Raw genomic sequence first — 57,464 nt, forward strand, 5'->3', positions numbered from 1 at the left:
CAGCCCGCCTGGTGCCGACAGCGCCTGCAGATCGCCGGCGCGCTGGTGGGCCTGTCGACGATCCAGCCTGCCGGTGGGCCGGGCCACCCACGCCCGGCTCGCCGCGTTGATCAGCGGCCACGGGGACTCCTCATGGTGGATCCGATCGATGAGGTCTCAGTGGCTCACCGCGCAACTCGGTGATAGAACTAGTCAAACAGCTCCGTATCTCTTTATGTTTGCGACACGAAGACGAGTCAACGTGACCACTTTGGATGTTCTCGACCGCCGTCTGGTCGCCGCCCTCCAGGTCAGCCCCCGCGCGACCTGGGGTGAGATCGGTACCGCCGTCGGCGAGCACGAGCGGACCGTGGCCCGTCGCCTCCAGCGACTCCTGTCCACCGGCACCGTACGGGTCACCGCCATCCTCGACGAGTTGCGCTGCGGGCTCGGCACGCCGGTTCACCTGCACGTCCAGGTCCGGCCCGTCACGGTCGAGCGGGTCGCTGAGGCCCTCTCCCTGCGGGCCGACACCCGCTCCGTCTACGCGCTGACGGGGACCGCCGACGTCGGCTGCGAGCTGGTGGCCCCCTCCAGGGAGCTCATGCACGACATCCTGACCGCGCAGATCCCCGCCACGCCGGGCATCATCCAGACCCAGACCCAGGTCGTGCTGTACGCCTTCCAGACGGTGGCCGAGTGGCACGCGCCGTACCTCACGGAGGAGCAGGTCGCGCTGCTGAGGGCCGCGGCTCCGCCGCCGGCCGGTCCGCCCGGGGAACGGATCGAGCTGACCGAGGCCGAGCGGGACGTCGCCGCGCTGCTGACCGCCGACGGCCGCATCGGGTTCACCGCGATCGCCGAACGGCTGGACATGTCCGTGCCGACCGCCCGCCGCCGGGTCACGGCGCTCCTCGACCGCGGGGTCGTGCACCTGCGCGCCGAGGTGGAGCCCATGCTGCTCGGCCTGGAGGTGGAGGCCCAGCTCTGGCTCTCGGTCCGCGCCCACGGCCTGGACAAGGTGGGCAGGACGCTCGCCGCGCATCCGAGCGTGCGCTACTGCGCGGCCACCTCGGGCGCCCACACCATGATCGTTCAGGTCGCCGTGGCCCACGAGACGGAGCTCTACCGTTTCCTCACCACGGTTCTCGGCCCGCTCGACGACGTCACCGACGTCAACGTCACCCTCATCACCCGTGCCTACAAGCGTGGTCACCTGCGCAAGTCGGGCCTGCTCACCCTGGAGTACCAATGACCCCCGCCGAGATCGAGATAGCCGAGCTCTGCAGCGAGCTCATTCGCGTCGACACCAGCAACTACGGGGACGGCAGCGGCCCCGGCGAGCGCGTCGCGGCCGAGGTCGTCATGGCCAGGCTCGCGGAGGTCGGCGTGGAGGCGACCTACGTGGAGAGCGCGCCGACCCGGGGCAACGTCGTGACCAGGATCGAGGGCTCCGACCCCGGGCTGCCCGCGCTGCTGGTCCACGGTCACCTGGACGTCGTGCCCGCCGACGCCGCCGACTGGAGCGTCGACCCGTTCTCCGGGGAGATCCGGGACGGCTACATCTGGGGCCGGGGCGCGGTCGACATGAAGGACATGGACGCCATGATGCTGGCGGTCCTGCGGCAGATGAAGACCGAGGGCCGCAAGCCCAGGCGCGACATCGTCTTCGCCTGGCTGGCCGATGAGGAGGCGGGCGGCGAGTACGGCGCCAAGTACCTCACCTCCAAGCACCCCGAGCTGTTCGACGGGGTCGGCAACGCCATCAGCGAGGTCGGCGGCTACTCCCTGGAGGTCGATCCCTCGCTGCGGCTCTACCTGATCGAGACCGCGCAGAAGGGCCTGGCCTGGATGCGCCTGGTCGCCGACGGCACCGCCGGTCACGGCTCCATGCTCAACGCGGACAACGCGGTCACCGAGGTCGCCAAGGCGGTGGCCAGGATCGGCTCGCACGAGTGGCCGCTCAGGCTGACGCCGACCGTGCGCCGGTTCCTGTCCGAGGTGGCCGACGCCTTCGGGCTGCCCTTCGACCCGGAGAACCCGGCGCCGGTCATCGACGCCATCGGCCCGCTGGCCAAGTTCGTCGGAGCGACCCTGCACCACACGGCCAACCCGAGCATGCTCTCCGCGGGGTACAAGGCGAACGTGATCCCCGGCCAGGCCAGCGCCGTGGTGGACGGCCGGTTCCTGCCCGGCCTGGAGGAGGACTTCATGGCCACGGTCGACGAGCTGATCGGGCCGAACGTCCGCCGCGAGCAACTCGTCCACGACATCGCGCTGGAGACGACGTTCGACGGCGACCTGGTCGAGTCGATGATCGCGGCGCTGAAGGCGGAAGACCCGAGCGCCCGCGCGGTGCCGTACTGCCTGTCGGGCGGCACCGACAACAAGACGTTCTTCGCCGATCTGGACATCAGGGGGTTCGGGTTCGTCCCGCTGCGGCTGCCCGCCGACATGGACTTCGCCGGGATGTTCCACGGGGTGGACGAGCGGGTTCCCGTGGACGCGCTGCAGTTCGGCACCCGGGTCCTCGACCGGCTGCTGATGACCTACTGAGACGCGCCGGGCCGGTGGCGGTGGTGACCGGCCCGTGATGAACCACTGAGACGTGCGACGGGCCGGTGGCGGTGACCGGCCCGTGGCGAATCACCGGGACGTGCGCGGGTGGGCCGGCCACCGCCCGCCGGAGTGCCGCCCGGCCGGTGAGACCCGCCGAGGCCTCGTCCGGGACACCACGGACCGTGGCCTCGTCCGGGACGGACCGAGAAGGAGGGTCACGGCCCCGGCCGGGGCGAACCCGTGGTCGCGGTCCGCGCGTCGACGAGGCGGACCAGCTCCGGAAGGACCGTGCCCAGCGGGGCGTCGATGGCGAGCGTCGCGTGGTCGTCGCCCCGGGTCGGGCCCTGATTGACGATCACCACGGGAATGCCGAGTTTCGTGGCGCGCAGCACGAACCGGCGGCCCGACATCACCGTCAACGACGACCCGAGGACCAGGAGCAGGCGTGCTCCCTCCACGAGGGCGAAGCACTCGCGCACCCGCTCCGCGGGGACGGTCTCCCCGAAGAAGACGACGTCGGGCTTCAGCGTCCCCCCGCCGCAGGCCAGGCATCCGACCACCTGGAACCCGTCGACCTCCTCGTCTCCCAGCTCGGCGTCGCCGTCGGGGTTGACCACGGTGGCGAGGGCGCCGAACCACGGATTCGCCAGGGTCAGGCGCCGGTCCAGCTCCTCGCGCGAGCTCAGGTCGCCGCAGTCCAGGCAGACCACCTGATGCAGGCTGCCGTGCAGTTCGACGACCGATCGGGCGCCGCCCGCCTGGTGCAGGCCGTCGACGTTCTGCGTCACGATGCCGGTCACCAGGTCCCGCCGCTGGAGCTGCGCGATCGCGTGGTGGCCGCTGTTCGGCGCCGCCCGGGTCATCGTCCGCCACCCGACGTAACTCCGGGCCCAGTAACGCCGCCTGGCCGCCGGGTCGCCGGTGAAGGTCTGGTAGGTCATGGGGCTGTGCTTGGTCAAGGCCCCGCTCGGTCCCCGGTAGTCCGGGATCCCCGACTCCGTCGAGATCCCGGCCCCGCTCAGGACCACGACATCGCCTTCGGTCAACAGCCGCGCCAGCATGTTCGTACCCTCGCTCACCCCTCCATGCTGCCTCACTTCAGGCGGCCGGGCTCCGCCGCCCCTCCTCGGCGTCCATGATCGCGGGGGCTTCGCCGTTCTCCTCGGTATCCATCGTCGTGAGAGCCTCGGCCGGTGCCGGTCATCGTGAGGGGGAGACAGAAGGGGTCGTCCGGAGGGCAGACGAGAGTCGGCGAGATCGATATCTTGTCCTGGAAGAAACCGGATTCCGACTGCCAAAACCCGAGGAATCATCGTGGAGCGCTGGACAGCGGACAACATTCCCGACCAGGCCGGCAGGACTTTTGTCGTGACCGGAGCCAACAGCGGCCTGGGGTTGGAGACCACCCGGGAGCTCGTCCGCCGCGGCGCGAAAGTGATCATGGCGGTGCGTGACCCGGGCAGGGGGCGGAAGGCGCTGGACGAGCTGAGCGCCGAGCAGCCCAAGGGCGCTCTCGAGCTACGGCCCCTCGACCTCTCCGACCTCGACTCGGTGCGTTCCTTCGCCGAGGCGGTCATCGCCGACGGCACACCGGTGGATGTGCTGGTCAACAACGCCGGGGTGATGATGTGCCCGCGGACCTCGACCAAACAGGGCTTCGAGCTGCAGTTCGCGACCAACCACCTGGGGCATTTCGCCCTCACCGGACTGCTGCTCGGCACGCTGAGAGCCGCTCGCGACGCGCGGGTCGTCACCGTCAGTTCGGGCCTGCACCGGCGCGGGGTCATCGACTTCGACGACATCAACGGCGAGCGGAAGTACTCGCCGTCGGGGGCGTACGCCCAGTCGAAACTCGCCAACGTCCTTTTCGCCCTGGAGCTGGACCGGCGGGTGCGCGCCGCCGGGATCCCGGTGAAGAGCATCCTCGCCCACCCGGGCTACTCGGCCACGAACCTCCAGTCCAGCGGGCCGACCGGCCTGCTCAACCTCCTGATGAAGATCAGTAACAGGCTCGTCGCGCAGGACGTCCGGATGGGGGCGCTGAACCAGCTGTACGCCGCCACGGATCCGAACGCCGCCACCGGCCAGTTCATCGGCCCGGACGGGCGCGGCGAGTCCAAGGGCCACCCGACGCTCGTACGGCCCAGCGAGGCGGGCCAGGACGTCGAGGTCGCCAGGCGGCTCTGGGACCTGTCCGAACGGCTCACCGGCGTCCGCTTCGATCTCGCCGGCGACTGAGCGGTTCCCGGATTCCCGGGTCTCCGGGCTTCCGGAGCCGTGCCGGCGTGGGAGGGCAAGGCTCCGGCCGGCGAAGCGTTTTTGACAACTTCAAGACGACCGGTCATATTGGAGTCATGGCACGGACCGGTGCCACGCAGCGGCTTCTCGAAGACGTGGTCGAGATCCCGTGGTCGGCTTCGACGATGCGGCGTGCGGGACATCGCCGAGCCGTCCGGAGAGCGGATCACGCCGGACCCTTCCCCCGTCGTCGACGAACGCCCTTCGCCGCCCATCGTGATCGATGGCGAGAATCCGAACCCCTGTGAGGAAAACGATGTCCACCTATCGCGCCGTCGAGGTAACCGGATCGCGAAAGTTCAAGCTCGTGACCCGCGAACTCCAGCAGCCACGCGCGGGGCACGTGCGGATCAACGTCGAGAGCTGCGGAGTCTGCCATTCCGACGCCCTCGCCGTCGAGGGACTTCGGGCCGACCCGTCCCAGTCCGTCGTCCCGGGCCACGAGATCGTCGGCGTCATCGACGCGGTCGGCGACGGTGTGACGGGCTGGCAGGTGGGGGAACGCGTGGGCGTCGGCTATCTCGGCGGCCACTGCGGTCAGTGCGAACGCTGCCGGCGGGGCGATTTCACCGGTTGTACCGACCAGCCCCAGATGGGGACCACCGTGGACGGTGGATACGCGGAGGTCACCTTCGCCAGGGCCAGCGGGCTCGTCCGCATCCCGGCGGGCATGAACCCCGTCGAGGCGGCGCCGCTCCTGTGCGCCGGCATCACGGTGTTCAAGGCGCTGCAGCAAATAGACAGCCGCCCGGGAGCCCTGGTGGCCGTCCAGGGAATCGGCGGTCTCGGCCATCTCGGCCTGCAGTACGCCGGCAAGCTCGGCTATCGCGTCGCCGCCATCGCCCGCGGGACCGACAAGGCCGACCTGGCGCGGCGGCTGGGGGCGGACCACTACATCGACAGCTCCAGTGAGGACCCCGGCGCCGCTTTGCAGAAACTCGGCGGCGCCGCCGCGATCATAGCGACGGCCGCCAACGGCGCCTCGATGTCACCGCTGGTCGCCGGCCTCGAACCCGGCGGCGGCATGGTGGTCGTCGGAATCTCCATGGACCCCTTCTCGGTCAGCACCGTGGACCTCGCCGTCCAGAACCGCACGATCAGGGGGAGCTTCGTCGGCACGTCGATCGAGAACGAGGACGGCCTCGCGTTCAGCGAGCGTCACGGCGTTCGCGCGATGATCGAGACCATGCCGCTGACCGACGCGCCGAAGGCGTACGACCACATGATGTCCGGTCAGGCCCGGTTCCGCGTCGTCCTGGACCTGACGTCCTGAGCCGGGGGTGCGTGAGCCGGCGGGGGAGTTCGCGGGCTCCCGCTCATCCGCCCGAGTCCGGCCCGACGGGTTCGCCGCATCTTTTTTCCCGCCGGACCAATCCGACCGGGCGGCCGGCACGTATCTCCTGATGCCGGGGCGACAGGGTTCCGGTAGCTCGCCGCTGGTCGTCTCACCGCACGGCGCGATGGGAGGTACGGCCGGAAGGGGGCCGCGTGGCTCGGAAGCTGGAGGGCTCCGGAGCCACGCGGCCCGCCTCTCACCCGCGGGCGCCCTCTCCGGCGCCGGGAGCGGGACGGCCGTCGTCCTCGCGGAAGAGGCGGGTGGCCGAGGGAGCGGGGAGCGGCTCGGCCGACGGACGGATGCCGTCCAGGAGAAGTGCCAGGTAGCGCCGCTGGTCGGCGCCGTCGAGGTCTGCCCGGTGGACGGTCGCCAGCACCATCACCACGATCGCCGCCAGGTCGCGGACCAGCAGATCGGCACGGACCAGCCCTCGCCGCCGGGCGTCGTCCAGCACCTCGCCGAACGGCTCCGCGAACCGTTCGGCGACGGCGACCGTGAACGCGCCGGCCTCCCGCGCGGCGGTGAGAAGGGACCGATGGGCGGCCAGCGTGCCGATGACGGCGTCCAGCGCCTCGGCGAGCCCCTGGCGGGGGTCGGCGGCCTCGCGGGCGGCCAGCGCGAGAGGCTCCACCTCCTCGGTGAAGTACGTCTCGAAACAGGCCCGGATCACACCGTCGCGATCGCCGAACCGCCGGTAGACGGTGGCGATCCCGACGCCCGCCCGACGGGCGATCTCCTCCAGGGGGACGGCCACGCCGGACTCCCGCAGCGCCGTGATCGCCGCCCGGACGATCCTGTCGGAGTTGCGCAGGGCATCGGCTCGGGGCCGGTGCTCCGGCACCCGACGAACGCCGGTGGTTCGCATACGGTCATCCCGGGACGGTCACCACGCGACCTGCAGGGACGCCAGGCCGTAGATGGCGTGGAAGGAGCGGAAGTGCGCGTCGGGCTCGGCCACGCGCAGCTCCGGGAAGCGCTGCAGCAGCGCCGGGAAGGCGATGCGCATCTCCATCCGCGCCAGCGGGGCGCCCAGGCAGTGGTGCACGCCGTGACCGAAGGCCACGTGGCCGGCCGCGCCCCGGGTGATGTCCAGCGCCTCCGGGTCGGGCATGAACGAGGGGTCGCGGTTGGCGGTGGGCAGGGCGCACATCACCATCTCTCCGGGCCCGATGGTGTGGCCGGAGAGCTCGACCTCCGTGGTGGTCACCTTGGAGGTGCCGGAGTGGACGATGCTGAGCCAGCGCAGCAACTCCTCGACCGTGGCGTCGATGCGCTCGGGCTCCTTCCGGAGCAGTTCCAGCTGGTCGGGATGGCGCAGCAGGGCCAGCGTGCCCAGCCCGAGCATGTTGGCGGTGGTCTCGTGACCGGCCAGCAGCAGCAGGCTGCCGATGCCGACGAGCTCGTCCGCCGTCAGGTCGTCGCCGTGCTCGCGTACCAGCATGCCGAGCAGTTCCTCGCCCGGGTCGGCCTGGGCGCGGGCGACCAGCTCGGCCATGTAGGCGCGCGACTCCCTCTGCATCGCCATGCGCTCCTCCGGGGGCGCCGACACGTCGAGCAGCCGGCTGGTCCGGCGCTGGAAGCCCTCCCGGTCGGCGTACGGCACGCCCAGCAGCTCGCAGATCACCAGCGACGGGACCGGCAGCGCGAACGACGACACCAGGTCGGCCGGGGACCCGGCGCGTTCCATCGCGTCCAGGTGTTCCTCGACGATGCCGACGATCCGCGGCTCCAGCCGGCGCATCCGGCGGATGGTGAACTCCGGCGTCAGCATCCGGCGCAGACGGGTGTGCTCGGGAGGGTCGAAGGCGAGCAGGTTGCCCGCTCGCAGTTCGGCGCGCTCCTTCTCGCTCATCTCCAGGGCGCCGGGCAGGCGGATGCCGCCCTTCCAGGCGGTGCTGAACCGCTCGGCGTCGCCCATCACCGTGCGCACGTCCTCGTGGCGGGTCACCAGCCAGGCGTCGATGCCCAGCGGCGTGCTGACACGTCTGACGCCCTCCCCGTCTCGCAGTGCCTCCAGCTCCGGATCGGGACCGAACTCCGCCCGCCGCATGTACAGCGGTAGTGCCGAAGACTCGCTCATACAACCTCCCGGATGACTCACCGCCCTGACCGATCTGACAAAAACGATAACAACCTATCGCTTACGCGCAAGGGATCCCGGCGACGGAATGAGCGCCCGAACGATCGGCCGGGACCCGCGCGTCCTGGCGTGCGGATCCCCTCCGGCAGGGACGCGGGCTTCCTGCGAGGCTAATCGGGAAGGGCGGGCCTGGTGCCGATGACGACGGTGGCGTCCAGCGTTCCGATGACGACGGTGGCCTCCAGTTCGTCGGAACCGGCCACCCGCGCGATCAGCCCGTTGCGGGTGAAGGTCTCGACGGTCTGCGGGGCCTGGCGCTCACTCGTCTCGACCAGCAGGTGACCACCCGGGGCCAGCCACTGTGGCGCATCGGCGATCACCCGCCGCACGATGTCGAGCCCGTCCGCGCCACCGTCGAGCGCCACCCACGGCTCGTACACGCGGGCTTCCGCGGGGAGCAGGCCGATCGCCTCGGTGGGTACGTAGGGCGCGCTGGCGACCAGGACGTCGACGCGGCCCCGCAGCGTGTCGGGCAGCGGCTCGTAGAGGTCGCCTTCGTACACCTGGCCACCGGCGGCGGCGACGTTGCGGCGGGCGCACCGCACCTCGGCGGGATCGATGTCGACGGCGTGCAACTCGACCCGGTCCAGGGCCGCGACCAGTGCGGCGCCCACCGCGCCCGAGCCGCAGCACAGGTCGACGACGACCGTGCGCGGCGGGACGGGAGCCGGGTCGGCGGCCAGGTGTGCGGAGTCGGCGGCCCGGTCGGTGGGGCCGGCGGTCTGACCGGCGGTCTGGCGGGCGAGGCCGATGGCCTGGTGGGCGGCGACGGTCTGGCGGGCGATGGCGGTGGCCTGGCGGGCGAGGAACTCGGTGCGCCGGCGGGGCACGAAGACCCCGGGGTTCACGGCTATCCGCAGGCCGCAGAACTCCGCCCAGCCCAGGACGTGTTCGAGGGGCAGCCCGGCCACTCGCCGGTCCACCATGGCGGCGAGGTCGGCAGGGGTCGGCGCCGTGGAGATGAGCAGCTCCGCCTCGTCCTCGGCGAAGACGCAGCCGGCGGCTCGGAGCGTGGTGACGATGACGGATCGCGTGAGAGGCGCGGGGGAGGCGAGGGGTCGGGAGAGAGGTGACGGGGAAGCCGACATGGGGAGCCTTTCGAGATGCCTGTGGGCGCTCCCTCGGTCACCTATGTCGGTTGGACCGCACGGCCGTGAGATGGGAGCACCCGACCTGATACAGCGGTAATGGGTCCCACCTCCTCAATCCGTTCACTGCTGGAGCTCGCCACATTACATGAGCCGAATTCCGGCCCGCCAATGAGGGTGAGGCGACGAAGACCTCCTCCACCGCCAGGACTCCGGCTCACCCCCGCACTCGGGCCTCGACCGAGCCGGCGCCGCGGTCGAGGATCTCCCGAACGTGACGACCACGCGTACAGGAGCCGGCACAGACCGGGATCGCAACGACCACAGGCGCGGAGGCCGTGGGTCCGCCGCCCACGGCGGGGGCACGGATTTCTGGAGCCGCCGTGGAACTCATCTCCGCATAGGACGCCGTGACCCATTCGCGCAGCTGAGAAGCCCCGTAATGGATGGGATCCCGCGCCGCGGTTTCCACTGACAGGAAGCTCGATTCCAGTATCGATCACAACTGTCCATCCAAAAGGGAATGTTGCGGGATTTTATGGACAAGATATTGATTTCCGGCAACAATGAGCGGCTCGCCTATATCCTCGACCAGGCAACTTTCCTGGTTGGCTGAAACGATTGAGGCAAGATGGTCTCTGCGCGCGAGCAGGAGCAGAACACTTTGCAGGGGGATTTCGGAGAGGCGTGGCTTGAGGTGGTGGCCGCGGGTTGCGGTCTGCTACACGGACGGCCCGCCACTCTGGACCTGCAGAAGGCGGACGTGCAGCTTTTTTCCCGAGGCATTGAAAACGGTACGTACAACCCAGCTGTCCTCATTCAGGTCAAAACTACGGTGGATCTTCGTCGGCAGGCCAATGGTGACTACAGCTATGACGTGGACATCGAGACCTACGATGTGTTGAGGCGGGATGATCATTCGATCAGACGGATACTTGCCGTCATCGGTGTGTCGAAAGACGGTGAGAACGTGCGCCTTCACGCCGATGGAACGCTTCTTGTCGGACGCGGAGCGTGGGTTTCGCTGGAAGGGCTCCCCGCGTCCGGCAACGCCAAGACTCAGGTCGTACGTCTTCCAGGTGCCAACACCTTGGATTCTCCCGGGCTTCGCCTGATGCTGAGAACCTATGGAGTTCGCAGGTCCACCCCCGTACCGGACGTTGACGCGTGGGGGCTATCGTGAGCGGTTCGAGCAATAATCCAGGGGAGGGGGCCATGACGATTCCCGGACTGGCGGCCTTCGTCGATTATCTGCAAGGTGCTGGTTGGGTCCTCGATGACGACGACGGCCGGACCACGTTGTGGCGGCCCCGGTTTTCCGATGTGGAAACAAACATGCGGGTCGTCCTTCCGGTCAGCCAAGAGGTTCGCGATTACGCCGAGCGTATGAACGAAGCGTTGAGGACACTGGCTTACATGGAGCAGCGCCTTCCACGGGAGATCGCCGTCGATATGAGTTTCGGCGGTGCGGATAACGTATCCGTACGCCTGAACCCGGATGCTCCGGCTGGAGAAGCCCCTTTGCTTCTGGCGCATGCCGCGGTATCCGCGCTACGGAATTACGTGGTCGCGTCGGCCGCGGCCCTGGATGCCAATTCCTTGGTGCTTCCTCATCGGCGCCCGCAGCGAGCGGAATCCTACGCTGCTCAAGCTCGAATTTCCACGCAACCCGGAAGTTTCATTCTCTCCCTGGCTCTTCCTCTGGTTGATGCTTACACGGAATCATCAACGGCGCCGGCGGCCGGGCAAGAGTCCTTACTTGAGATTCGTCCGCTGCCCTTTGGTCGTAAAGTCACGAGCAGGATGCTTTCCGCTGCTCAAAGGGCTCAAAGCCTCGCACAGGAGGTCGGTGAAGGAGACAAGCCTCTGTCGTCCTTCGGGCAGCCCGGTCAAAGCGCCGCGAACGCGACCGAGCTGGAAGCATTGAGCTCTCTGGGCGGACCGGATCATGACGTGTATCAAATCCGTTTTTCGCAGTCTCCGCTCGCTTCGGGATCTCACGAACCGACTCGCCTGAAGATCACACCCAGCCAGCAGAGAATCCTGGGCGAAGCCGCGGACTTTTTGCGGACGAGACAGCCAAGGGCCGGTGTCACGGTCATCGGTTTGGTGGTTCGCCTATTTCGAGAGGGAAAGTTGGGAAAGGGCGAGGTGGTCATACAAGGGGTCGATGACGATACGGGCAATCCAAGGAGATTCCGCGTCGAGCTGGACGAGTCTGACTACAGCATGGCGGTGCGTGCACATGGAATCGGTCTCCAGGTCACCGCTACCGGCGATCTTGACATTCGTGGAACGCGTCGTTCGCTTCATCGGCTGACCTCTTTCTCGGTGCTACCCGGAATCGAAGACGATTGAGACTTCCGGTGTGGCTCGTCGGTGGCTCTTCCGGCGCCCTCGGTCTCGACCGACGTGCCGTATCGAAAGCTTCAGGGGTGAGGGATGCACCGCACCCTCGTTCGCTCGGCTGATCACGTCGTTGAACGATTCCACCGACGCCCGGGTACGACTCCGTTCCATGAAACTTCTCATCCGGTTGGCCTGGTGCGGCAGGCCCGCGGGGAACGGTGCCCCCGTGGGGCCGGCGGAGCCTGCAGCGGAGTGATCCACCGGCCGCGGCCGACTCGCGGGGGTCGCGGCCGGTGGGTTCTGCTCAGCTCGATCTGAGAACGGATCCGCACAGGTAGGTGGACTCCTCCAGCAGCTGCGGCGTCATCGTGATCCCGGTGAGGCGCTCGGTCAGGAGGAACGCCGGCCCTTCGTTGGGGTAGGTGTGCGGTGGGTAGACGGAGTCGATCCGCTTCATGGTCTCCGCGAGTTCGTCCGGCATCTCCTCCGAGTAGCCGTCCTGGTGCGGGAACTCACGCTGGATCTTTCCGTTTTTGATCCAGTGGGAGTAGCCGTCCTGGTTCAGGTAATCGAATCGGGTCTTTCCGTCTTCGAGCCAGTGGAAGTAGTCCATGTCCTTGATGTCGAGGTAGTACTGGGAGACGAGGCGGGTGCCCGCCGACAGCGGCACGATGATCTCTTCGGTGACGCCGAGCCCGCCGAGGACCTCGACGATGAGTACCCAGTCGCCTACAGCCGTGACGCCGAAGAACATGCTCTCCCCGTCGTAGCCGGAGTAGGCGGTACTCGTCAGCTCATCAAGCGTCATGTGAGAGCAGTCTTCGACCCGGACGCCGAGCCGGGTCACCAGTTTCTCAGGCGTCAGGCCGCGGACGTAGGTGAAGCAGTAGGCACCCCCCAGGTCGGGGAGGTGCTCGGAGGGGAACCGGGAGTGGTCGTCAGGGGTCGCGATCATCCCGTCATGCTCGCAGCGCCCACCGACACGATGAGCATTGTCATTACTGTCGATTCCGAAGGAGCGGCCCTCTTCTCACCGGGGCTCTTCATGCCCATCGTGACCAGTGCCGTCAGGGTGGAAAAGGTTCAACGATCCAGGCAGGGAAGACCACCGGGGAATCGGACGTCGTCGGCCGGGGCGCGGCCTGATCCCGGCGGCGGCCGTCACGGGGGGAGGCCGCTCACCGGCGCGGACGTAGTCCGTTGAGGGCGGTCTCGACGACGGCGTCGGCGTACTCGGAGGTGAGCGGTCCACCGCGCTGCAGCCATCGGTTGAGCAGCGGGCCCCACAGCATCTCGACGGCCACGTCGAGGTCGAGGTCGTCGGCCAGTTGCCCGGCTCGCTGGGCGTCGCGCAGGCGTTGCCTCTTGAGCTCCTTCATCGGCCCGTCCAGCCGTTCGGCGTAGGCGGCGGCCAGTGCCGGATCGTGCATGATCTCGGTGTTGAGCGCACGCATCGGCTCGTCGTAGCGCGGGTCGTTCAACTCCGCCACAGTGGCGCGCAGAACCGCCTTCAGGTCGGCCTCCAGATCGCCGGTGTCGGGCAGGACGGCCTCGCCGTCCGATCCCTCACCGAGCATGAGGAAGGCGTCGAAGAGCACCATCCCCTTGGAGGGCCACCAGCGATAGATCGTCTGCTTGCCGACACCGGCCCGCGCGGCGATGCCCTCAATGCTTAGCTTGGCGTATCCGACCTCGTTGACCAGATCGAACGCTGCGGTGAGGATGGCCTGCCGGGAGGCTTCGCTGCGGCGGGCCGCATTGGAGGAGGCCTTGCGGAGTGTCGTCATGCGGCCAAACCTAACAAACGCCTAGACGAGACGGACCGTCTTGACTTGTTGAACGCGAGTCGCATATGGTCGTCACCACGAAGCGAGACGAACCGTATCGCCTCGACTTGATGGCGGAACGAACAAAAGGAGTCCCGCATATGCGAACCCCGTCTCCCACCCCCTCCCGCACCTGGTTCATCACCGGGGCCGGCCGCGGTCTGGGCCGCGCGTTCGCCCTGGCCGCGCTGGAGCGCGGCGATCGGGTGGTCGCCGCCGCCCGCACCGTCACCTCCCAGGACTTCGACGACCGGTACGGAGACCGGCTGCTGGTTCTTCCCCTGGACGTGACTGACCGCGACGCGGTGTTCGCCGCCGTGGACACCGCCGTCGCGCACTTCGGCAAGCTCGACATCGTGGTCAACAACGCCGGAATCATGTCCTCGGGCATGATCGAGGAGTTCACGGAGGCCGAGGCCCGCGCCCAGATGGAGGTCAACTTCTTCGGGGCGATGTGGGTCTGCCAGGCCGTACTGCCGCACCTGCGCGCGCAGGGCTCGGGTCACATCGTGCAGATCTCCAGCATCGCCGCCCTCGGCGGCTTCCCGACCACCGGGATGTACAGCGCGAGCAAGTTCGCGCTGGAGGGCATGAGCGAGGCACTGGCCCTGGAGGCCGCGTCGTTCGGCGTCAAGCTCACCATCGTCCAGCCCGGCGGCTACTGGACCGACCTCTACACCGGCATGACCTCGACCTCGCCTTCGGAACCGTACGCTTCGCTGCGCGCCGAGATGGAGAAGATGTGGGCCGAGGGTTCGATCGACAGCGAGCCGCGCCTGGCCGCCGAAGCGGTGCTGAAGCTGGTCGACAGCGAGGACCCGCCCCTGCGGCTGCTGCTCGGCAGCATGGTCTACGACCTGGCCTTCGACGTCTCCCGCCGGCGGATGGACACCTGGGCGGGCTGGGAGCAGGTCAGCCGCGCCGCCGAACACGCCGTCCCCGCCCCTGGGACCACCGCCTGACCGGTTCCGGCCCTTCTTCAGAGTCGTTCACCCGTGACAGGCGCCTTCGCGACGGGACCGCCGCCGGGCTCCGGCCACCGGTACACGGCGAGCACGCGGGCCGCGCCCGGTCCGGGCGGGCCAGGAAGACAAGAGGCGGGCCGGGGCGCGGCCGTGCCTGCTCGCCCCCTGGATAGCATGCTCCGTCATGGCAGATCTGCATGAGGTGCTCATAACCGCCGAACTTCGGGCCGATCTCTCGGACGCTGAGATCTCAGAACTTCGCTGGCATCTCGGGCTCGGCCCGGAGCCGGAGACGTTCACCGTCGTGACCGATGACCTCCCCCTGGTGACCGTCGACGACGATGGCGAACCGTTGCCCGAAGATCGGTGGGAGGTCGACAGGTATCCGCTGCTGGCGGCGCGCGGTCCGGCCGATCCGAGGGTCGGCGGAGTGCTCTTCTCCGAGCTGGCGCGTCGCGAGGAACCGGCTGACGCCGGGTGGGCTCTGTCCTCACGCCAGGTCGTCCACGGCGATGACCTCACCACACTGACCCAGCTGCTTCGGTGGCTGCGGGAACGGGCGGTCGGCCACGGGGGAGGCCCGGCCTGTTTCAGCTGCCACACCCGCTTCTACGAGGACGATCTCGTCCTGAAGCCGATGTCCCCCGACGAGGAGGACTGGTGATCCACGAGGTCACGGCGCTTCGGCGATCCTGACGGCGACCGAGCGCGGGTGTCCCGTCGCCAGGTCGCGCCGGAGTCGCAGACCGGCGTCCGGCCGCTTGCGCGCCGGGTTCGGCGTGCCGGCAGCGGGGAGATCAGAGCCAGTTGCGACGCTTGAAGATCACGTACAGGCTCACGCAGGTCAGGGCCATCAGTGCCAGGGCGAGGGGGTAGCCGAAGATCCAGTGCAGCTCCGGCATGGAGGCGAAGTTCATCCCGTAGACGGTGCCGATCAGGGTGGGCGCGAACAGGATGGCCGCCCACGAGGAGATCCTTTTGATCTCCTCGTTCTGGGTGTAGCTGGCCCGGGTGAGGTGGCGCATCTCCTCGTTCTGGGCCTGGTTCACCAGCGTGGCGTTCACGGTCAGGATGTCCTGCAGCATCTGCCGGAACCCGTCCACCCGCTCCACCACCGTGGTGAGATGGTCGATCACGTCACGCAGGTAGCGGCGCAGCTCGTCATCGATGCCGTACTTGTCGAACCCCGCGGACAGCGATTCCAGCATGCCCATCAGGGGGCGCGTGGCCCGCTGAAACTCGATCACCTCACGTGACAGCTCGTAGATCCGGCGCGAGGCGCTGGGATCGCCGCGGAACACCTCGGTCTCGATCTCGTCGATGTCGTTCTGCAGGCCCGCGACCACCGGCGCGTACCCGTCCACGACCGCGTCGACGATGGCGTACAGGATGGCCTCGGGCCCCCGGGCCAGCAGCTGCGGGTCCGCCTCCATCCGGCGGCGGACCGGCGACAGGTTCGGAGCCTCGCCATGCCGGACGGTGAGCACGAAGTCCGGGCCGACGAACACGTGCAGCTCGCCGAAGTCGACCTCCTCGCTCTCGTCGAGGTAGCGGGCCGCGCGCAGCACCACGAACAGCGTGTCGCCGTAGCGTTCCAGCTTGGGCCGCTGATGGGCGACGATGGCGTCCTCGACGGCCAGCTCGTGCAACCCGAACTCGCGGCCCAGCGACAGCAGTTGCGCCTCCGCCGGCCGGTACAGGCCGATCCAGGCGACGCTGCCGGCCCTGTCGCGCAGGCAGTGGTAGGTGTGGGCCAGCGTGGTCGGAGATTCGGCGCGCCGGCCGCCGACGTAGACGGCGCAGTCGATGATGCTGTTCTCCACGGGGACGTCGACGGTCGTCGCCCGCGGATCCATCGACCGTTCGGGGGCCTCCTCGGGTCCCTGTACGGCTTGGTCGTTGTTCTGGGCGGCGCGCCTGAGAGAACGTAGGGCACGTGAACGCAGCTCGGACATGGTGAGCCCCCGAATCGGTCGGCTCCCGACGGTCTGCCAATGCTCATTCCAATGTACTGCGCGCCGGTGAGGAGGCCTCGGGAGGGGCTCGTGGCTCGGTGCACGGGGTCTCCCGGTGGTGGGAGACCCCGTGCGGGGGTTCGAGGTTCGCCGCGGTTATCCCTTCGGCCCCTGCGCCACGGCCAGGTTCCCGCCGGGCGTCTCCTCGCCGGGTGTCTCCTCGTCGAGCGGGACCGCGGCGCCGCTGAACTGCGCGGCGTACAACCGGTGGTAGGCGCCCTGGGCGGCGAGGAGCTGCTCGTGGGTGCCGTGCTCGACGATGCTCCCGGACTCCATCACCAGGATGAGGTCCGCGTCGCGGATGGTGGACAGCCGGTGGGCGATGACGAAGCTGGTGCGGTCCGAGCGCAGCGCGGCCATCGCGTGCTGCACCAGGACCTCGGTCCGGGTGTCGACCGAGCTGGTGGCCTCGTCGAGGATGAGCAGGGACGGGTCGGCGAGGAAGGCGCGGGCGATGGTCAGCAACTGCTTCTCGCCGGCGCTGACATTGCTCCCCTCGTCGTCGATCACGGTGTCGTAGCCGTCGGGCAGGGTGCGCACGAACCGGTCGACGAACGTGGCCCGCGCGGCGGCCTGGATCTGCTCCTCGGTGGCCTTGGGGTTGCCGTAGGCGAGGTTGTCGCGGATGGTGCCGCCGAACAGCCAGGTGTCCTGCAGCACCATGCCGATGTGCGAGCGCAGGTCGTCGCGGCTCATCGCGGTGATGTCGACGCCGTCGAGGGTGATGCGGCCGGCGTTCAGCTCGTAGAAGCGCATGACCAGGTTGACGAGGGTGGTCTTGCCCGCGCCGGTCGGTCCGACGATCGCGACGGTGTGCCCGGGTTCGGCCACCAGCGACAGGTCCTCGATGAGGGGCTGATCCTCGTTGTAGCGGAAGGACACGTGCTCGAACTCGACGCGGCCCCGCCGGGCGGTGGGCAGCACCGGGGTGGCGGGGTCCGGCTCCTGCTCCTCGGCGTCCAGCAGCTCGAAGACCCGCTCGGCCGACGCCACCCCCGACTGCAGGAGGTTGGCCATCGAGGCGACCTGGGTCAGAGGCTGGGTGAACTGCCGCGAGTACTGGATGAACGCCTGGACGTCGCCCAGGCTCATCGACCCGGTGGCGACCCGCAGGCCTCCGACGACGGCGATGGCGACGTAGTTGAGGTTCCCGATGAACATCATCATCGGCATGATGATCCCGGAGATGAACTGGGCGCCGAAGCTGGCCTTGAAGAGCTTCTCGTTCCTGTCGCGGAACACCTCCTCGACCTCGGGACGGCGTCCGAACACCTTCACCAGCTCGTGGCCGGTGAACGCCTCCTCGATGTGGGCGTTCAGGGCGCCGGTGTGGGACCACTGCGCGACGAACTGCTTCTGCGAGCGCTTCGCGATCTGCCCGGTGGCGATCACCGACAGCGGGATGGTCACCAGGGCGATCAGCGCGAGCATCGGCGAGATCACGAACATCATCGCCAGCACGCCGATCAGGGTCAGCACCGAGGTCAGCAGCTGGCTCAGCGTCTGCTGCAGGGTCTGGGACACGTTGTCGATGTCGTTGGTGACCCGGCTGAGCAGCTCGCCGCGCGGCTGGCCGTCGAAGAACCGCAGGGGAAGCCGGTTGATCTTGTCCTCGACGTCCGACCGCAGCCGGAACACGGTGCGCTGCACCACGCCGTTGAACAGGTAGCCCTGCATCCAGGCGAAGACCGACGCCGCGACGAAGAGCACCAGAGCCCACATCAGGACCGTGCCCAGCGCGCCGAAGTCGATCCCGTGACCGGGTACGACGTCCATCCCCGTGAGCAGGCCGGCGAAGTTGTCGTTGCCCGACGCGCGGGCGGCCTCGACCGCCTGCTCCTTGGTCGCTCCGAGGGGCAACTGCTTGCCGATCACGCCGGTGAAGATCAGGTCCGTCGCGTGGCCGAGGATCTTCGGTCCTATGACGGAGAACACCACGCTGATCACGCCGAGGCAGATCACGGCCAGGACCTTCATGCGTTCGGGGGCCAGCCGCCGCATCAGCCGCCGGGTGGACGGCCCGAAGTTCATCGACTTCTCCGCGGGCATCCCGCCTGCGAACGGCCCCCGTCCGAAGCCTCCGCCTCCCACGGGCGGTCGCGGCCGCGTGGGTGTCGTGGGGGTGCTCATGCCGCGCTCTCCATGGCTAGTTGGGACTCGACGATCTCGATGTAGGTCGGGCAGGAATCCAGGAGTTCCTCGTGGGTTCCCTTGCCGACGATCAGGCCGTCGTCGAGGACGACGATCTGGTCGGCGTCGGCGATGGTGGAGATCCGCTGGCCGACGATGACGACGGCGGCCTGGGCGATGTGCGGACGCAGGGCGGCGCGCAGCCGGGCGTCGGTGGACAGGTCGAGCGCCGAGAACGAGTCGTCGAACAGGTAGATCTCAGGCTTGCTGACCAGGGCCCGGGCGATGGAGAGCCGCTGCCGTTGCCCGCCGGACACGTTCGTGCCGCCCTGGGCGATGGGCGCGTCCAGACCCTCGGGCATCGCCTCGACGAAGTCGCGGGCCTGGGCGACCTCCAGCGCCTCCCACAGCTCCTCGTCGCTGGCGTCCGGCTTGCCGTACCGCAGGTTGCTCGCGACGGTGCCGCTGAACAGGTACGGCTTCTGCGGCACCAGGCCGATGCGCGTCCAGAGCATCTGGGGGTCGAGGTCGCGGACGTCGACGCCGTCGACCGACACCGTGCCGGAGGTGGCGTCGAACAGCCGGGGGATCAGGGAGACCAGCGTCGTCTTGCCCGACCCCGTGCTGCCGATGACGGCGGTGGTCTGTCCCGCGCTGACGCGGAAGGAGATGCCGGACAGCACCGGCGCCGCCGCGCCCGGGTAGCGGAACTCGACGTCGCGCATCTCCAGCTCGCCGCGAGTGTGCACCTCCCGCACGGGGTTCTCGGGAGGGACCACCGACGACTCGGTGTCCAGCACCTCGACGATGCGCTCGGCGCAGACCGCGGCGCGCGGAATCATGATCGAGATGAAGGTGGCCATCATCACCGAGGTGAGGATCTGCATCAGATACATGAGGAACGCCGTGAGGGCGCCGATCTGCATCTCGCCGCTGTCCACCCGGCCGGAGCCGAACCAGAGCACGGCGACGCTGGAGGCGTTGAGGATCAGCATCACGATGGGGAAGATCAGTGCGCTCAGCCGCCCGACGCGCAGCGAGGTGTCGGTCAGCGCGGTGTTCGCCACGGCGAACCGCTGGGTCTCCTCACGCTCGCGGACGAAGGCGCGGACGACGCGAATGCCGGACAGCTGCTCGCGCATCACCTGGTTGACCGTGTCGATGCGGGTCTGCAGCGCGCGGAACTGGGGAACCATCCGGAAGACGATCAGGCCGATCGACACCAGCAGGGCGGGGACGCAGACGAGCATGAGCCAGGACAGGCCGACGTCCTGCCGCAACGCCATGATGATGCCGCCGACGCACATGATCGGCGCGGAGATCAGCATCGTGCAGGTCATCACCACGAGGATCTGGACCTGCTGCACGTCGTTGATGCTGCGGGTGATCAACGAGGGTGCTCCGAACTGGGAGACCTCCCGGGCGGAGAACCCGCCCACCTGGTGGAATACGGCTGAGCGGACGTCACGTCCGAATCCCATCGCCGCGTAGGCGCCGTGGTAGACCGCCGCGATCGAGCAGCCGATCTGCACGAGGGACACGGCCAGCATCCAGCCGCCGGTGGACAGGATGTAGCCGGTGTCGCCGGTGGCGACGCCGTGGTCGATGATGTCGGCGTTCAGGCTGGGCAGGTACAGCGAGGCCATGGTGCCGACCAGCTGCAACACCACCACGATGATCAATGTTGACGAGTATGGCTTGAGGTAGGTGCGTAGCAACCGACTCAGCATGGGGGTTCTCCACTTGAGGCGTCCGGGCGGGGCGCGTCTGGGCGTCCGCGCGGAGCGCGTCGTGTTCAGGGGGAAGGTCGTGCTCTAGGGCGAGGTCGTGTTCGGGGGGTTCGGAGGGAGGGCCGGGTTCGGGGTGTGGGCGGATTGCGTGGGTTCGGGGAAAAGGCCGTGTTCGGGGCTCGGATCGTGTCCGAGGCTCGGCTCGGATTCGGGTCGCAGGCGGATTCCGTCCAGCAACATGGAGACGATCTCCGGAGGCGACAGCGGATTGCCCTCGACGATCCGGGGATGGCTGCCCGCGGTGGTCATCAGTTGCAGCCGGCGTGCGGCCTCCAGCGGCTCGCATCGCAGCCGGTCGGGGCCGGGCTCGATCAGCTCGGCGAGCGCCTGCCGGATGACGTTGCCCTGATCGGTGCGGGCCCGGGGATTACGACCGGCCTTGGCGAGCCAGGGCGGTCCCAGCGCGTCCACCAGCCGGAAGATGCGCGTCGTGTGCTGCTGCAGGATCTCGACCGCCGCGACGAGCCTGACCTGCAGGGGAGCCGTGCGGTCTATGGCCGTCAGGTCACCCAGGAGCGGGGAGAGATCGAAGGCGCTGGCCACGGCCGCGTCCACGAGTTCTTCCTTGGTGGTGAAGACCCGGAAGATCGTCCCCTCCGCCACACCGGCGGCCTGCGCGATCTGCCGGGTGCTCACGTCGGGGCCGTGGGCGAGCACCAGCGACAGGGTGGACGCGACGAGTGCGGCCCGCCGTTCGTCCGGTGGGAGGGGGGCGGCACGCTGGGAGGTCGAAGTCACACGGCCCACTCTATATGAGTGAGTGAGTGGCTCACTCACTCACGTGGACGGCTGTGCCGTGGCGGCTCGGACGGACGTCGGAGCCGGACCCCTCCGGCCCGGACGACGAGGACCCGGGAGCGGGGCCACGAAGACCCGAAAGCGGGGCCACGAAGACCCGGGAGCGGGGCCACGAGGACCCGAAAGCGGGGCCGTGCCGCTCGCCGGGTCGTACGGCTTCCCGGGCCGTGCCGACCTGGGGATGCGCGGGCCGCCCGGCCGGGCCGTACCGCTTCGCCGTCCTGGCCGGGGAGACCGAGGAAGCGTTTGACCAGCGGGTTTGTTAGTGCGGCGAGGGCCGGGGTATGGCGGCCTGCGTCTGTCTCGTCGGGCGTCCGATGGCGGAGATCGGATCCGCCGCCCTCACCGGTCCGCATCCGGTGACCTGGCCGTCCGGCCTGACGTGGAGAGGAGAGAACGGTGGCCGAGAGTTCGGATCTGATCTTCGATCTGGTGTGGCAGGAGTTTCACGAAATCGTGAACATGACCTCGGAGGAGTTACGGGCCTTCCTGCTGGCGTCCGGCTCGGGAGAGACCTTCTCCGGGGATCCCGAGTCGCAGATGCCGGAACTCGGGCGTCAGGTACTGCAGGTTCTCGGCAAGCGCCGGGTCGACCTCACCCAGGACGACATCGAGACGATGCAGCGGGCCATCGATCGGGTCGAGGACGCGCTGACCGACGATTCCTTCGACGCCGAGGACGACGACCGGCGGCGGGCACTGCTGGAGGTCGGCCACAATCCGCTCAGGCCGTCGCGGATGGGAATCTGACCTCCGGGAATCCGGCCGGTCCGGCTCTGGGCGGCCGTTCGGAAAGGACAGGGGGAAGCGCGGTCGCGCGAGGTGGCGGCGCGACCGCGGGCGACGGCGGTCGAGAGGCGGTCCGCGGACCGTCGTCCACCGCGCGGCAGGAAGCGCGCGGCCGTCTCGCCACCGGCAGGGGACGCGCGGGCATCCCGCTGTCCGGCGGGGAGAGGAGAGGGCCGTCGACGCGGCCCCGGCCGAGGTCCGGTTCGGTCAACCGGTTCCGCGGCCTACGGGGCGACGTCCGTCATCCGGCGCCGCGCCGTACGAGGCGGAGCTACTGCTGCGCTCCCCAGCGGGACAGGAGGTCGGCCTCCCGGTCCGGGGTGATCGTGGTGTCCGTCGAGAAGGAGGCGTCCGCGTCGCGGATCTCGCGGATCGACGTGCCGAGGGGACGCGGGCTGAGCCCCGCGGCGTAGGCCGCCGCCGGGTTCGCGGTGTTGGTCGCGCTTCCGTTCCCGCCCTGCGACCAGAGCGGCAGCGACCGGCCGGTCTCGCCCTCGGCCAGCAGGAAGTCCTGCCCGACCCAGGTCAGAGTGGTTCCGGGGGGTCCGACCTCGGCCACGATCGCCTCCAGCATGTCGCCGAAGGTGAACGAGGAGGTGGGGCTGACCGCGTGGAAGGTGCCCGGGGCCTTCTTCTCGATCATGGCGATCATCCAGGAGGCCATGTCGCGCCCGTCGATCACCTGGACGAGGTCGTCGGGGTTGCCGGGCGCGAGGACCTCGCCGCCGCGCGCGATCCGGTTCACCCAGTAGGTGAAGCGGCCGGTGTAGTCGTACGGGCCGATCACGTAGGTGGGCCGCACGATCAGCGTCGCGGAGCCGAACGCGTCGACGGCCGCCCGCTCGCACAGGACCTTCAGCGGGCCGTAGCTCTTGCCGGTCACCTCTTCGGTGACCGGTCCGTCGAACTCGGCCAGGGGCGCGTCCTCGGTGAAGTTCGGCGTCTTCGGGTCGTACACCGCGACGGTGGAGACGAAGACGTACTGGTCGGTGGCGAGCGCGCCGGCGAGATGGGTGACCTGCGACGGGAGGTAGGCGCTGACGTCGATCGTCGCGTCCCACCGCCGGCCGCTCAGGATCGACAGGTCCGCGTCGCGATCGGCCAGCAGGTGTTCGGCCTCGGGGAACAGGTCCGGGCCCGTCTTCCCGCGGTGGATCAGGGAGACCTCGTGTCCAGCCGCGAGCGCGGCCTCGGTGATGTGACGGCCGACAAATCGCGTTCCGCCAATGATCAGAATCCTCATGTATGCCATTTTGTCGTATATGGGTGGCTTGATTTACCGCCACCGGCTTGAGGTGAAGACGTTCGCGCCGCAGGTTTCGAGGTTCCGGTCGCGTGGAATGTTCGCGCCGCGTACTTCGAGGTCACGGTCGTGGCGGTCTCCTCGTGGTACCGCCCGTACTCCTCCGGCTTTCTGCTGAAAGCGGGTACTTTGTAAGAGTCCATCATCGACTTCAGGGTGGTCACAGTGTTGATCCGGCCAGAGCCGGGACCTCCCGGGCCGGCTTCCGCGACGACGCCGGCTTCCGCGACGATGCCGGTTTCCGCGATGACGCAGGCGGTGAGGGCCGACGGTCCGGCGTCCTGCGTTCACGGGCCGGACGCCGAGGCTCTCCGCATCGACGGTCGTTTCCCATACCGTCTGAGATCCGTACTCACCTTGATCGGCTCAGATCCTTGCCCGATCGAAGTGGAGACCAGGTGAGCATGGCGGACACCGAGGCGGAACCGTTCGCTCATCCGGCGCTGTTCTACCGGGGGAGCCGGCAGTATCTCGACGGCGTCGTGCCCTTCGTCCGTGAGGGTCTGGAGGCGGGTGAGCCGGTCGCGGTGGCCGTGCCCGGTCGCAATCTGGAACCGCTCCGGGCCGAACTGGGTGAGATGGCCTCCGAGGTGCGGTTCTTCGACATGGCGGAGGCCGGTCGCAATCCAGGGCGCATCATTCCCGGGGTCCTGCGCGCCTTCGCCGACCCGCACCCCTCCGGCGGGGTCCGCATCGTCAGCGAGTCGATCTGGCCCGGCCGGTCGGCGGTGGAGTATCCGGCGTGCGTGCAGCACGAGGCTCTGATCAACCTCGCGTTCTCGGGGCGGGCCGTCACCGTCCTGTGCCCCTACGACCTCGAAGGACTGGACCCGGAGGTCATCAAGGACGCCGAGGCGACCCACCCCGTCCTCCTCGACGACTCCGGCTCGCGTTCCAGCGGCGACTACGCGCCCGAACGCATCGTGCGGGATTACAACCGGCCGCTGCTCGACCCGCCTCCGGCCGTCGCCGTCTTCGCCTTCGGCCACGGGGCACTGGCGCTCGTGCGCACGTTCGCCGTCGACCACGCCGCCCGGGCGGGGCTCGCCGGAGAACGCCTTGAGGACCTGCGGCTGATCGTCAGCGAGCTGGCCGCCAACAGCCTCGACCACGGGGGTGGGGCGGGGGTCCTGCGCGTGTGGCCGGAGGGCCGGCAGGTGATCTTCGACATCAGTGACGCCGGTCACATCACCGACCCCCTCGCCGGGCGTCGCCCGGTCACTCCCCGGCAGCGGGGCTGCCGCGGCCTGCTCGTGACCAATCTTCTCGGCGATCTCGTCCGCGTCCACACCGGCCCGGACGGCACCACCGTTCGCGTCCACTTCGACCTCCGCTGACCTGCTCTCCGGTGAACGGCGGAGGAGCCTCCCGGCGCATCGGGCGCGGAGCGTGTCTCACCGCCCGATGCCCTGCGCCGACCTCGACCTTGGATCGAGCCGGGGTACGGTGAACGCGGAAGAATTCGATCCGGTGACCGATGACACCTGCATTCTGGTCACACGGGTTACATCGCCCACCCAGGAGAGCGGCTGATGTCCGAGCTTCATCTGAAGACGACGGCCGCTGAGTTCTGGGCCACCGCCACCGAAGGCGCGGGGGTCGTGGTGATCCGGGGAAGCCTCGACTTCTCGATCCACGACCTCGCCGGTGACTTCATCGACGAGGCTTTCGCCCTGTTCGGCTCGGACCTGATCGTGGATCTCTCGGGTCTCGACCTCCTGGACTCCCGGGCGACCGGTCTCATCGTCACCTCCTGGAAGCAGGCCCTCGGCCAGGACGGCTGGTTCGCCCTGGTGGCCACCGAACGCGGCGCCACCCGCATCCTCTGGATCACCGGGCTGACGATGCGCATCCCCGTCTTCCCCACCCTCCGGGACGCCCTGGACGCCCGGCCCGCCCGCTCCTGAACCTCAGTAGCCGCCGAACCAGCCGGGCACGTCGAGCCGGAAGACGTCCGCCGGGGTCACCGCGCGCAGATCGGCCTCCAGGGCGTGCAGGCGTTCACGCCCGAGAGTCTTCGCCCAGCCCGCCCGCAGGTCGTCGAAGATGCGCGCCGACCGCACCAGGCTGTCCACGCCCCGCTCCGTCAGTCGTATGATCTTGCGCCGCGCGTCGGCGGGGTCGGAGCCGCGCTGGACGTAGCCCAGGTGCTCCAGGGTGTCGACCGTCTTGCCCGCCGCCTGCTTGGAGACCCCCAGTCGCCTGCCGAGTTCGACGGCGGTCGTGCCGCGAGAGCCGATCGCCTGGAGGACGAAGCCGTGCATCGGCCGCAGATCGGGGTGACCCTGGCGGGCGAGCTCGGTGTGGAGTGCGTCGATGAGCACCCGGAAGCCGAAGAAGAGCCGGAGCGGAAGCTCGAAGCCGGGAGTGTCATCCGGCACGATTGACGGCCTGACGTGCTGTTTCGACAACCATATTGTCCAGTTTAGCGGTCGGCGAGGTCATCGGGAACGACGGCGATCGTGGAGCCAGACATCGGTCTGACGGCTCCTGACGGGCCCGGACGGGGTGGCGGCCGAGCGACGGGTGGCCCGGGTCTCGGTGACGACGAAGCTGGTGACCACGTGCCGGTTGTGCAGCAGGAAACCGACCACGCCCGCGATCGCCTGCACGCTGTCGACGGCGCGGGCGTGACCGGTCAGGAGATAGACCAGCGGAGTGGACGGCTGGTCGAGGGCGAAGCGGCGGCCGTGGTGGTGGACATCTTGGAGGGTCCTGATGGGGATCGGCCGGTCGGTGGTGAACCACGCGACGACCTCCCAGAACGACAGTTCCGGGTCGGCGTCGGTCGATTCCTCGTAGCATGCCACACAGCCTCGGCGGGCGTCCTGCCCATGAGGGCACGCCCAAGCGCTGGGGTCGTGCGGCATACTGCGCTCGGACATGAGCTGACCGTACCTTCCTGGGGTGGAGTACCAAAGTTCCCCCAGAGCACGGCATCAATCAAGTCCGGGTGCCTTCGTCCCCTTCGTGACCTTGTGGTTCTCGCCGTTCCGGCGGCTCCCGGCGCGGGCGGAAGGCGCCCGCTCCGTTCCGCCGCCTTCCGCCCCGCGCCGGGAGCTCGGCTCGGCGACCGCCGGGGCCCGGAGCGCCCGTCAGGGGTTCGCGCGCTCGTGAAGCCAGGTGTCCGTCTGACGGGTCGTCTTGGGCTTGGCGGGGGTGGCCGGTGAGCGATGGGTGGCCCGGGTCTCGGTGACGGTGAAGTCGGCGATCACGTGCCGGTTCTGCAGGAGGAAGCCGATCACGCTCGCCACGGCCTGAACGCCGTCGCGGGCGTGGGCTTCGCCGGTCAGAAGGTAGACCAGCGGGGCGGACGGCTGGTCGAGGGCGAAATGGCGGCCGTGGTGGTGGACGTCCTGGAGGGTCCTGATGGGGATCGGCCGGTCGGTGGTGAACCACGCGACGACCTCCCAGAACGACAGCCCCGGACCGGGGGCGGTCGATTCCTCGTAGCAGGCCTCGCATCCTCGGCGGGCGTCCTGCCCATGGGGGCACGCCCAGGAAGAGGCGTCGTGGGGCATGCTGCGTTCAGGCATGAGCCGACCGTACCTCCCGACCCCCGCTGCCAGGGCCCTAGGAGATCACATGTCGGCCGAACCGAGGATGAGTTTGCCGGTCACGGTGGCGTGACGACCCCGTCCGGCACGCTGCCACCCCTTGGATAATCCCTCTTCGGGAGGCTGTGGACAGTCGAATCGGACATGTCTGATCAGGTGTGCGACTCCTGTGACCGTACTCACACGGTGTGATCTCTCATGCCCACCGGCGGGCCTCCGGCCCATCCGCCGACGGGGCCGGCGCGGGCCGGGCGGGGTGGAGCGGACAGCGTCCTGACAGCGATCTGGCAGCGCGGCCGTACACGCTCGTCTCCGTGACCACCGAGGAACCCGTGACCACCGGGGACCCGTGACCACCGGGGACCCGTGACCACCGGGGGATCCGTATCCACCGAGGGAGACAGTGATGAACGAAATCCAGGTACTCATCGTCGGCGCCGGGCCGACGGGACTCACGCTCGCCATCGAGCTGGCCCGGCGCGGAGTGAGCCTCAGGATCGTGGAGAAGGCTCCGGAACACCCCGTCGGATCGCGCGGCAAGGGCCTGCAGCCGCGAACCCAGGAGGTGTTCGACGACCTCGGCGTGATCGACGAGATCGTCGCCACCGGCCGGGTCTACCCGCCCATCCGTTCCTACTCGGGTGACCAGGTGGTCTGGGAGGGCAGGATGCACGAGCTCAGGGAGCCCGAGGCCGCCGTGCCGTACCCGATGGTCCTCATGCAGCCGCAGTGGCGAGTCGAGCGGATCCTGCGGGAGCGGCTCGCCGAGCTGGGCCACCATGTGGAGCTCGGCACCGAGGTGATCGCGTTCGAGCAGGACGCGGACGGGGTCACGGTCACCCTGGAGAGCACCGCTCCTGACGGAGCCGGGGGTGGCGCTCCAGGTGGCGCCCGGCGCGTGCGGTGCGCCTATCTCGCCGGAGCGGACGGCGGGCGCAGTTTCGTGCGCAAGCACCTCGGCGTCGGATTCGAGGGCGACACGTTCGAAACCGAGCGCATGCTCATCGGGGACGTCAGGACCCCTGACCTGGACCGTGAGCACTGGCACGCCTGGGCCGACATGGCCACCCGTACGATGCGTTTCACGCTGTGCCCGCTCCCGGGCACCGACGTGTTCCAGTTCACCATGCCGTTCACCGCGGAGGAGGCCCCCGAGCCGTCCCTGGAATACTTTCAGAAGATCTTCGACGAGGGCTCCGGGCGTACGGACGTCCGCTTCACCGACCTCACCTGGATGTCGCTCTACCGGGTGAACATCCGGATGGCCGAACGATTCCGCGTGGGCCGCGTCCTCCTCGCGGGAGACGCCGCCCACGTCCACTCGCCGGCCGGGGGCCAGGGGCTCAACACCGGCGTGCAGGACGCGTACAACCTCGGCTGGAAGCTCTCGGGTGTCCTCGGCGGCGCTCCCGAACGGCTCCTGGACACCTACGAGGAGGAGCGGCTGCCGGTGGCGGCGGACGTGCTCGGCATCAGCACCAGGCTCTACGCCAGGGCCAAGCGGAACGAGCAGGACGCTCACGTCCGCGACGAGGAGACGCAGCAACTCCTGCTCGGCTACCGCGACGGCTCGCTGGCCGCCGGTGAGCGCGGCGGTGAGCGCGTTCCCGACGCGACGCTCGAAGGCGGACGCCTCTTCGACGCCCTGCGCGGGCCTCACTTCACCCTCCTGGCCCTCGGTACGGCCCACGCCTCGCTCGTCAAGGAGATCAACGCGACGTACGGCGCGGCGGTGCGCGCGCACACCGTGGCCCACCGGGGCGAAGCCGGTGACCTGATCGACGTCGACGGGCAGGTCCACGACCACTACGGCCGGGGCCTCGTGCTCATCCGCCCCGACGGCTACGTCGGCTACCACGGTGACGAGAGCGGCCTCGGAGACTACCTGCTCGGGGTGACGGCGGCCGGCGCGTGAGCCCCGGAGCCAGGAACGGGCGGGGCGCCGCCCGCTCAGGGTGATCACGATTCGCGCGTGATCCGGGGCGGCGGCCCGGAGCCCGTGGCGGGAAGAGCGCCGCCCGCTCAAGGCGACCGCGATTCGCGCGTGATCCGGGGCGGCGGCCCGGAGCCCGTGGCGGGAAGAGCGCCGCCCGCTCAAGGCGACCGCGATTCGCGTGATCCCCGGAGCCGGTGGAGGGCGGGCGTGGCCCGTTCACGACGGCTGTGGTTCGCCGGCGATCATCGTCAGAGCGAACGACTCGGGACTCGGCAGGGCGGCGCCCCGGTGGTGCGCCACCCGGCGGCGGTCCTCGCCCAGGGCCTCGGCGGCCCTGGCGTCCAGCGAGGCGACGGCCGGGTCCGAGGTCCGCGTGATGCCGCGAAGCGCGTACGCCGCTCCGATCAGCACGGCTACCCCCTCCAGATCACCGACCGAGGCGGACCACTCGGCGACCCCCTCCAGGATCGACGCGCGAACGGTCTGATCCCCGCTCGAAGCGATCGCTTCGAGCGCGTGGCGGAGCGGCGAGCGGGCGAGGTCCCGCTCGCCGCGCAGGCCGAGCACCCTGGACAGCTCGACGTTGATCAGTGCGATCAGCTGGGGGGAGGCCATGACCTGCCCTCGCACGAGCTCCAGCGCTTCGCGGAGCAGCGCCTCGGCCTCCCCGAGCTCGCCTCGCCGTCGGGCCAGCTCCCCACGGGCATGCCGGACGCGGGCGGCCGCGACCACGTCGCCCGCCCGTTCCACCGCCTCTCCGGCCCGATCCAGCTCCGTCTCCGCACCGGTGAGGTCACCGGTGCGGAGACGGAGCTGGCCGAGCCGTACCCGCAACATGATCGGACCCGGGATCGTCTCCAGACCGCCGATCTCCGTCGCGGGAGCCACCGACTCCTCCAGCAGCGACAGGGCCTCCGCCGAATCACCGCGATTCTCCGCCACCAGCGACAGCCAGTAGAGCGCGAGCGACAGCCCCCACCGGTCACCGGTCAGGCGGTAGCCGTCGAGCGCCGGCCACAGCAGGCCCTCCGCCCGGGACACCCCCGCGCGCCCGTACTCGAACTCGACGATCCCGCCCACCAGCCGGGAGGTCGCCCTCGTCCACGGATCGGGGTGGCCGGCGAACCTCCCGGCCATGGCCGACGCCTGTTCGAGGACGTCGTCGGTCACGCCGACATAGCCGCCCGCGATCGCCCACGACCCCAGCGCCGCCGGGTGGTCCGCCTCCCTCAGCGTTCGCAGTGCCCGCGACAACTCGGCGGGCACGACGCGCGTTCGCGTCAGGTACGGCTCCGCCGGGGCGATCAGCACGCACAGCGCGTGCGCCATCTCCCGGCCCCGGGGCGCCTCGTCCCCGACGGCCTCCAGCACCGCGGCCGCCCACTTCCCCGCCTCGCGGCTCCGTCCCCGCATCACCCACGGCCACAGCCTGGCCATGATCATTCGTAGTGCCAGGTCGCCGTCTCCCGAGGAGATCGCGTGGTCGAGGGCGGCGTCCAGGTTTCCCTGCTCGGCGTCGATCACCGCGAGCTCGCGCAGCTGGTCTCCGGTCCGCAGCGGCGGTCCCGCCGCCTCGATCAGCTCCACGAAGTGAAGGGCGTGCTCCGCCCGCACCCGGTCGGTCTCGCCCGCCTCCTCCAGCTTCTCGGCGGCGTACTGCCGCAGCGTCTCCAGCAGCCGGTACCGGACGCCGCCCTCACGCCTTTCCGATGAGCCGCGATTCTCGTACGTTTCCGGCAGGCCGCCGTTTTCGCGATTCTTCGGCGAGCCGCCGTTCTCACGGGTTTCCGATGGGCCGCGGCCTTCGCGTTTCTCCGGAGAGATCGTCACGAGAGACCTGTCGACGAGTGAGGTGATCTGATCCACCCCGTGCCCGCAGATCCGCCGCACCGCCTCCATGGTCGCGCCTCCGGAGAACACCGACATCCGGCGCAGAAGTTCCTGCTCATCGGCGTTCAGCAGGTCCCAGCTCCAGTCGATCACCGCTCGCAGCGTGCGGTGTCTCGGCTGTGCCGTACGGCCTCCGCGAAACGCCAGCCGATCACCGATCATGTCGGCGAGCTGGCCGGGGGTGAGGGAGCGCAGCCGGGCGGCGGCCAGCTCGATCGCGAGAGGGATGCCGTCGAGCTCCCTGCACACCCGCACCACGTCGGACAGGTCGGCGCCGTCGAAGCGCAGGCCGGGCAGGGCCGCCTCCGCACGGTCGGCGAACAGCGCCACGGCCGGGCAGGCCAGCGTCTCCTCGACGCCGGCGTCCGGGGCGGGGAGTTCGAGGGGGAGCACCGGGTGGAGGCTCTCGCCGGTGATGTCCAGGGGTTCCCTGCTCGTGGCGAGGATCCGCAGCCCGCCGGAGGCGGCCAGCAGCCGGTCGGCGACCCGCGCCACCTCGTCGATCACATGCTCGCAGTTGTCCAGCACCAGCACCGGCGACCTGCCACGGATCGCCGAGGCCAGCCACTCCAGCGGGCTCTGCGATCCCGCGGGTCCCATGCCGTCCCACGGCGCGCCGACGTGGTCCGTCAGGAGGCCCCCGACCAGCGTGGCCCGTACGGCCGCCGCCACGTCGGAGGGATCCGAGAGGGAGGCCAGCTCGACCAGCCAGACGCCGTCCGGCACGTCGAGTGTCGCGGCGGTCTCGATCGCCAGCCTGGTCTTGCCCGCGCCGCCGGGACCCGTGAGGGTGACCAGCCGGGCGCTCTCCAGCAGCCCTTCGAGCCGGGCCAGATCCGCCTGCCTGCCGACGAAGCTCGTCAGCGGGGCGGGCAGGTTCCCCCGGGGGCCGAAGGCGGCTCGCCGGGCCGGAACGCCATCACCTCGGGCGGCCGCGTTCCGGCCCGGGGGCGAGATCTCGGCAGGAGAGGCCGCGTCGCCGCCCGGTGACGGAGCGTCGTCGTGAGGGGCGGCAGCCGTACGGGGCGGTTCGTCGCGCAGGGCGGTGAGATGCGCGGCGCGGAGCTCGGGGCCGGGGTCCATGCCGAGCCGGTCGGCGAGGCGCAGCCTGATCCGCTCGAAGGTCTCCAGCGCGTCCGCGCGGCGCCCCTCGGCGAGCAGGGCCAGCACGAGCTGGGCATGGAACGGCTCGCGCAGGGGGTGCGCCGCCGTCACCTCCTCCAGCTCCGCCACCAGGCCGGACGGCGCCGAGCCCGCGCTCCACCCGCCGGCCAGGGACAGGTCGGCGTCGAACCGCGCCCGAAGCGCCGACAGCCGCAGCTCCTCCAGACGGGTGGCCGGGGCGAGGGCGAAGGCCAGGTCCGACGCGTCGGCGAGAGCCGTACCGCGCCAGAGGGACAGCGCCTCGCGCAGCAGGGACGCGGCCAGGACGGGATCGTCCGACGCCGCGCGCCCCTCACCGGCCAGCCGCTCGAAGACCCAGGCGTCGATCGCCTGCTGGGGAAGGTCCAGGAGATACCCGGCCGGATGGGACACGATCAGGCCGGGCAGCTCGCGGCGGAGCCGTGAGACCAGCGACTGCAGGGCGTTCGCCGGATTGGCGGGCGGGCCGTCCGCCCAGAGGTCGTCGATCAGCCGTTCGGTGGTGATCACGCGGCCGGGGCTGAGGGCGAACCTGACCAGGAGCGCCCTCAGGCGCGCGCCGTGGATCTCGGCGTCGTGTACGTACAGCGGTCCCAGGATCCCGATTCGCATGACATCTTCATTGTCTCCTCCGGGCCCTTACCTGGAGACCATGATCGAACCCCGCGCGGGTGCCGGGGTTGAGGAACGGTGGAACAGCCATTGGGGGAATCAGCCGACCCGCAGCCCGAAGGCCGACAATCCCTGCTCGTGATGCTCGATCAAGCCGAGCCTTCTGTAGAAGGCGTGATTGGCCGGCCCCTCCTGTGCGGATTCGTGGTCAGTGGTCAGGACGAAATACCGACAGTGGACGTAGCGGTCCTTGAGGAATTCGAGGAGCCGGCGGCCGATGCCCTGGCCGTGGAACTCCCGGTTGACCAGCAATTCCTGGACGTAGCAGATCATCTCGTCGTCGGAGACCGTTCTGGCGAGGCCGAGGAGCTTCCCGGTTTCGTCGCGCGCGGTGAGGACGAGATGCGACTTCTCCAGGCTCCTGAGGACCTTCGCGATATCGCGAGTCCAGGGCTTCCAGCCCACCGAGTCGTAAAGCTGGAAAATCTCGTTCTCATCGAACGACGTCTCCTGGGCGATGAGCATTCAGTAAGGCTCCATGATCCTGATGAGTGAGAGTAAGGGGGTTTCATGGCCAACCTAGCCGTACAGCCGGGTGCGCGGTGTGGTCCGGGGGCGTGGCCTGACGTCGGTGGGGGTGGCAATCTTCCATGCCGAGCCCCTTGGGACACTGCCAGCATGCATGGCAACGCGATACGGCTCCTACGCCAGCTTGGCGCGGAGACCGTCCCCCACCCCGGTGGCACGCTGCTGGATCATCTGACTCGGGTGCGTGACCGCCTGGCTCGTTGGAAGGCCGCACCCGCACTGCGGACAGCCGGACTGTGCCACGCCTTCTACGGAACCGACGGCTTCTCGACTGGCCTGCTCGACCTCGCCGAGCGGGACCGGCTCGCGGAGGTCATCGGGCCAGAGGCCGAGGAACTGGTCTATCGGTACGGCGCCTGCGACCGTGCGCACGTCTACCCCCAGTTGGGCGTCACCGACCCCGTCGAATTCCGCGACCGGTTCACCGACCGGACCGCGCCGATCGCGGCGGCCGAGCCGGCCTGGTTTGCCGAGCTGACCGCGGCCAACGAGCTCGACCTGGCCGACCACGACCCGGACTTCGCCGCGAAGTACGGATCTGACCTGCTGACGCTGTTCACTCGCGCCCGGCCGCTGTTGTCGACGGCGGCCTGGGCAGACTGCCAGACGATCCTGGCAGGAAAGGAGCCGGTCGATGCGGATTGACCGGCTCGATCACTTGGTGTTGACCGTCACCGATCTGGAGGTCACGGTTGACTTCTACACCCGGATACTGGGAATGACCCCGATCACCTTCGGAGGCGGCCGCCGGGCGCTGGTCTTTGGCCAGTCGAAGATCAACCTGCATCAGGCGGGTCAGGAGTTCGAACCCAAAGCCACTCACCCGGTCCCGGGCAGCGCCGATCTGTGCTTGATCACGACGGATTCACTGGAGCAGGTGATCATCGAGCTGACCGCGCACGGTGTGCCGATCGAGGAAGGACCGGTCCGGCGCACGGGCGCGCTCGGCCCGATCGACAGCGTGTACCTGCGCGATCCCGATGGCAACCTGATCGAGATCAGCGTCTGCTCATCGGGTTGAACGCCCGGGCATCGTATGGTGGCCGGTACTGTCACGGACAGCGTCTTCAGGGCTGGTCGTGGCTGACGGCCCTTTCCACCCGGTGTGCGCTCCAGCAGATACCAGCGATCGCGCCGACCGGCACCGTCGACCTGGCAAGCAGGCCGGTCACTCCGGGATACCTGATGATCGCGCCAACAGCGCAAAGCCTTTACTCGGGAACGCGATCGGATCACATCCCCGTCTCCATGGGCGATACCTCTGGATTGCACTGTTTACGCTGTTCAGCGGTGGTGAATTGCGATCTTTTCGGTGTTTCGGGGGTTCCATCAGGGGCATCGGAACCTCCGGCGGCCAGGAAAGCCGGCTGCGGAACAGGGGGTCCATGAAGCAGAAGCGGGGCACACGCGCCGGTTCACCGGTTTCGCCCTCTTGTCGAACTCTTCATCGCCTCTGGAGACAGTGATGCAGCTACCCACCCCTCGGGGGCCTCTCACGGACCTGCTCTTCGAGCACCTGATGCGCCCGCCGCATCGGCTCGACCTCTTTCCTCCGCGTTCCGTGGAGCCGGTTCTGGAGGATGAGGATCTCCAACTCGCGCTCTTCACCTGTTACGAGCTGCACTACCAGAGCTTTGACGAGGTGGACGACCGGTGGGAGTGGAACCCGGCGTTGCTGGGAGTACGGGAGATCCTGGAAGGCCGGCTGGAGCACGGCCTGGCGCGGGCCGTGTCCCGCCCGTCCTTCGCGCCGTCCGCGCAGATGCGCCAGGCCCTGGCCGAGCTGGTGGCCGCCTCCGACGACGGGCCCTCCTTGGCGAGGTTCCTCCAGAAGGAAGCCGATCTCGACCAGTTCCGTGAGTTCGTCATGCACCGGTCGATCTATCACCTCAAGGAGGCCGATCCTCACACCTGGGCGATTCCCCGGTTGAGCGGTCCCGCGAAGGCCGCGCTGGTGGAGATCCAGGCGGACGAGTACGGCGGCGGCCGCGTCGAGCGGATGCATTCGGAGCTGTTCCGGGCCACCATGCGCGGGCTGGAGCTGGACGACTCCTACGGCGCCTACCTCAACCGGGTGCCGGCGATCACGCTGGCGGTGTCCAACACCATGTCGCTGTTCGGACTCCACCGGCGGCACCGCGGCGCCCTGCTGGGACACCTCGCGGCGTTCGAGATGACCTCCTCGCTTCCCAACCGCAAGTACGGCCTGGGCCTGCGGCGGCTGGGCGTCGACGAGGCGGCGGCCCGTTTCTACGACGAGCACGTGCAGGCCGACGCCGTCCACGAGCAGATCGCCGCCCACGACATGTGCGGCGGGTTCGCGCGGCAGTACCCCTCGCAGGTCGGCGACGTCCTCTACGGCGCCGCCTGCGCACTGACCCTTGACCGGCTCTTCGCCGAGCACGTCCTGGGTCGCTGGCGGGAGGGGACCACCTCCCTGCGGCAGGAGAGCGTGGCGGCGAACCTCCGGTGATCCCGGCGGTGTTCGCCGCCTCGGGACGCGTCGGTTCGGGTTGCCGGGTTCGCTAGTTCGGGTTGTCGGGCTCGCTCGAAGCACGGAATCCCGCCGCCTTGTGCGAGCCGTCGCAGAACGGTTTGGTCGCCGACCTGCCGCAGCGGCACAGTGCCACCGTCGTCCTGCCCGGATCGATGGAACGCCCCTCCTGGGTCAGGATCGTGAACGCCCCGCGCAGCAGGAGCGGGCCGTTCTCGCATGGGGTCACCGTGACGACGTCATCTGGTTTGTCGTGCATTCCTGTTCGATGCCCGAGCCGTTCGGAAAGTAACGCCCGCGGTCCGGGCGTGAAACGGAGAACGCCCTGGTCGAGACCGTTCTCTCCGCAGGGCGCGGCGGTGGTGCTGACCCGTCGATATCGTGACAGCTCGGTGCCGGAACGGCTGAGTCATCGGGCCGACCACAACATCACGGTATCGCCCAGGTCGCTGCTGCCGGTGGCGAGGGTCGTCCCGTCCGGGCTGAAGGCCACCGAGTGAACAGAGCCGAGGCGGTCGGTGAGAACAGCGGTGTTTTCGCGACGAGCCACGTCCCACAACAGCACCGTGCGGAAGTCACCTGCGGCGAGGGTCGCCCCGTCCGGGCTGAAGGCCACCGAGTCGACATCGTCCCAGTGATCGGCGAGGACGGCGATGTTTTTACGGCCGGCCACGTCCCACAATCGCACCGTGTCGTCCCAGCTGCCGGTGGCGAGGGTCGCTCCGTCCGGGCTGAAGGCCACCGAGGTGACCTCTTCGGTGTGGCCGGTGAGGGTGGCGGCGGCTTCGCGACGGGCCACGTCCCACAACCGAACCGTTTTGTCATCGCTGCCGGTGGCGAGGATCGTCCCGTCCGGGCTGAAGGCCACCGATTGGACAGAGCTCATGTGCTCGGCGAAAGTCGCAATGGTTTCGCGACGGGCCACGTCCCACAACCGCACTCTCTTACCGTCGCCGCTGCCCGCGCCGGTGGCGAGGGTTGTCCCGTCCGGGCTGAAGGCCACCGATAAGACAGAGTCGGTGTGGCCGGTGAGGGTGGCAATGGTTTTGCGACGGGCCACGTCCCACAACCGAACCGTCTTGTCGGAGCTACCGGTGGCGAGGATCGTCCCGTCCGGGCTGAAGGCCACCGATTGGACAGAGCTCATGTGCTCGGCGAAAGTCGCAATGGTTTCGCGACGGGCCACGTCCCACAACCGCACTCTCTTACCGTCGCCGCTGCCCGCGCCGGTGGCGAGGGTTGTCCCGTCCGGGCTGAAGGCCACCGATAAGACAGAGTCGGTGTGGCCGGTGAGGGTGGCAATGGTTTTGCGACGGGCCACGTCCCACAACCGAACCGTCTTGTCGGAGCTACCGGTGGCGAGGATCGTCCCGTCCGGGCTGAAGGCCACCGACCAGATCAAGCCCTTGTGGCCGAGAGTCGCAATGGTTTCGCGGCCGGCCACGTCCCACAACCGCACCGTTTCGTCGCGGCTACCGGTGGCGAGGATCGTCCCGTCCGGGCTGAAGGCCACCGAGTGAACAGAGTCGGTGTGGCCGAAGAGGGCGGCAGAGGATTCGCGACGGGCCACGTCCGGCTGTCCCGCCGCCTTATCGTCGCTGCTGGTGAGGGCTATCGTGATCGGCACGCCGACGGCCGTGAGGGCGCCGAGCCCGGCCAGGAGCAGGACACGGCGCCGTGGCAGCCGGTGTCGTCCGTCGGTGGGTTCGCTGCCCGGCTTGATCATTTTCAACATGATAGGGAGGGCGAGGAACGCCGGAAGGAAAAGTCACGACAAGGGCATGTGATCGTGGCTCTTGGCGTGACGGACCGTGTCGAGGCGCTCGGACTCGCTGCCGGGTCGGCTCGCCGTTCTCCGAGTCGCCGAACGACGGCCGATCGACTCCCGGTGATTACCGGCGGTCATGATCCGCGTGGGTGATTATCACCTCGGCCATTGATCCCCCGTTGGCCCGGCAGTATGTTCCTCCCAACATCCGAGCACGCCTCATGTTTTGGGGGTTCTCACATGCATGCACGTCTCCGGCGGAAGATCACTGCTGCCTCCGCGGCCGCGATCCTCACGCTGGCTTCCCTCGTCGTGCCCGCATCGGCAGCGACCTTCACCCCCGCCGACTACTGCCTCGGCGAATGCGCGGACATCCTGCCGCCCGGCGAGAACGGCAACGCGACCCTGGTCGAGATTCTCGGCAACCAGGGGTTCGGCACGATGCCGCGACACAGCGACGACCAGCTCGGCAAGTACGCCGACCTCATCTCCGGCTACACCGGACTGACCGACGACCAGATCACCACGTTCTTCAACGACGGCTCCTTCGGCGTTCCGCAGGGGCAGGTGGAGAGCACGACCAGCCCCCGGCCGGACGTGAAGATCGTCCGCGACAAGGCGACGGGTGTCCCGCACATCACCGGGACGACCAGGCAGGGCACGATGTTCGGCGCCGGATACGCGGGCGCGCAGGACCGCCTGTGGGTGATGGACCTGATGCGGCACGTCGGCCGCGGCGAGCTGACGCCGTTCGCCGGCGGCGCGCCGGGCAACCGCGCCCTGGAGCAGAGCGCCTGGCGGAACTCCCCCTACACCGAGGCGGACCTCCAGGGGCAGATCACCAGGCTCAGGGACTCCGGCCCCCGGGGCGCGCAGCTCTACGCCGACGTGCGGGACTACGTGAGCGGGGTCAACGCCTACATCGACCGCTGCATGGCGAACCGCGACTGTCCCGGCGAGTACGTCCTGACCGGGCACATGGACGCGATCACCAACGCGGGCGGGCCCCAGGACTTCACCATGACCGACCTGATCGCGATCTCCGGGGTGATCGGCGGGCTGTTCGGCGGGGGCGGCGGCGCGGAGATGCAGTCCGCGCTGGTGCGGGTCGCGGCCCGGGCCAAGTACGGCACGGAGGCCGGCGACCGGGTCTGGTCGGCGTTCCGGTCGCAGAACGACCCGGAGGCCACGCTCACCCTGCACGACGGCCAGAGCTTCCCCTCCGGCAACGCGCCCGGCGCCACCGGAGCCGTCCTCCCCGACCCGGGGACGGCGCCCGTGGACATCACCGAGAACGAGAGCGGATCGGCCACCACCTCGACCTCCGCCGCGAAGGGCGTGCTGGACGGACTGCTCGTCGACAACTCCAAGCCCGGCATGTCCAACGCCGTGGTGGTGTCGGCGGAGGAGTCGGCGTCCGGGCACCCGATCGCGGTGTTCGGCCCGCAGACGGGCTACTTCGCCCCCCAGTTGCTCATGCTGCAGGAGATCTCCGGCCCCGGAATCCAGGCGCGCGGCGCGGCGTTCTCCGGGCTCAACTTCTACGTGCTGCTCGGCCGGGGCACGGACTACGCCTGGAGCGCGACCTCCAGCGGCCAGGACATCACCGACACCTACGCCCTCCAGCTCTGTGACCCGAGCGGCGCGGCGGTGACCACGGAGTCGGACCACTACCTCTACCACGGCACCTGCACGGCGATGGAGACGCTGAAGAAGACCAACGCGTGGAAGCCGAGCGTCGCCGACGCCACCGCCGCCGGCTCGTACGACCTGGTCGTGCAGCGCACGAAGTACGGGCTGGTGAGCTGGCGCGGCACCGTCGGCGGGCGGCCCACCGCCTTCACCACCCTGCGGTCGACCTACCAGCACGAGGCCGACTCGGCGATCGGGTTCCAGATGTTCAACGAGCCGGACCAGATGGGCGACGCGGCGGCGTTCACGAACTCCGCCTCCAAGATCGCCTTCGCGTTCAACTGGTTCTACGTGAACTCCTCCGACGCGGCGTACTTCATGTCGGGCAACGACCCGGTCAGGTCCGCGGTGTCCGACCCGAACCTCCCGATGCCGGCCGACGCGGCCCACGAGTGGGCGGGCTTCGATCCGTCCACCAACACCGCGACGTACAGGGATCCCGCCACCCACCCGCAGACGGCCGACCAGGACTACCTCGTCAGCTGGAACAACAAGCAGGCCAAGGACTACGGCGCCGCGGACGGCAACTTCAGCTTCGGGCCGATTCACCGGGCCGACCTGCTGGACGCCCCGGTCAAGGCGGCCCTGTCCGGATCCGGGAAGCTCGACCGGGCGGGCACCGTGAAGATCATGGCGGAGGCCGCCACGACCGACCTGCGCGGCAAGAAGGTCCTGCCCGACCTGCTCCGAGTGATCAACAGTGCGACCGTGACCGACCCGGCACTCGCCTCGGCGGTCTCCAAACTGTCCGCCTGGGCGGTGTCGGGAGCCAGGAGGCTCGAAACCACACCGGGCAGCAAGTCCTACGCGAACGCCGACGCGATCCGCGCGTTCGACGCGTGGTGGCCGAAACTCGTCAACGCGCAGTTCAAGCCCGGCCTGGGCGGCGGCCTGTACCAGTCACTGGTCAACGCCCTCCAGATCAACGAGTCACCCTCGGGCCACCAGCAGGGCGACGTCTCCAGCTTCCCCACCTCGGCGAACGAGGCCCAGACGCACAAGGGCTCGTCGTTCCAGTACGGCTGGTGGGGCTACGTGAGCAAGGACGTCCGGGCCGTGCTCGGCGACCCGGTCACCGGTCCGCTGCCCGCCAAGTACTGCGGGGACGGCACGGTGGCGGGCTGCCGCACGGTCCTGCTGAACAGCCTGTCGGCGGCGCTGGCGGAACCCGCGGCGACGACCTACCCGGCGGACGACGTGTGCGCGGCGGGCAACCAGTGGTGCGCCGACGCCGTCCGGCAGTCGCCGCTCGGCGGGATCAAGCAGGCGCTGATCTCCTGGCAGAACCGGCCGACCTACCAGCAGGTCGTGTCGTTCCCCGCCCACCGCGGTGACCCGATCGCCAACCTGGCGGGCGGAGGGGCGGTGAAGGCGTCCGAGTCCCAGCTCTTCTACCCGGCGAGCGCGGCCGTCGACGGCGACCCGACCACCCGCTGGGGAAGCGGGTGGAACGACAACCAGTACCTCCAGGTCGACCTCGGATCCATCAAGACCGTGGCCAGGGCGGTGCTGCGCTGGGAGGCGGCCTACGGGTCGGCGTACTCGATCCAGACGTCGCCCGACGGATCCACCTGGACCACCGTCCACTCCACCACCACCGGAAACGGCGGCGTGGACAACGTGACGTTCAGCCCGGTCAGCGCCCGCTACGTCCGCATGCAGGGCGTCAAGCGCGCGACGTCGTACGGCTACTCCCTCTACGAGCTGGAGGCCTACTCCCGGTGATGACGACGGGAGAAGAACGCTGAGATAGGCGAGACGGAATGGCGGCGGAGATATTCCGCCGCCATTCCGTGCGTATTACGTCATATCGTGGAATTCCATAGAAACCTGCTCCGGTTGAGATCCGGCGAAACTTTGCAGTGGGCGAGGGCGAGGCAGGCTCATTCGCGGTGCTCTGCGGTGCTATACGTGGAGGGTTCTCCTGAGCTGAGGATTGTGGCGCCTCGTGGTGTATCGACTGCCGCGTAGGTCCGCGGCGCCGCGATTCCCTTCGAGCGCCGAATGTCGAATATGGCAAATTGCTGCATTTGTTGGTTTTTTCTGGAGGTTCTCGTTGCCCGGTCGCTTTCGATGTGACAGGTCCGGTCGTTTGACCGCCCGGTCGACATGGGCGCTCGTGTGCGGCACGGTACTGGCTGTCGTGACCCTGGCCGCCGCCTGCGGAACGGACGTGGGGCCGCCGGACGCCGGGCCGCCGTCCGCCTCGCCGGAACCGGTCGCACCGGTCTCGGTGTCGGCGGCACATATGGCGCGATTGCCGCTCGCCACGACCTTCGCGAAGTTGCCGAAGGCGCCGCAGGACTCGGAGCCGTTCGAGCCCGCCGACGGGGTCGTGACACATCCCACGGTGCCGCAGGTGGTTTATACCCGTCCGGGTGGGCCGCCGGTGGCGGTGCTGCCCGTCACCGAGCTGGGAAGCCCGACGTGGGTTCCGGTGGTGCAGACGCAGCCGGGATGGGTGCGGGTTCTGCTGCCGAGCCGGCCGAACCGGTCGACGGGATGGATCCACGTCGCCGGTGGAGGGCTGCGGAACGCTTACAGCGCCTACCGAGTGCGAGTCGATCTGTCCGCTCACAGACTCACGGTGTTCGACACCACTCGCAGGCTGGGATCGTGGACGGTGGCCGTGGGCGCCCCTTCCACGCCCACGCCGACGGGACGGACGTTCCTGCTGGCCTCCCGGGCTCCCGCCCGTCCGACCTACAGTCCGCTGATCCTTCCGCTGGGCGCGCATTCGACCAGCTTTGACACCTTCGGTGGCGGGCCCGGCACGATCGCCCTGCACGGCTGGTCGGACGAGACCGTGTTCGGGCGTGGGATCAGCCACGGTTGTGTGCGGGTTCCCGCCGACGCGTTGCGCGTACTGTCCCGGGTGCCATTGGGCAGCCTCGTCATGATCACCGCCTGATCGCGGGCTTTTGTGTCGGGGGGAGCCGGAGCCGGTCATCCAGGGACATTTTGCGTGAGGCGAAGAATCCTACTATCGGGTGATTTCAGGATAGGGCTAAAGGATTAATTGATCTTTATTTTCAGTTTAAGCGACTCGTGTCCGAAATTGTTTATATCTCCAGGTAGCATGCGGATTCATGGGGCAGGGCTCTCGATTTTCGCGAACCACTGATCGCTCCACGGGGGGAACCTGAGATCGATCGGCGACTCATGCGGACGGACATTTCACCCTCGGTAAACGTGATGGCCGTGCGGCTCCAGGGCCCTTGCATAGGAGAAAGGTCCGCTAAATGAAAGCTATCTTTACTCGTGTCTCCCATAGGTCGCCCGGGTTTTCCACGCTGGCGGTGGGTCTCGCGCTTGTCCCCGCCGTGGCTCTGCTCATCACCGTGCAGCTCAGTGCGAGCGCCGCGGAACCGCGGGTGGATCTCAGAACCGCCGGCCGCTTCGCGGTTCTGGCCGGGGCCACGGTCACCAACACCGGTCCCAGCACCGTCATCGGAGATCTGGGCGTGAGCCCGGGAAGCGCGGTGACCGGTTTCCCTCCCGGCCTGGTGATCGGGGCACGGCACACCGCCGATGCCATCGCGCTGCGGGCAAAGTCCGACGTGACCACCGCGTACAACGACGCCGCCGGCCGGACCCCGGCCACCGGTGTCGCGGGCGATCTCGTTGGCCGGACGCTCGTTCCCGGCGTTTACAAGTCCACGTCCTCGCTCGGGCTGACCGGCACAGTCACCCTGGACGCCCAGGGCGACCCCAACGCCGTCTTCATCTTCCAGATCGCCTCCACACTCATCACCGGATCGGCCAGCAACGTCAACCTCATCGGTGGCGCGCAGCCGTGCAACGTCTTCTGGCAGGTGGGTAGCTCCGCGACACTGGGAACGAACTCCGTCTTCGTGGGCAACATCCTTGCCCTGACGTCGATCTCGGTGACAACCGGCGCCACCATCGACGGCCGGGTACTGGCCCGTAACGGTCAGGTCAGCCTCGACACCAACACGATCATCAGGGTCAACTGCGCGCCGCCGACGGTGAGTCCGACGGTGACGGTGAGTCCTACCGTGACGGTGAGTCCGACCGTGAGTCCTACGGTGACGGTGAGCCCGACGGTCAGTCCTACGGTGACGGTCAGTCCTACGGTCAGTCCGACGGTGACGGTGAGTCCGACCGTCAGTCCGACCGTGACGGTGAGCCCGACGGTGAGCCCGACGGTGACGGTGAGTCCGACCGTGAGTCCTACGGTGACGGTCAGTCCGACCGTGACGGTCAGTCCTACGGTGACGGTGAGCCCGACGGTAACGGTGAGCCCTACGGTGACGGTCAGTCCTACGGTGACGGTCAGTCCTACGGTGACGGTCAGTCCTACGGTGACGGTGAGCCCGACGGTGAGTCCGACCGTGACGGTCAGCCCGACGGTGAGTCCGACCGTGACGGTCAGCCCGACGGTGAGTCCGACGGCGACGGTGACGCCGACGGTAACGCCGAGGCCTACACCGGCCGAGCCCGGTCACGGCACCAACAACAGCAATAACAACAACAACGGCAGCGGCAGCGGCCGTGAGCACGGGCGCGGCCGTGAGTACTGGCACGGCCGCGGGCATGGGCACGGGCATTGCCACGGGCACAGGCACGGCCGTTGCCGGGGCCACGGCCACGAAGGGCTGGCGCCGGCGCCCGCTCCCAGACCGGTCAACAAGAACTTTCCTGTAACCGGCTGAAGGCTCCATCCCGTCGGTCCTCGCTGACCCCGTCGGCGCTGTCCGACACCGCCCGTGTCCCGCAGGTCGGCGGCCATGATCCGGGACAGCGCCTCGCCGCCGGCGAACCGTCCGGGAGCCTGGACTCAGAACAGGCCCCGGGCGATCGGCTGTCGAACGGTTCCCGGCAACGCGGCTCATCCGGGTTTCCGACGGGTGAGCCGCCCGGCGGTGGGGATCAGGCGGGAGAGGATGTCAAAGCAGCTTGTCCAGGGTGATGGGCAGGTCGCGCACCCGTTTGCCGGTCGCGTGGTGGATCGCGTTCGCGATCGCGGCGGCGGTGCCGGTGATGCTCACCTCGCCCACGCCGACCAGGCCCAGGGGCATGGTCGGATCGGGCTCGTCCAGGCAGTGGATGTCGATCGGCGGGATGTCGGCGTGCACCGGGACGTGGTACTCGGCCAGGCCGGGGTTCATGATCCGGCCGTTGCGCGGGTCGACGAGCGTCTCCTCCGACAGCGCCATGCCGATCCCCATCACGATGCCGCCGCGGAGCTGGCTGCCGACCGTCTTCGCGTTGATCACCGTGCCGACGTCGAACGCCCCGAGCCAGCGGGACACCCGCACCTCGCCGGTGTCCGGGTCGACGCGCACCTCGCAGAACTGCGCCCCGCACGCGGCCTTCACCCAGCGCCGCCTGTCGAGCAGGAGCTTCGACATGAACCGGACCTGCCCGGCCACCTCACCGACCCGGGTCTCGGACCCGACGCGGGCGTCGACGGAAGGCACGCCCGCCCGGGCCAGGATCGCCACGTAGGTCTCGCCCGGACCCGTTCCACCCGCCCAGAGCCCGCCGTCCCGGGCTTCGAGACCGTTCAGCCGCCGCCCTCGCAACGGCGACTCGCTCGACCGTCTGGCCAGGGCGAGCACCGACCGCTTCAGCTTCTCGCATGCGGTCAGAAGGCTCGCGGCCACGCTCGCGGTCTGCCCTGACCCGCCTGCGCCCGGTCCGGTGGGCAGGGTCGAATCGCCGTACTCCACCCGTACGGCGTCGAACGGCACGCCGAGCGCGTCGGCGGCGATCTGGGCCTGAGCGGTCGCCCCGCCCATGCCCATCTCGTGAAAGCCGCACCGCACCACGACGGTGCCGTCGACCGCCAGCCGTACCGTGACGTTGGCGCTGAACTGCCACGACGGGTGGTACGCCGAGGCGACGCCCATGCCGACGAGCCACCTGCCGTCCCGCATCGAGCCCGGTTGCGGAGTCCGGCCGGACCAGCCGAACTTCTCCGCCCCGAGTGCGTAGGCCTCGCGCAGCATCCGGTGCGCGAACCTCTTGCCGTCGATCGGGTTCCTCGACGGCTCGTTCCGCATCCGCAGCTCGATCGGATCGAGATCGAGCTTGTAGGCCAGTTCGTCGACCGCCGTCTCCAGCGCGAAGGTCCCGATCGACTCGCCGGGCGCGCGCATGACCGTGTTCGAGAGCGCGTCCAGCTCGACGAGGTTCTGCTGGAGGAGGATGTTCGCGGCGTCATAGAGGTGGCGCGACTGCGAGGTCACCTGCTCGGGGCCGCCGCCGACCCGTCCGGTCTGCGTCACGCTGGTATGGATCAGCGCGGTCAGCTTACCGTCCGCGTCGGCGCCCAGCGCGACCCGCTGCGTCGAGGGGGTGCGCCCGCCGACCGTTCGGTAGACCCCTTCCCGGGTGAGCATCATCCGCACCGGCCGGCCGGTCACTCGCGCCGCCAGCACCGTCAGGATCGTGCCGGCCCAGACCATGCTCTTGCCGCCGAAGGCACCGCCGACGTACGGCGAGATCACCCGCACGCCCTCCACCGGGACGTCGAACCTCCGGGCGAGCTGCTTGCGGGTCCAGGCGATGTTCTGCGTTCCCTCGTGGACGGTCAGCCGGTCGCCGTCCCACGCCGCCGTGGTCGAGTGCGGCTCGATCGCGTTGTGGTGGTGCGGCGGCGTGGTGAACCGCAGGTCCACCGAGAACGGTGCCGCCGCGAGCGCGGCCTCCGCGTCGCCCTTCCTGGCCCCGCCCGACTGGATCGGGCTGTTCTTCTGAGGGACGGCGTTCTTCTCCTCGCCGGTGAAGTCCACCGTGGCGGGCAGTTCCCGGTAGGTGACCCGGACCAGGGCCGCGGCCCGCAGAGCGGCGTCCAGGGTCTCCGCGACGACGACCGCCACCGGCTGGCCGTTCCAGTGCACCTCGTCGGTGTTGAGATAGTTGACCGACGTCCCGGTGGCGAGCGTGCTCAGGTCCATCACACTCATCGCCGGGGGCGGCTTCATCGCCGGTGCGTTCAGATGGGTGATCACCGCGAGCACGCCCGTGATCGCGGAGGCGTCCGCGGTGTCGATGCCGGTGATCCGGCCCCGGGCGATCGTCGCGTACACCAGTGCGGCGTGCGCGATGTCGGGGTACGGGAACTCGGCCGAGAAGCGGGCCGCGCCGGTCGTCTTGGCCTTGCCGTCGACCCGGTCGATCGGCCTGCCGACGCTGCGCTCGGCCGTCGCGCTTCGGGGTGGGCTCTGCACCTGGGACGTCCGGGACGCCTGGGTCCGGGTCATGCCGCGCTCCCATCGGTGAGCAGTTGCCGCAGCGTCGCGACGATCGCGCGCTGTGCCAGCTCGATCTTGAAGGTGTTCTGGGGCAGGCCGACCGCGGGCGCGAGCTCGGCCGCGGCCGCCCGCCGGAACGACTCCTCGGTGGCCGGCGCGCCGAGCAGGACCCGCTCCGCCTCGTGTGCCCGCCACGGCTTGGCGGCGACACCGCCGAGGGCCAGCCGGACGGCGGTCACCGTACCGTCCTGGACCTCCAGGGCGGCGGCGACGGAGACCAGGGCGAAGGCGTACGACGCCCGATCCCGCACCTTGCGATAGCGCGAGTTCGCGGCGACGGACGACGCCGGCAGTTCGACCGCCGTGATCAGCTCATCGGTGGCCAGCGCGGTTTCGACGTGCGGCGCGTCGCCGGGGAGCCGATGGAATTCGACCAGAGGGATGCGCCGGATCCCGCGCACGCTTTCCACCTCGACCACGGCGTCGAGCGCGGCCAGCGCGACGCACATGTCCGAGGGGTGCACCGCTATGCAGCTGTCGCTCGCGCCGAGGATGGCGTGATTGCGGTTGAACCCTCCGAGCGCGTCACATCCGCTGCCCGGCTCGCGCTTGTTGCAGGCGGCCGCGCCGTCGTAGAAGTAGAGGCAGCGGGTGCGCTGCAACAGGTTCCCGCCGACCGTGGCCATGTTCCGCAGCTGCGCCGAGGCACCGGTGAGGATCGCCCGGGACAGCAGCGGATAACGGGTCCGGATCAGCAGGTCGGCGGCGAGGCGGCTGTTGCGGACCAGCGCTCCGATCCGGACGCCACCGCCGGGCAGTTCCTCGATCTCGGTCAGGGGAAGCCTGGTGATGTCGATGATCGTGTCGGGCCGCTCGATGTGCTCGCGCATCAGGTCGACGAGGTTCGTCCCGCCGCCGAGGAACTTCGCGTTGGGCTCCGTCGAGATCGCGTGGACCGCCGTGGCGACGTCGGGGGCGCTCACGTAGGAGAACGGCCTCATCGCACGGTCTCCGTCGCGGCGACTTCCTGGATGGCGCTGACGATTCCGTTGTAGGCGCCGCATCGGCACAGGTTGCCGCTCATCCGTTCCCTGATCTCCGCGTCCGACAGCTCGCCGGTCGCGCAGAGGTGCTCGGTCACGGCGCTCGGCGTTCCCGCGTCGTGCTCGGCCAGCATCCCGATCGCCGAGCAGATCTGGCCGGAGGTGCAGTAGCCGCACTGGAAGCCGTCGTTCCTGATGAACGCCTTCTGCAGCGGGTGCGCGTGTTCGCCGTCGGCGATTCCCTCGATCGTGGTGATCTCGCGGTCCGCGTACTGCACGGCGAGGGCCAGGCAGGAGTTGATCCGCTCGCCGTCGGCGAGCACCGTGCACGCGCCGCAGGCGCCCCGGTCGCAGCCCTTCTTCGTACCGGTCAGGCCAAGGTGTTCGCGCAGCGCGTCGAGCAGGCTGACCTGCGGTGGGAGATCGAGTGACTCGGTTGTTCCATTGACCCGTATCCGTATCTCGACCATGTGTTCCCCTACTCGTGACGGTATTCCGGCACCCGCTCCCTCTGAACCGGTACCCGCTCCGCCTGAATACTCGCCGACGCTAACAGAACGACGTCCTCTTAACAAGAGGACGATGTTCTCTTAAGCTCGCCGTATGCTTGCTGGGAAATGACGGAGCAGGCATTCGTGCGGGCCAGGCGGCCCGAGCACAAGCAGCAGCGGCGCGAGGCGCTCCTCGCCGCCGCGCGCGAACTCGCCCTCCAGTCCGGGGTGCGCAACGTCAGCCTGGGCAGTGTCGCGGCGGCCGTGGGGCTGGCGAAGTCCAATGTGGCGCGCTACTTCGGCACCCGCGAGGAGATCTACCTCGAACTCACCGCCGAGGAGTGGCAGGACTGGCAGAACGCGGTCACCGAGCGGCTGCGAGACGTCACCGGGCCGGACGACGTCATCGCGGCCCTGGCGGAGACGATCGAGGTGCGGCCGCTGTTCTGCGATCTGCTCGGCCACGTGTCGACCAGCCTGGAGCACAACGTCTCCGTTCCGGCGGCCCGTGCCTTCAAGCGGATCACGCTGCGCGTCATCGCGGAGCTCGGCGCGCGGGTCGCGGAGGCTCACCCCGACCTGACCGAGAAGGAGGGGGGCGAGGTGGTCGCGATGGCCACGGCTCTCGCCGGGGTCCTCTATCCGGTCGCCAACCCGTCTCCGGCGCTGGTCGAGCTCTACGCGCAGGACCCGGACATCGCCGCGCTGTGCCCGCCGTTCCTGCCGACGCTGAAGCGGGCGCTCACGGCGCTCGCCGCCGGTCTTCCGGCACTGCGCTGAGCCGGTACGGCCGCCCTCGTGGCCGGACCCCGGCTGACCCGTCTCGGCGTCTGGGCGGGGTCAGATGAGTTCGAGGCCGCCGTCGACGGTGACGACCTGGCCGGTGAGCCAGGGGGCGGTGGGGTCGCCGAGGCGGAGGACCCAGCCGGCGACCTCGTGGGGTTCGCCCAGGCGGCCCAGGGGGATGCGGCCGATCTCATGCTCGTACATCTCCTCGACGACGGCGTCGGAGAGGCCCGCGCTGGTCAGGACCTCGGTCCGGACGGGGCCGGAGGCGACGGCGTTGACCCGGACGCGGTCGTCGGTGAGTTCGAGCGCCCAGCTGCGGGTGAGGTGCTCCAGGGCGCTCTTGGAGGCGGCGTAGTGGGCCGCGCCGGGCTGTGGCCGGTGGCCGTAGGTGCTGGAGAGGTTGACGATCGAGCCGTGAGCCCGGCGCAGGTGGGGCAGGGCCGCCTGGGCGAGCATGGTGGGCGCGGTGACGTTGAGGTCGAACAGGTCGGTGACGCGTGAGGCTGTCGCCTCGGCGAGCGACATCACGGCGAAGCCGCCGGCGTTGTTCACCAGCACGTCCACCCGGCCCCAGCGGTCGACCGCCGCGTCGACGATCGCTTCCGGCGCCTGCTCGGCGCGGATGTCGGCGGCGAAGGCGGCGATGCCGGGATGCTCCCGGGCGGTCTCGTCCAGTGGGTCCCGGCGGCGGCCGACACCGAGGACATGCGCTCCGGCCTGGGCGAACGCGATCGCGATGGCGCGGCCGATCCCGGATCCGGCCCCGGTGACGATCACGGTTTTACCCGCGAGCTGATGGGCGGATTGGTCCTTTGTCATCGTCATGCCTTTGTTCGATGTTTCATGAACTTCGAACGAAGGTATCACGGCTGTTGGGAGAGGCGTGCGTCGCCCCGAGGCCGCACCATGTGCGGAGAATCGCACCCTGACGTCACAACGGCGACGGCCATGCGAATCCACTCTCGGATTCGCATGGCCGTCGTCTGCCGCCGGGGCGATCAGGGAGATCGCCGGTGAGGCTCGCCCTCTCGCCCGGACGGCGATGGGAACGCCGCCGGTAGGGGCGGAAATCACCAGGTGGTGGGCTTGCCCTTCCGGTAGAGCCAGACGTCGAAGAAGGTCTTCAGGTTCTTGCCCGAGACGCTCGAAGCCTGGTGGATGAAGTCGGCGGTGCTCACGTTGCCGTACTTGTGCTTGGCGGCCCAGTCCTTGACGAGCTTGAAGAAGGCGGTGTCGCCGATCTTGCCGCGCAGCGCGTGCAGCGTCATCGCGCCGCGGTTGTACGGCACGTCGCCGAACAGGTCGGCCGTGCCGGGGTCGGCGGTGACGGTCTGCCAGAACGGCGCGGCCGCGTCCCGGCCGTAGTTGTCGCTACTGTCGAACGTCTGCTGCGCCGTGGCCCCTCCGTTGTGCTCGGTCCACAGCCACTGGGCGTAGGTGGCGAAGCCCTCGTTGAGCCAGATGTCGGACCACCGCTTGGGCGACACGCTGTCGCCGTACCACTGGTGCGCGATCTCGTGCGCCATCGTGCTGAGGCTCGGGGCGCTGGAGAAGATCGGCTTGGTCTGGCTCTCAAGGGCGTAGCCGACGTTCGGCGCGCGGTCGACGATCGCTCCCGCCGAGGCGAACGGATACGGCCCGAAGAGCGAGGTGAAGTACCCGATGATGTCCGGGATCCTCGCGACGACGGCCGCCGACTGGGTCGCCAGCGCGGGGTCGACCGCGGTGTAGACGGGGATCCCGCCGGGCGTCTTCGAGGTGGCGACCTTGAACTTGCCGATGGTCACCGTGGCGAGATAGGTCGCCATGGGTTCGGTCGAGTCCCACACGAACGTCGTCCGGCCCTTGCGGGTCTTCTGCGAGAGCAGCTGGCCGTTGCCGACCGCTGTGACGCCCTCCGGCACGGTCGCGTGGAAGGTGAAGGTCGCCTTGTCCGTCGGGTGGTCGTTGGACGGGATCCACGCCGGAGTGCCCTGCGGCTCGCCCGGCACGAACGCGCCGTCGTCGGTCGGCACCCAGCCCTCGATGGAGCCGTCCGGGTCCGTGATGACCGGCGGCGTCCCGGCGTACTTCACGACCACCGTGAAGGACTTCCTGTTCTTGAGCTTCAGGCGCGGCGTCACGACGAGCTCCTGCCCGTCCCGCCGGAACGAGGCCCTGTGCCTGTCCACGTTCAGGTCGGTGATCTTCGGGCCCCGGAAGTCGAGGTTGAACCGGTCCAGGTCCTGGGTCGCGGTCGCGGTGATCGTCGTGGTGGCGTCCATGCGCTTGGTGGCCGGGTCGTAGGAGAACGCGACGTCGTAGTGCTTCACATCGAAGCCCCCGTTGCCCTGGGCGGGGAAGTACGGGTCGCCGATGCCGGCCGCACCCGCCGAGTGGCGCGGGTCACCGGGCTTTCCGGGAGCGGCAAGAGCGGGGTGCGCCAACGGGGCACTCGCCAGAACGCACAGCGCGGCCGCGAGGGCCGTGCCGCGGATGCTGCGGGGTCTCATGCGGTTCCTTTCATCGGTTCCGGCCGGACGATAACCCGGTCTGAACACACTCGCACAACGAGAGGACGGAGTCAGCTCACGGTGGTGCACAGCGGGATACCGCAGGTGGGTGGCATGATCCGCACTCATCGGGGCGAACCCGTCCGGCTCACCCGCACGTCGCCCGCCCCGTCCGGCCCCGCGAGCCGAGCCGGCCGCGGCTCCGGCGGGTCATCGGAGCCCTCTCCGCCGTCGCCGTTCTTTTTGACGCCGATCAACCGAATGGACGTTATACCAACAGTTTAAATTTTTAAGCTTTCGCGGCCGGTGCGCGGGGCGTAGAGACGAGACAGGGAGGGTGCCGGAGAGGAGATCGATGGCAGTGACCATGTTGACGCGGGAAACAGTGGGAACCCTTTCCGAGGGGGTGGCGGTCCCTTCCTACGACCGGTCGGAACTCACGGTCGGCATCGTCCACTTCGGGGTGGGCGGGTTCCATCGCGCGCATCAGGCGATGTACCTCGATCGGCTGATGGACGCGGGAAAGGCACACGACTGGGCGATCTGCGGCGCCGGGGTCCTGCCCGGCGACGCGCGGATGCGAGACGCGCTGACCGCGCAGGACGGTCTTTACACGCTCGTGGTGAAACATCCCGATGGAGCCCTGGAGGCCAGGGTCATCGGGTCGATCATCGAATACCTGCTCGCCCCCGACGATCCGGAGGCCGTCATCGGGAGAATGACCGATCCGGCGGTACGGATCGTGTCGCTCACGATCACCGAGGGCGGCTACAACATCCATCCCGTCACCGGCGGGTTCGACGCCGAGGCTCCCGCGATCCGAGCGGACCTGGAGCCCGGCGCGACCCCGGCCACGGTGTTCGGGCTCGTCACCGAGGCGCTGCGCCGCCGCCGTGCCCGGGGGGTCGCGCCGTTCACCGTCATGTCGTGCGACAACATCCAGGAGAACGGGGACGTCGCGCGTCGCGCCTTCACGGCGTTCGCCCGGCTCGCCGACCCCGATCTCGCCGTCTGGATCGAGAGCGCCGTAGCGTTCCCCAACTCGATGGTCGATCGCATCACTCCCGTCACCACCGGCCAGGATCGCGAGACGGTGGCCCTGAGGTTCGGCGTCGACGACGCCTGGCCGGTCGTCTGCGAGCCGTTCGCACAGTGGGTGCTCGAAGAGCGTTTCCCCGGGGGACGGCCTCCCTACGAGGAGGCCGGCGTCCAGGTCGTCGCGGACGTGGAACCGTACGAGTTGATGAAGCTGCGCCTGCTCAACGCCGGCCACCAGGCGATCTGCTACCTCGGGTACCTCAGCGGGTACCGGTACGCCCACGAGGCGGCCACCGACGCCGCGATCGCGAAATTCCTCCTCGACTACATGAACATCGAGGCCACGCCGACGCTCCGGCCGGTGCCGGGCATCGATCTGGACGTGTACAAGCGGACCCTCGTCGAGCGGTTCTCCAATCCCGAGGTGCGGGACACGCTCGCGAGACTGTGCGCCGAGTCGTCGGACCGGATCCCGAAATGGCTGCTCCCCGTCGTGAGGGAGCAGCTGGCGCGTGGCGGGGAGGTCACCCGCGCGGCCGCGGTGGTGGCGAGCTGGGCCCGCTACGCCGAGGGGGCCGACGAATCCGGTGAGCCGATCGAGGTCGTCGACCGGCTGAGGGACCGGCTGACGGCCACCGCGAGAACGCAGCGCGAGCATCCCACGGCCTTCATCGAGAACCGGGACCTCTTCGGCGACCTCGCGGATGATCGGCGGTTCGTCGAACCGTACCTGCGCGCGCTCGAATCGCTGCACGTGAGGGGCGCCCGTGCGACGGTGCGGGAGCTCGCGGGGCTGGAGGTGCGCGCGTGACGTACGGGTCGTCGTCGGCACGGCGCCCCGATCGGCGGTCACGACGAGGTCATTCCCCGACGAGGCAGAAGGGGTGGCCCGCGGGGTCGGCGTAGATGCGCCAGCGGCGGGTGGCGTCACCGGAGTCGAGGAGTGTGGCGCCGAGGGCGAGGACCTGCCGCTGGGCCTCGTCGAGGTCCTCGACGTCGATGTCGAGGTGGAACTGCTGCGGGCGGGCGGGGTCCGGCCACAGCGGCGGGCGGTGATCGTCAACGCCCTGGAAGGCGAGCACCATGCCGGTCTTGAGGTGGAGGGTCGCCCAGTCGTCGTCGAGCGACCACCGGGGGTCGGGCTGGTTGACCGTCCCGCCCAGGAGCGCCCGGTAGAAGTGGGCGAGTTCCAGGGCGGCCGGACAGTCCAGCACCACGCACTGCAGATTGCCGATCACGTCTCTTCTCTTCCTTCCGGGGGTGGGGCGGGCCACTGTGATGGCGCAGGCCCGTCGCTTCCCAGGGTGAGGCCGCCACGACTGTCACAGGTCAGTTGTTGGTCATGACGTTGCTGACGCCTACGAGACCGGTCGGTTCGGGTCAGCTCTTCTCGATCCTCGTCTGAGGACGAGCGGGGGGAGCCGTGTTGGAGGCGGTGAAGCTGCCGAGGAAATTCAGCGCCTCCTCGGCAGGACTTCCGGGCGGGGCCGTGTAGATCACGAGGAGGTGGTGAGCGGGGCCGGGGACCTGAAAGGTCTCGTAGTTGAGCGTCACGTCTCCGACGGTGGGATGCCGGAAGCGCTTGGGGCCGTGGGTCTTCTCGTGAACGTGGTGGCCGGCCCACAGCTTGCGGAAGGTCTCGCTGCCCAGTGACAGTTCGCCGACCAGGCGAACGAGTTCCGGGTCGTGCGGGTGACGTCCGGCGGCCATGCGCAGGATGCCGACCGTGGTGCGCGCGGCTTCGTCCCAGTCGAGGTGGATCTGCCGCGCGTCAGGGTCCAGGAAGATCCGGCGGGCCATGTTCCGCTCGTGTGCCACGAGGTTGGGGAAGTCGGCGATCAGCGCGGCTGCCAGCCGGTTCCAGGCCAGGACGTCGTTGCGGTCGTTCATGATCATGGCGGGGATGGTCGGGATGGCCTCGACGACCTGCCACAGGGCGGAACGCAGCACGTCGCCCCGTCCGCTGACCGCTGCCGTCACCGCGGCGCGGCGGGGCGGCCGGGCCAGGTCGTACAGATGCGCGCGTTCGGCGGACCCGAGCCGCAGTGCCCTGCTGAGCGCGTCAAGGACCTCATCGGAGGGGTGATCGGCGCGCCCCTGCTCCAGCCGTACGTAGTAGTCGGTGCTGAGCCCGACAAGTTCCGCGACCTCCTCGCGGCGCAGGCCGGGCACGCGGCGGCGGCCGGTCGCCGGCAGGCCCACGTCCGCGGGTGACACCAGGGCCCGTCGGGCCCGGAGGTAGTCACCGAGGCTGGTGGCGATCGTGTTCGTGTCAGCCATACGCCCCAGTATGGGGGCACCGTCAGGGGCGCGACCGTCGGAAGGTGGCCCTGTCATTCCCAGGGAACGGCGGTCTCTTCATCCACCGACGGCACTCGCAAATGATCGAGGGCATGTCCACACCACCCTCTCTCAACGGCACACGCCGGCCCGATCCGGATCGCACTCGCAGCGCGAGCGGCCCTGGATCCGCCCCGTCACTCGAACCGGCCTCAACCCGACCCGCGGACGACAGCGGGCACGGCTACCTGCCCACGGTGGTCGCGGTCGCGTCCGCCAGCATGATGCTGCCGTTCTCCGTGACCGGGGCCGCGGTGGCCCTGCCGAGCATGGCGGCGCACCTGGGCTCCTCGGTCGGCGCCGCGCAGTGGATGCTGAACGCCTTCAACATCACCTTCGCCGCCCTGCCGCTCGCGGCCGGCGGCCTCGCGGACCGGCTCGGCAGGCGCCGTGTGCTGCTGACCGGCATCGCACTGGTCGGCGCGCTATCCCTGTTGATCGCGCTGGCGCCTTCGATGGCCCTGGTCGATGCGGCCAGGGTGGTCCAGGGATGCGGGGCAGCGGCCGTTCTGGCCTCGGGAGCGGCGGTGCTGGCCCACTCCACCTCCGGGCGGCGCCGGCAGCTGGCCTTCGGGTTCCTCGGCACCTCCTTCGGTACGGGCCTGGCGATCGGACCGCTGGTCGCCGGGGCCCTGGTCGAAGCGGCCGGCTGGCGGTCGGTTTTCCTCCTGGTCGCGGCCATGTCCATACCCGCCTGGCTGTGCGCGACCCGAGCTCCGGAATCTCGCAACCCCGCCCGGCCTGCCCTCGACGTGGCCGGGCTGGTCACCTTCACCGCCGGGCTGGCCTGTCTGTCCTTCGCCTTCGTCCAGGCCGGGGCCGCAGGCTGGAGCGCGCCGAGCACCCTGCTGCCGCTCGCCGCCGCCGTGGCGCTGGTCGCGCTGTTCGCCGTGGTGGAGATCCGCCTGGCCGACCGTGCGATGTTCGACGTCCGCCTGTTCCGCAGGCCCGAGTTCGTCGCGGTGGTCTGCCAGCCCTTCACGGTCACCCTTGGCTTCGTCGTCCTGCTGGTCTACCTGCCCGCCTACCTCCAGGGCGTCGCCGATCGCACGATCTTGGCCAGCGGACTGCTCCTGCTGCCGATGACCGCCCCGGTCCTCCTCCTGCCGCTCGCCGCCGGCCAGCTGGCCGCGCGCACCTCCGTGCGAGCGGTGCTGACCTGCGCCTCCGCGCTGATCGTGGCCGGTGCCCTGCTCCTGGCGACCCTGCACAGCAACGGATCGTGGCTGGCGCTGGCGCTTCCCCTGCTGCCCTTCGGCGCCGGTGTGGGTCTGGCGTTCGGGGTCATGGACAACGCCGCCGTCAGCACCGTCCCGGTCGAGAACGCCGGGGCCGCAGCGGGCATCTTCAACACGATGCGCATCACCGGCGAGTCCGTCGCCATCTCCGGCGCCGCGGCACTGCTCACCACGCTCACCGCCGCCCGGTTGAGCGGCAGTGGTCTCTCCTCCGGTTCCGCGACCCGCATCGCCGGGCAGGCCGTCCAAGGTCAGGTGGCCGGAACACATCACGCGGCCCTGGCCGCAGGCTTCACCGGCGCCTTCCACACCCTCGGCCTCATCCTCGCGGCCCTGTCCACGTTCGGCGCGGTCTTCACCTACCTCGCGCTCGCACCCCATCGCACCCCATCGCGCCACTGAACAGCCATGACGCCCACACCGCGACGCGCCCGCCGACCGGAAAGACACTCGTGACCCACGCGCCCCCAACCACCACCGCCCGCACGCCACAGGCCGTCCGTGTCCCCGCTCCGGGCGGGCGTAACCACCATCATGACGATTGTTCATGAATAGGTCATAAAAAGGTTTTAACGGGCGCTCGGTGGCCTCCGGGGGTAGATCTTTTCCCTGCACTGTGTCATATGGAGGCACTGTGTGCTTAAAGTCCCTTCATGCGTTTTGCTCCCTTTGTCCCGATTTTTGCTGTACTGATCGCGAGTATGGCCTCGCCCGCATGGGCCATCACCAACGGGTCCGCCGACGAAATCGCTCATCCGGAGGTCGGGGCCGTCCTCGGCCATAAGCCGAACCCCGACGGCACGTGGTCCTACTGCACCGGCACGCTCATCTCGCCGACGGTCTTCCTCACCGCCGCTCACTGCGGAAACCCGGGGGAGAAGAATGCGCGGGTCTCGTTCTCCAGCCGTTACAAGCGCGGGGACAAGGTCTACACGGGCCGTTACGTGCCCGACAAGCGATTCAAGGAAAAGCGAGATCTCTACGACATGGCGGTCGTCGTCTTCAGCACCCCCATTCCGGATATCACGCCCGCCAAGCTGCCCACCGAGGGCATGCTCGACCGTCTCAAGGCCGATGACAGCCTGAAGACCTCGCGATTCACCCCGGTCGGATACGGCGCGCTGGGGCCGGTCAAGGGGACGCACGGGAAAGAGTTCGACTACAACGACACCCGTAACCAGGCGTCCATCTCCTTCAAGAAACTCACCCGTGCGTGGCTCGAACTGTCGCTGGGTTCCAAGGACGACGGCAGCACCTGCTACGGCGACTCGGGCGGCCCGAACTTCCTGGAAGGAGCCACCACCGATCTGCTCGTGGCCACGACGATCAGCGGGGACGACGACACCTGCAAGTCGACCAACTTCGACTACCGCCTGGACACCCCTTCGGCCCGGCAGTTCCTCGGCAAGTTCGTCACGCTTCCCTGACCACGCCCCGCCGGGACCTGATCCCTGACCCGGCCCTTCCGGGAGCGAGGCTCCCTCGGCCTCACCGGCCTCGGTCCACGACCGACCGTCACGCCGCCCTGCTCTTCGGCGCTCCTCGGCGCTCCTCGGCCTCCTGGGCTTCGGTCCATGACCGGCCGTGGCCACAGGCGCCACCACGGCGGCCGAGCCGATGAGCACAACCGATGACACCCGTCATGGCATGAGAAACCTCTCACGCCATGGCGGGTGTCGCGGTGTCCGGCCCAGGTTTTTCGCACGCGTGGTGATCGTCCGCATCGCGGATACGAGATGGCGACCGTTGGGCGAGATGGAGATCC

47 protein-coding genes and 1 pseudogene (1 of these 48 only partly in view) are annotated in these 57,464 nt (G+C 69.2%); 22 read left to right on the forward strand and 26 right to left on the reverse strand.

Annotated elements, in window-relative coordinates; all coding sequences use genetic code 11:
• Positions 1 to 87 (reverse strand): annotated as a pseudogene (locus tag J2853_RS38760) (transposase family protein) (its annotated part extends 120 nt beyond the left edge of the window); the annotation flags it as partial.
• Positions 88 to 241: 154 nt separating this feature from the next.
• Between J2853_RS38760 and J2853_RS38765 the strand changes: the two are divergent.
• On the forward strand, positions 242 to 1,234 hold the full coding sequence (locus J2853_RS38765) for an Lrp/AsnC family transcriptional regulator (protein ID WP_307566139.1): 993 nt from the start codon (positions 242 to 244) through the stop codon (positions 1,232 to 1,234).
• Positions 1,231 to 2,535 carry a M20/M25/M40 family metallo-hydrolase gene (locus tag J2853_RS38770; protein ID WP_307566141.1) on the forward strand — a complete coding sequence of 435 codons (1,305 nt, stop codon included), beginning with the start codon at positions 1,231 to 1,233 and terminating at the stop codon, positions 2,533 to 2,535. Before J2853_RS38765 ends, J2853_RS38770 begins: the two co-directional genes overlap by 4 nt.
• A 218-nt stretch (positions 2,536 to 2,753) precedes the next feature.
• On the opposite strand, the gene J2853_RS38775 is transcribed toward J2853_RS38770, so the two are convergent.
• On the reverse strand, positions 2,754 to 3,617 hold the full coding sequence (locus J2853_RS38775) for an NAD-dependent protein deacetylase (protein ID WP_307566143.1): 864 nt from the start codon (positions 3,615 to 3,617) through the stop codon (positions 2,754 to 2,756).
• 235 nt (positions 3,618 to 3,852) lie between these two features.
• Here J2853_RS38775 and J2853_RS38780 point away from each other — a divergent pair, with 235 nt between their 5' ends.
• Both J2853_RS38780 and J2853_RS38785 read left to right on the forward strand, forming a co-directional pair.
• Positions 3,853 to 4,776 (forward strand): oxidoreductase, encoded by a 924-nt coding sequence (locus tag J2853_RS38780; RefSeq protein WP_307566145.1) that lies wholly within the window; start codon positions 3,853 to 3,855, stop codon positions 4,774 to 4,776.
• A gap of 316 nt (positions 4,777 to 5,092) precedes the next feature.
• Complete coding sequence (locus tag J2853_RS38785; RefSeq protein ID WP_307566146.1) at positions 5,093 to 6,109, forward strand: alcohol dehydrogenase catalytic domain-containing protein; 1,017 nt, start codon at positions 5,093 to 5,095, stop codon at positions 6,107 to 6,109.
• 259 nt (positions 6,110 to 6,368) lie between these two features.
• Here the strand turns inward: J2853_RS38785 and J2853_RS38790 are convergent, their stop codons facing one another.
• The 3 genes from J2853_RS38790 to J2853_RS38800 all read right to left on the reverse strand — a co-directional run bounded on the left by J2853_RS38790 (position 6,369) and on the right by J2853_RS38800 (position 9,400).
• Positions 6,369 to 7,037 carry a TetR/AcrR family transcriptional regulator gene (locus J2853_RS38790; protein ID WP_307566149.1) on the reverse strand — a complete coding sequence of 223 codons (669 nt, stop codon included), beginning with the start codon at positions 7,035 to 7,037 and terminating at the stop codon, positions 6,369 to 6,371.
• An 18-nt stretch (positions 7,038 to 7,055) separates the two neighbouring features.
• On the reverse strand, positions 7,056 to 8,252 hold the full coding sequence (locus J2853_RS38795; protein ID WP_307566150.1) for a cytochrome P450: 1,197 nt from the start codon (positions 8,250 to 8,252) through the stop codon (positions 7,056 to 7,058).
• A gap of 170 nt (positions 8,253 to 8,422) precedes the next feature.
• The gene (locus tag J2853_RS38800) at positions 8,423 to 9,400 is read right to left on the reverse strand and encodes a putative protein N(5)-glutamine methyltransferase (protein WP_307566152.1); all 978 of its coding nucleotides are present in this window, start codon (positions 9,398 to 9,400) and stop codon (positions 8,423 to 8,425) included.
• Between the two features lie 631 nt (positions 9,401 to 10,031).
• On the opposite strand from J2853_RS38800, the gene J2853_RS38805 reads away from it, so the two are divergent.
• Entirely contained in the window at positions 10,032 to 10,583 is a 552-nt protein-coding gene (locus J2853_RS38805; protein ID WP_307566154.1) for a DUF4365 domain-containing protein, read from the forward strand.
• A gap of 32 nt (positions 10,584 to 10,615) precedes the next feature.
• Positions 10,616 to 11,758 (forward strand): hypothetical protein, encoded by a 1,143-nt coding sequence (locus tag J2853_RS38810; protein ID WP_307566155.1) that lies wholly within the window; start codon positions 10,616 to 10,618, stop codon positions 11,756 to 11,758.
• Positions 11,759 to 12,053: 295 nt separating this feature from the next.
• On the opposite strand, the gene J2853_RS38815 is transcribed toward J2853_RS38810, so the two are convergent.
• The gene (locus J2853_RS38815) at positions 12,054 to 12,704 is read right to left on the reverse strand and encodes a DUF6461 domain-containing protein (RefSeq protein WP_307566157.1); all 651 of its coding nucleotides are present in this window, start codon (positions 12,702 to 12,704) and stop codon (positions 12,054 to 12,056) included.
• A 223-nt stretch (positions 12,705 to 12,927) separates the two neighbouring features.
• On the reverse strand, positions 12,928 to 13,536 hold the full coding sequence (locus J2853_RS38820; RefSeq protein WP_307566159.1) for a TetR/AcrR family transcriptional regulator: 609 nt from the start codon (positions 13,534 to 13,536) through the stop codon (positions 12,928 to 12,930).
• A gap of 140 nt (positions 13,537 to 13,676) precedes the next feature.
• On the opposite strand from J2853_RS38820, the gene J2853_RS38825 reads away from it, so the two are divergent.
• Both J2853_RS38825 and J2853_RS38830 read left to right on the forward strand, forming a co-directional pair.
• The gene (locus J2853_RS38825; RefSeq protein WP_307566161.1) at positions 13,677 to 14,537 is read left to right on the forward strand and encodes an SDR family oxidoreductase; all 861 of its coding nucleotides are present in this window, start codon (positions 13,677 to 13,679) and stop codon (positions 14,535 to 14,537) included.
• 187 nt (positions 14,538 to 14,724) lie between these two features.
• Positions 14,725 to 15,204 (forward strand): hypothetical protein, encoded by a 480-nt coding sequence (locus tag J2853_RS38830; RefSeq protein WP_307566162.1) that lies wholly within the window; start codon positions 14,725 to 14,727, stop codon positions 15,202 to 15,204.
• Between the two features lie 133 nt (positions 15,205 to 15,337).
• Here J2853_RS38830 and corA read toward each other — a convergent pair whose 3' ends face one another.
• The 4 genes from corA to J2853_RS38850 form a co-directional block, all read right to left on the reverse strand.
• Entirely contained in the window at positions 15,338 to 16,495 is a 1,158-nt protein-coding gene (gene corA / locus J2853_RS38835; protein WP_307566163.1) for a magnesium/cobalt transporter CorA, read from the reverse strand.
• Between the two features lie 156 nt (positions 16,496 to 16,651).
• The gene (locus tag J2853_RS38840) at positions 16,652 to 18,685 is read right to left on the reverse strand and encodes an ABC transporter ATP-binding protein (RefSeq protein ID WP_307566165.1); all 2,034 of its coding nucleotides are present in this window, start codon (positions 18,683 to 18,685) and stop codon (positions 16,652 to 16,654) included.
• The gene (locus J2853_RS38845; protein WP_307566167.1) at positions 18,682 to 20,415 is read right to left on the reverse strand and encodes an ABC transporter ATP-binding protein; all 1,734 of its coding nucleotides are present in this window, start codon (positions 20,413 to 20,415) and stop codon (positions 18,682 to 18,684) included. The genes J2853_RS38840 and J2853_RS38845 overlap by 4 nt, the downstream gene beginning before the upstream one ends.
• 84 nt (positions 20,416 to 20,499) lie before the next feature.
• Positions 20,500 to 21,213: a TetR/AcrR family transcriptional regulator gene (locus tag J2853_RS38850; RefSeq protein ID WP_307566169.1), complete on the reverse strand. Its 714-nt coding sequence runs from the start codon at positions 21,211 to 21,213 to the stop codon at positions 20,500 to 20,502.
• A gap of 459 nt (positions 21,214 to 21,672) precedes the next feature.
• Here J2853_RS38850 and J2853_RS38855 point away from each other — a divergent pair, with 459 nt between their 5' ends.
• Positions 21,673 to 22,023 (forward strand): DUF3140 domain-containing protein, encoded by a 351-nt coding sequence (locus J2853_RS38855; RefSeq protein WP_307566170.1) that lies wholly within the window; start codon positions 21,673 to 21,675, stop codon positions 22,021 to 22,023.
• Between the two features lie 310 nt (positions 22,024 to 22,333).
• Here the strand turns inward: J2853_RS38855 and J2853_RS38860 are convergent, their stop codons facing one another.
• Positions 22,334 to 23,305 (reverse strand): NAD-dependent epimerase/dehydratase family protein, encoded by a 972-nt coding sequence (locus tag J2853_RS38860; RefSeq protein ID WP_307566172.1) that lies wholly within the window; start codon positions 23,303 to 23,305, stop codon positions 22,334 to 22,336.
• A gap of 464 nt (positions 23,306 to 23,769) precedes the next feature.
• Between J2853_RS38860 and J2853_RS38865 the strand changes: the two genes are divergently transcribed.
• Positions 23,770 to 24,702, forward strand: coding sequence for an anti-sigma factor RsbA family regulatory protein (locus J2853_RS38865; protein WP_307568962.1), 933 nt, complete (start codon positions 23,770 to 23,772; stop codon positions 24,700 to 24,702).
• 195 nt (positions 24,703 to 24,897) lie between these two features.
• Positions 24,898 to 25,272: an STAS domain-containing protein gene (locus J2853_RS38870; RefSeq protein ID WP_307566175.1), complete on the forward strand. Its 375-nt coding sequence runs from the start codon at positions 24,898 to 24,900 to the stop codon at positions 25,270 to 25,272.
• A 3-nt stretch (positions 25,273 to 25,275) separates the two neighbouring features.
• Here J2853_RS38870 and J2853_RS38875 read toward each other — a convergent pair whose 3' ends face one another.
• The 3 genes from J2853_RS38875 to J2853_RS38885 all read right to left on the reverse strand — a co-directional run bounded on the left by J2853_RS38875 (position 25,276) and on the right by J2853_RS38885 (position 26,901).
• A complete protein-coding gene (locus J2853_RS38875) occupies positions 25,276 to 25,746 on the reverse strand; it encodes a MarR family winged helix-turn-helix transcriptional regulator (RefSeq protein ID WP_307566177.1) in 471 nt (156 codons plus the stop codon).
• A gap of 60 nt (positions 25,747 to 25,806) precedes the next feature.
• Positions 25,807 to 26,250 (reverse strand): hypothetical protein, encoded by a 444-nt coding sequence (locus J2853_RS38880; RefSeq protein WP_307566179.1) that lies wholly within the window; start codon positions 26,248 to 26,250, stop codon positions 25,807 to 25,809.
• A 210-nt stretch (positions 26,251 to 26,460) separates the two neighbouring features.
• Positions 26,461 to 26,901, reverse strand: coding sequence for a hypothetical protein (locus J2853_RS38885; RefSeq protein WP_307566181.1), 441 nt, complete (start codon positions 26,899 to 26,901; stop codon positions 26,461 to 26,463).
• A gap of 427 nt (positions 26,902 to 27,328) precedes the next feature.
• Between J2853_RS38885 and J2853_RS38890 the strand changes: the two genes are divergently transcribed.
• On the forward strand, positions 27,329 to 28,837 hold the full coding sequence (locus J2853_RS38890) for an FAD-dependent oxidoreductase (protein WP_307566183.1): 1,509 nt from the start codon (positions 27,329 to 27,331) through the stop codon (positions 28,835 to 28,837).
• A gap of 237 nt (positions 28,838 to 29,074) precedes the next feature.
• Here J2853_RS38890 and J2853_RS38895 read toward each other — a convergent pair whose 3' ends face one another.
• The gene (locus tag J2853_RS38895) at positions 29,075 to 32,503 is read right to left on the reverse strand and encodes an AfsR/SARP family transcriptional regulator (protein ID WP_307566185.1); all 3,429 of its coding nucleotides are present in this window, start codon (positions 32,501 to 32,503) and stop codon (positions 29,075 to 29,077) included.
• A gap of 99 nt (positions 32,504 to 32,602) precedes the next feature.
• Positions 32,603 to 33,028 (reverse strand): GNAT family N-acetyltransferase, encoded by a 426-nt coding sequence (locus J2853_RS38900; RefSeq protein WP_307566187.1) that lies wholly within the window; start codon positions 33,026 to 33,028, stop codon positions 32,603 to 32,605.
• 153 nt (positions 33,029 to 33,181) lie between these two features.
• Here J2853_RS38900 and J2853_RS38905 point away from each other — a divergent pair, with 153 nt between their 5' ends.
• From J2853_RS38905 to J2853_RS38915, 3 genes are all read left to right on the forward strand, one after another.
• On the forward strand, positions 33,182 to 33,736 hold the full coding sequence (locus J2853_RS38905; protein WP_307566189.1) for a DUF6817 domain-containing protein: 555 nt from the start codon (positions 33,182 to 33,184) through the stop codon (positions 33,734 to 33,736).
• A complete protein-coding gene (locus tag J2853_RS38910) occupies positions 33,726 to 34,112 on the forward strand; it encodes a VOC family protein (protein ID WP_307566191.1) in 387 nt (128 codons plus the stop codon). The genes J2853_RS38905 and J2853_RS38910 overlap by 11 nt, the downstream gene beginning before the upstream one ends.
• Positions 34,113 to 34,556: 444 nt before the next feature.
• Positions 34,557 to 35,564, forward strand: coding sequence for an iron-containing redox enzyme family protein (locus tag J2853_RS38915; RefSeq protein WP_307566193.1), 1,008 nt, complete (start codon positions 34,557 to 34,559; stop codon positions 35,562 to 35,564).
• Positions 35,565 to 35,616: 52 nt separating this feature from the next.
• On the opposite strand, the gene J2853_RS38920 is transcribed toward J2853_RS38915, so the two are convergent.
• On the reverse strand, positions 35,617 to 35,844 hold the full coding sequence (locus J2853_RS38920) for a CDGSH iron-sulfur domain-containing protein (RefSeq protein WP_307566196.1): 228 nt from the start codon (positions 35,842 to 35,844) through the stop codon (positions 35,617 to 35,619).
• A gap of 150 nt (positions 35,845 to 35,994) precedes the next feature.
• A complete protein-coding gene (locus J2853_RS38925; RefSeq protein WP_370879555.1) occupies positions 35,995 to 37,212 on the reverse strand; it encodes a WD40 repeat domain-containing protein in 1,218 nt (405 codons plus the stop codon).
• 381 nt (positions 37,213 to 37,593) lie between these two features.
• On the opposite strand from J2853_RS38925, the gene J2853_RS38930 reads away from it, so the two are divergent.
• From J2853_RS38930 to J2853_RS38940, 3 genes are all read left to right on the forward strand, one after another.
• The gene (locus J2853_RS38930; protein ID WP_307566200.1) at positions 37,594 to 40,770 is read left to right on the forward strand and encodes a penicillin acylase family protein; all 3,177 of its coding nucleotides are present in this window, start codon (positions 37,594 to 37,596) and stop codon (positions 40,768 to 40,770) included.
• Between the two features lie 367 nt (positions 40,771 to 41,137).
• Positions 41,138 to 41,956 carry a L,D-transpeptidase gene (locus tag J2853_RS38935; protein WP_307566202.1) on the forward strand — a complete coding sequence of 273 codons (819 nt, stop codon included), beginning with the start codon at positions 41,138 to 41,140 and terminating at the stop codon, positions 41,954 to 41,956.
• A 388-nt stretch (positions 41,957 to 42,344) separates the two neighbouring features.
• Positions 42,345 to 43,721: an ice-binding family protein gene (locus tag J2853_RS38940; protein WP_307566204.1), complete on the forward strand. Its 1,377-nt coding sequence runs from the start codon at positions 42,345 to 42,347 to the stop codon at positions 43,719 to 43,721.
• Positions 43,722 to 43,955: 234 nt separating this feature from the next.
• Here the strand turns inward: J2853_RS38940 and J2853_RS38945 are convergent, their stop codons facing one another.
• From J2853_RS38945 to J2853_RS38955, 3 genes are read right to left on the reverse strand one after another with little or no spacing between them, the layout of a single operon-like run.
• Positions 43,956 to 46,277, reverse strand: coding sequence for a xanthine dehydrogenase family protein molybdopterin-binding subunit (locus J2853_RS38945; protein ID WP_307566206.1), 2,322 nt, complete (start codon positions 46,275 to 46,277; stop codon positions 43,956 to 43,958).
• Positions 46,274 to 47,269 (reverse strand): FAD binding domain-containing protein, encoded by a 996-nt coding sequence (locus tag J2853_RS38950; protein WP_307566208.1) that lies wholly within the window; start codon positions 47,267 to 47,269, stop codon positions 46,274 to 46,276. The genes J2853_RS38945 and J2853_RS38950 overlap by 4 nt, the downstream gene beginning before the upstream one ends.
• A complete protein-coding gene (locus J2853_RS38955; protein ID WP_307566210.1) occupies positions 47,266 to 47,781 on the reverse strand; it encodes a (2Fe-2S)-binding protein in 516 nt (171 codons plus the stop codon). The genes J2853_RS38950 and J2853_RS38955 overlap by 4 nt, the downstream gene beginning before the upstream one ends.
• 147 nt (positions 47,782 to 47,928) lie before the next feature.
• Here J2853_RS38955 and J2853_RS38960 point away from each other — a divergent pair, with 147 nt between their 5' ends.
• On the forward strand, positions 47,929 to 48,582 hold the full coding sequence (locus J2853_RS38960) for a TetR/AcrR family transcriptional regulator (protein ID WP_307566212.1): 654 nt from the start codon (positions 47,929 to 47,931) through the stop codon (positions 48,580 to 48,582).
• A 60-nt stretch (positions 48,583 to 48,642) separates the two neighbouring features.
• On the opposite strand, the gene J2853_RS38965 is transcribed toward J2853_RS38960, so the two are convergent.
• Entirely contained in the window at positions 48,643 to 49,410 is a 768-nt protein-coding gene (locus J2853_RS38965) for an SDR family NAD(P)-dependent oxidoreductase (RefSeq protein ID WP_307566214.1), read from the reverse strand.
• 251 nt (positions 49,411 to 49,661) lie between these two features.
• Entirely contained in the window at positions 49,662 to 51,083 is a 1,422-nt protein-coding gene (locus tag J2853_RS38970) for a M1 family metallopeptidase (protein ID WP_307566216.1), read from the reverse strand.
• A gap of 355 nt (positions 51,084 to 51,438) precedes the next feature.
• Between J2853_RS38970 and J2853_RS38975 the strand changes: the two genes are divergently transcribed.
• Complete coding sequence (locus tag J2853_RS38975; RefSeq protein ID WP_307566218.1) at positions 51,439 to 52,932, forward strand: mannitol dehydrogenase family protein; 1,494 nt, start codon at positions 51,439 to 51,441, stop codon at positions 52,930 to 52,932.
• 49 nt (positions 52,933 to 52,981) lie between these two features.
• Here J2853_RS38975 and J2853_RS38980 read toward each other — a convergent pair whose 3' ends face one another.
• Positions 52,982 to 53,359, reverse strand: coding sequence for a VOC family protein (locus tag J2853_RS38980; RefSeq protein WP_307566219.1), 378 nt, complete (start codon positions 53,357 to 53,359; stop codon positions 52,982 to 52,984).
• 142 nt (positions 53,360 to 53,501) lie between these two features.
• Positions 53,502 to 54,401 carry a helix-turn-helix transcriptional regulator gene (locus J2853_RS38985; RefSeq protein WP_307566220.1) on the reverse strand — a complete coding sequence of 300 codons (900 nt, stop codon included), beginning with the start codon at positions 54,399 to 54,401 and terminating at the stop codon, positions 53,502 to 53,504.
• Positions 54,402 to 54,514: 113 nt separating this feature from the next.
• Between J2853_RS38985 and J2853_RS38990 the strand changes: the two genes are divergently transcribed.
• Positions 54,515 to 56,101 carry an MFS transporter gene (locus J2853_RS38990; RefSeq protein WP_307566222.1) on the forward strand — a complete coding sequence of 529 codons (1,587 nt, stop codon included), beginning with the start codon at positions 54,515 to 54,517 and terminating at the stop codon, positions 56,099 to 56,101.
• Between the two features lie 251 nt (positions 56,102 to 56,352).
• Positions 56,353 to 57,126, forward strand: coding sequence for a trypsin-like serine protease (locus tag J2853_RS38995; protein ID WP_307566224.1), 774 nt, complete (start codon positions 56,353 to 56,355; stop codon positions 57,124 to 57,126).
• The last annotated feature ends 338 nt before the right edge of the window (positions 57,127 to 57,464 follow it).

Source organism: Streptosporangium lutulentum (genome assembly GCF_030811455.1).
Lineage (GTDB): Bacteria > Actinomycetota > Actinomycetes > Streptosporangiales > Streptosporangiaceae > Streptosporangium > Streptosporangium lutulentum.

Coding starts and splice junctions, on each gene's coding strand:
- J2853_RS38960 (WP_307566212.1), top strand. CDS start 47,929: ATGACGGAGCAGGCATTCGTGCGGGCCAGGCGGCCCGAGCACAAGCAG.
- J2853_RS38770 (WP_307566141.1), top strand. CDS start 1,231: ATGACCCCCGCCGAGATCGAGATAGCCGAGCTCTGCAGCGAGCTCATT.
- J2853_RS38900 (WP_307566187.1), bottom strand. CDS start 33,028: ATGCTCATCGCCCAGGAGACGTCGTTCGATGAGAACGAGATTTTCCAG.
- J2853_RS38915 (WP_307566193.1), top strand. CDS start 34,557: ATGCAGCTACCCACCCCTCGGGGGCCTCTCACGGACCTGCTCTTCGAG.
- J2853_RS38975 (WP_307566218.1), top strand. CDS start 51,439: ATGGCAGTGACCATGTTGACGCGGGAAACAGTGGGAACCCTTTCCGAG.
- J2853_RS38985 (WP_307566220.1), bottom strand. CDS start 54,401: ATGGCTGACACGAACACGATCGCCACCAGCCTCGGTGACTACCTCCGG.
- J2853_RS38870 (WP_307566175.1), top strand. CDS start 24,898: ATGTCCGAGCTTCATCTGAAGACGACGGCCGCTGAGTTCTGGGCCACC.
- J2853_RS38800 (WP_307566152.1), bottom strand. CDS start 9,400: ATGTCGGCTTCCCCGTCACCTCTCTCCCGACCCCTCGCCTCCCCCGCG.
- J2853_RS38790 (WP_307566149.1), bottom strand. CDS start 7,037: ATGCGAACCACCGGCGTTCGTCGGGTGCCGGAGCACCGGCCCCGAGCC.
- J2853_RS38990 (WP_307566222.1), top strand. CDS start 54,515: ATGTCCACACCACCCTCTCTCAACGGCACACGCCGGCCCGATCCGGAT.
- J2853_RS38845 (WP_307566167.1), bottom strand. CDS start 20,415: ATGCTGAGTCGGTTGCTACGCACCTACCTCAAGCCATACTCGTCAACA.
- J2853_RS38860 (WP_307566172.1), bottom strand. CDS start 23,305: ATGAGGATTCTGATCATTGGCGGAACGCGATTTGTCGGCCGTCACATC.
- J2853_RS38820 (WP_307566159.1), bottom strand. CDS start 13,536: ATGACGACACTCCGCAAGGCCTCCTCCAATGCGGCCCGCCGCAGCGAA.
- J2853_RS38890 (WP_307566183.1), top strand. CDS start 27,329: ATGAACGAAATCCAGGTACTCATCGTCGGCGCCGGGCCGACGGGACTC.
- J2853_RS38810 (WP_307566155.1), top strand. CDS start 10,616: ATGACGATTCCCGGACTGGCGGCCTTCGTCGATTATCTGCAAGGTGCT.
- J2853_RS38785 (WP_307566146.1), top strand. CDS start 5,093: ATGTCCACCTATCGCGCCGTCGAGGTAACCGGATCGCGAAAGTTCAAG.
- J2853_RS38885 (WP_307566181.1), bottom strand. CDS start 26,901: ATGCCTGAACGCAGCATGCCCCACGACGCCTCTTCCTGGGCGTGCCCC.
- J2853_RS38910 (WP_307566191.1), top strand. CDS start 33,726: ATGCGGATTGACCGGCTCGATCACTTGGTGTTGACCGTCACCGATCTG.
- corA (WP_307566163.1), bottom strand. CDS start 16,495: ATGTCCGAGCTGCGTTCACGTGCCCTACGTTCTCTCAGGCGCGCCGCC.
- J2853_RS38995 (WP_307566224.1), top strand. CDS start 56,353: ATGCGTTTTGCTCCCTTTGTCCCGATTTTTGCTGTACTGATCGCGAGT.
- J2853_RS38930 (WP_307566200.1), top strand. CDS start 37,594: ATGCATGCACGTCTCCGGCGGAAGATCACTGCTGCCTCCGCGGCCGCG.
- J2853_RS38945 (WP_307566206.1), bottom strand. CDS start 46,277: ATGACCCGGACCCAGGCGTCCCGGACGTCCCAGGTGCAGAGCCCACCC.
- J2853_RS38840 (WP_307566165.1), bottom strand. CDS start 18,685: ATGAGCACCCCCACGACACCCACGCGGCCGCGACCGCCCGTGGGAGGC.
- J2853_RS38805 (WP_307566154.1), top strand. CDS start 10,032: ATGGTCTCTGCGCGCGAGCAGGAGCAGAACACTTTGCAGGGGGATTTC.
- J2853_RS38825 (WP_307566161.1), top strand. CDS start 13,677: ATGCGAACCCCGTCTCCCACCCCCTCCCGCACCTGGTTCATCACCGGG.
- J2853_RS38880 (WP_307566179.1), bottom strand. CDS start 26,250: ATGTCCGAGCGCAGTATGCCGCACGACCCCAGCGCTTGGGCGTGCCCT.
- J2853_RS38950 (WP_307566208.1), bottom strand. CDS start 47,269: ATGAGGCCGTTCTCCTACGTGAGCGCCCCCGACGTCGCCACGGCGGTC.
- J2853_RS38920 (WP_307566196.1), bottom strand. CDS start 35,844: ATGCACGACAAACCAGATGACGTCGTCACGGTGACCCCATGCGAGAAC.
- J2853_RS38830 (WP_307566162.1), top strand. CDS start 14,725: ATGGCAGATCTGCATGAGGTGCTCATAACCGCCGAACTTCGGGCCGAT.
- J2853_RS38865 (WP_307568962.1), top strand. CDS start 23,770: ATGGCGGACACCGAGGCGGAACCGTTCGCTCATCCGGCGCTGTTCTAC.
- J2853_RS38905 (WP_307566189.1), top strand. CDS start 33,182: ATGCATGGCAACGCGATACGGCTCCTACGCCAGCTTGGCGCGGAGACC.
- J2853_RS38970 (WP_307566216.1), bottom strand. CDS start 51,083: ATGAGACCCCGCAGCATCCGCGGCACGGCCCTCGCGGCCGCGCTGTGC.
- J2853_RS38895 (WP_307566185.1), bottom strand. CDS start 32,503: ATGCGAATCGGGATCCTGGGACCGCTGTACGTACACGACGCCGAGATC.
- J2853_RS38955 (WP_307566210.1), bottom strand. CDS start 47,781: ATGGTCGAGATACGGATACGGGTCAATGGAACAACCGAGTCACTCGAT.
- J2853_RS38965 (WP_307566214.1), bottom strand. CDS start 49,410: ATGACAAAGGACCAATCCGCCCATCAGCTCGCGGGTAAAACCGTGATC.
- J2853_RS38815 (WP_307566157.1), bottom strand. CDS start 12,704: ATGATCGCGACCCCTGACGACCACTCCCGGTTCCCCTCCGAGCACCTC.
- J2853_RS38795 (WP_307566150.1), bottom strand. CDS start 8,252: ATGAGCGAGTCTTCGGCACTACCGCTGTACATGCGGCGGGCGGAGTTC.